This window comes from Nocardioides convexus (assembly GCF_011090295.1).
The window spans coordinates 269,869-324,660 of record NZ_JAAMYA010000001.1 but is presented as its reverse complement, the minus strand read 5'-3'; the positions used below and the strand labels follow the sequence as shown (position 1 = coordinate 324,660).

The following is a 54,792-nucleotide window of genomic DNA, read 5'->3' as shown; positions in this document are numbered from 1 at the left end:
TGCCTTCTCGACCTACCTGGGCTGGCTGATCGAGTGGGGCACCGCCGTGACGCTGCTCGGCGAGACCGCCGAGGACGTAGCCACCGCCCAGCGCGAGCCTGGTCCGGATCGGCATCGACCGGCCCGCAGCCCAGGCCACCGGCGGACCGCAGGACTGGAGCGACGGCGAGCTCGGCACCTTCCCCACCGCCACGTTCGCCGACCTGGCGCAGGTGCGCCACCACCGCGACGTCGTGGTGCTCGACGTGCGCCGCGCCGACGAGTACGAGGGTGCAGCGATTGCCGGGGCGGTCAACATCCCGATCCACGAGTCTGCCCCGTCGCGTCGGCGAGGTGCCGGCCGGTGAGGTGTGGGTGCACTGCGCCAGCGGTTACCGCGCCTCGGTCGCTGCCTCGTTCGTCGCTGCCGCCGGCCGCACCCCGGTTGCGGTCGACGACTCCTTCGAGAACGCCGAGAAGGTCGGTCTGCACCTGGTGAGCCCCGAAGACGACAGCACCGACACGACCGACGGCGCCGAGGGGTCCGACGCCTGAGATGACACTGCTTCTCGCCGTCGTCGCTGGCGCGCTCATCGGCCTGTCCCTGGGGGCACTCGGTGGCGGCGGCTCGATCCTGGCCGTTCCGGTGCTGGTGTACCTGCTCGGCCAGTCAGCCTCCCAGGCGACCACCGGGTCGCTGGTGGTCGTCGGCGTCACCTCCCTGATCGGGGCGATCGCCGCACACCGCGCAGGCAATGTGCTGCTCGGTCGCGGCCCGGCCTTCGGCCTGGTCGCGATCGGCGGGGCGATGGCGGGAGCAAAGGCGTCAATTCTGGTCTCCGAGGACGTCCTGTTGGTCGCCTTCGCCGCCTTGATGATGCTGGTCGGCGGGATGCTGGCCTGGCGCCAGCCTACGCCACGGTCGCGGGGACGGCCCTCGGCACGCCGCGCGGCCAGCCATGGACGACCCGATCATCACGTTCAGCCCGACGTTCGCCTGCCAGTGCCCCCGGGCGCTCAAGGTGCTGGTGACCGCCACCGTCGTCGGGACCTTGACCGGCTTCCTGGGAGTGGGCGGCGGTTTTCTCGTCGTGCCCGCCCTCCTGCTCGCCCTCGCGCTGCCGATGGAGTACGCCGCCGGCACCTCGCTCGTGGTCATCACCATCACCAGCGCCGCAGCGCTCGTCATCCGCGCTGGTTCCGGCGCCGCGCCGGACTGGACGTCCGTCGCCATCCTCACCGCGATGTCGGCGGCAGCAGCGGTCGCAGGTGCACGCCTCGCCGACCGTGTCGGCACCAACCGCCTCCAGGTCGCCTTCGCCGTCCTGGTGCTCGGCGTCGCCGTCTACACGGCCGCCCGGGCGGTCCCCGCCCTTCTCTAAACACCGCCCATCGCTCACCTCTCACGAACGGAACGTCCATGAGCACCACCACCGCCCCGTCGAAGGGCGCCTCCCCCGACTTCACCCGCGGCTTCCGCCCCGGGCCCCTCGGCCGCCTCGGCCTCTGGGTCACCAACCACGCCAAAGCTCGTCACCGGCGTCTGGCTGCTGCTCATCATCGGACTGGGCGCCTTCGCCCCCCAGGTCGAGCAAAACCTCTCCGGCGCCGGCTGGCAGGCCGACGACTCCGAGTCGGTCGCCGCGCGCGAGCTCGCTCAAAAGAGGCTTCGGCGGCAACGCCTCCTCAGCCATCCAGGTGGTCGTGCACTCCACCGACGGACCCGTCACCGAGGGCCCCGGCGTCGAGGTCCTCGCCCAAGTGACCCGGATGCTCGAGGCCGAACCGCGCATCGCTGAGGTGATCCAGCCGATGCCCGGCGCGACCATCAGCCAAGACGGCAGCACCGCGATCATCCTCGCGGGCGCAGGTGCCGACACCAACGAGATGGTCCGGGTCGCCACCGACCTCAAGGGCGACCTCCAGGACCTTTCCGTCGAGGGCGTCCAGGTCAACCCGACCGGGTCCTCGCTGCTCTGGTCGGACTTCAACGAAGCCAACCTCGAGGCGATGCTGAAGTCCGAGATGGTCTCCTGGCCCGTCACCATGGCGATCCTGGTTCTCGCCTTCGGCGCCCTCGTCGCTGCAGGCCTTCCCCTGATCCTGACCCTCGCCGGCCTCGTCGCCTCCGCCGGCTCGCTGGTCCTCATCAACGAGACTCGTCCCGGTCTCCATCTGGGCGATGAACTTCGCGATGATGTTCGCCCTCGCGCTCGGCATCGACTACGCGCTGTTCCTCGTCGTCCGCTACCGCGCATCCCGCATGGGCTCGGGCAACTCCGCTCGCCAGGCCGTCGCCGAGACCATGGACACCGCCGGAAAGGCCGTGCTGCTCTCCGGCGCCACCGTGCTGATCTCGCTATCGGCCGTGATGCTCGTGCCCTCGCCGTCCTTCCGCTCTATGGCCGGCGGGATCATGCTCTCGGTCGTCTTCGTCCTGGCCGCAACCCTGACCCTGCTGCCGCTGGTGCTGTTCAAGGCTCGACCACAAGATCAACAAAGCTTGTCCTTGCCGTGGGTCAAGGCCGGGGAGCACCGCTCCCCGAAGTTCGCCGCCTGGGGCGAGCGACTCTGGAAACGACCGCTCGTCTGGGGACTGAGCGCGCTCATCGTGCTCCTCGCGCTCGCCGCACCGATCATCGGACTCAAGACCGCTATGCCGTCCATCAAGGTCCTGCCCGAGGACGCCAGCGCCCGGATCGGCTACGACCTGGTCCAGGAGTCCTTCGGTGAAGGTGCACCCGGCACGCTCCAGATCGTGATGAAGGCCTCCGACGCCGAGACCGCGAGCACGGTACTTGCCTCCGACCCCGGCATCGCCGGAGCGATGCCCTCCATGCCGGCAGCCGACGACAGCGGGCTGGTCCTCATCCAGGCCGTCCCGACCGTCGACCCCTCCGACCCCGCCCTCAGCGACACCGTCAACCGGCTGCGCGCCGACCTGCCCGACAGCGCGCTCGTCGGCGGCGCGGCGGTGGAGAACCTCGACCTCAAGGCCCAGGCTCGACAACTCGACGCCGCTGGTGATCGCGGTCGTCCTCGTGCTCGGCTTCCTGCTGTTGCTGGTCGCGCTCCAGGCGCCGCTGATCTCGCTGCTCGGCACTCTGGCGAGCCTGCTGTCGACGGCCGCCGCGTTCGGGGTGGCCCGTCTGGTTTTCCAGGAAGGCATCGGCGCCGACTTCTTCGGCTTCGAGAGTCAGGGCTTCCTCGACGCGTGGGCGCCGGTGTTCTTCTTCGCGATGATCTTCGCGATCGCGATGGACTACACGGTGTTCCTGCTGGTCTCGGCCAAGGAGCACTACGAGCACTCCGGCGACCCGAAGGACGCCATGGTGGGCTCGCTGGCGCACTCCGGCAGGGTTATCTTCGCCGCCGGTGCGGTCATGGTTGCGGTGTTCTTCACCTTCGCGCTCTCCGGCCCGCTGCCCCCCAAGGAGATGGGCATCGTGCTCGGCGTCGCCGTCCTGCTCGACGCCTTCCTCGTACGCCTCGTGCTACTGCCGGTCATGCTGCGCCTCACCAGCAAAGCCGCCTGGTGGTCACCTGCCTGGCTGCGCAAGGTGCTGCCGACCATCACGTTCTCGCACGGCTGAGCACCCCTCGACCGCCGCGGCGTGCCCCCTGCGCCGCGGCACGTGGTCCGGGCGCCCGCCCCCCCGGGCGTTCGGACCACACCCCATCACCCTCGCACCGCTTTCACCTCTCCTGCATCATCGCCTCGAACCGAAGGAGCCCCACCATGTGCCGAGCAGTCACCTGTAAGAAGTGCGGCAAGACCACCTGGGCCGGCTGCGGCCAGCACGTCGACCAGGTCCTCGCCCGCGTCCCGCGCGCCGACCGGTGCGCCGGCCACCCCCACGAGCCCGGCTCCGGGTTCTTCAGCCGCCTCTTCGGAGGCAAGGCATGAACCTCGACCGCGCCGTTCTCCTCCTCGCCGGCACCATGACCCTGCTCAGCGCCCTGCTGGTGGCCCTCGTGTCACCGTGGTGGCTGCTGCTGACCGCCTTCGTCGGGCTCAACCTGCTCCAGTCCTCCATTACCGGCTTCTGCCCCGCGGCCGTCATCTTCCGCCGGCTCGGCGTCAGCAACGGGTGCGCCTTCCGATGAGCGACGACAGCGCTGACCACTGGGATGCTGTCTTCGCGCCGCGCGACCTCGACACGGTCTCGTGGTTCGAAGAGACGCCCACCCACTCTGTGGAGTCTGCTGCGCCAACAGCCCGGCTCGGTGATCGACATCGGAGCCGGCGCGTCCAGGCTCCCCGACGCGCTCCTGACCGAGGGCCGCGACGACATCACCGTGCTCGACATCTCTCACGAAGCGCTCGCAGTGACGCGCGACCGTCTCGGCTCCGCCGCGGGGCGGGTCGCCTACGTCGTCAGCGACGTCCTTGCCTGGGAGCCCGCGCGCACCTACGACGCCTGGCACGACCGCGCCGTGCTGCACTTCCTCACAGACTCGCACCGACCAAGCGACGTACGTCGACCTGGCCGACCGCACCATTTCCTCCGACGGCCTGCTGGTCCTGGCCACATTCGGCCCCGACGGACCCACGTCCTGCTCGGGCCTGCCGACGGCCCGGCACTCAGCCGACGACCTCGCCGCCCTTCTCGCACCTGCCTTCACCCTCACCCATGCCGAGACGCGGATCCACCGCACCCCCGCCGGCGCCGGGCAACAGTTCACCTGGATCACCGCGCGGCGCACGAACGACTCTCATTGATCTGCGCGAGTACCCGGCTCGCGACGTTCAGCCAAGATAGAAAGCGGCTGACATCGCAATCAATCTAGGCGCTCCGTCTCATCCGGGGACCTCCAGAGCAACGCGGTAGCCTGTTACACATCCGGTACAAACAGCCGGCCAACCTCGACGTTTGCGCAGGTCAGCATGGGTCAGTCAGTCAGTACTACGACCTGTAGTTACTTCTGAGGAAAAGATCGAACTCGCGCCGACACCTAGGCGGCGGGCATGCTGGCTGGCTTGCTGCGCGCCGAACCGACGGTCGAAGCGGGCGGTCACCGCAAGGGGATCGTCGTGCGGCACCGGCTGGCCGCAAGCCGGCTGGGCATCAGTTCCTGGCCACGAGGATGGCGATTACCAGTGCGGTGCGCGCCAGTCCGAGCCGCGGTCCGAACGGCAGCGCGAAGCCGATCCAGAACGCGAGCTCGACCGGCAGCAGGTCCAGCGCCAGCCACGGAGCGATCATTGCCTCGCGCCAGAGCAGCACACCTACCACGACCTCGGCGACGCACACGGCCACGAAGCCGAGTAGTAGCGCGACGTTGGTCGTGAGGCCCAGCGCTCGAAGGGCCAGTCGCAGTAGGTGGAGAAGCCGACGAACGTCCACACCTTGCCGTGTCGCGCGTAGTACGACGCGCGGTACGCTCCCGGGAGGCTGAAGCCCAGGCCGAGCACGAGGGAACAGGCGACGGCCGCCTGGTGACGCCCTCCCTCGGCTCACGCGGGCTGCCGCCGTGGACCGGCGTGATGTACCTGCGGTACTTGCGTTTGCCGACCAGGTGCCAGAGCACCTTCACCGGTGACGGCAGGCTGGCCGAGCATCGTCTCCACCTTTTCGGGAGTCGCGACCTCGACCATCCCGGTCATGGTCATTCGCCGCGGTATTCGGCGGGAATCAGTTCTTCCACCTCCGGCACCAGGGAAGGGTCGCAGGTCTTGAGCTCATTCCAGACCACGGTCAGCAGCGCCAGCGTGGTGCCAGGTTCGTCGTCGATGCGGAAGCCCCCCGATGGGAAGTCCGTAGCGAAAGCTTCCATCAGGTCGAGCGGTCGACGTACCGCCTCCGGATCGCGACGTGCCACTGGGGTCTTGCAGGCGCGACCGAGCGCGTGCAGTGCTTTGTGGGCGGCGTCGACCCGATTCTTGGGAGGGTGCTGCGTGGGCGTGGGAAGCGTGTAGGGCGCGTCCTGAGCGTCCGATCTGACTCCGGGCGCATCGCTAGACGAGCCGGACAAGAGCCACACAAGCGAGGCGCTGAAGGCGGCGATGACGCCCAGGAGCACGAACACCGCAGCCGTTGGGTGCCGCGCCAGCCAGACCACGGGGCGGCCACCGATCACAGTGGCACCTGCCAGGTCCCGATGACTGTCCCAAGTCTGGGCCTGCCACGCGCGCGAGCGCGACGGGATTCTCAGTGCCTGCACCGCCACTGCGCAGCCTGGCCGCTACCAGCGCTCGGATGCATCGCGTAGGCTCAGTCGCCCGGCATGCATCACTGCTGGACGACGGAAGGTCCTCAGGAGGTCGTCGCAGTCCACGTGACGCCATCGTCTATGGACCGGTATGTGACGGCCTGTTCGTCCTGCAAGACCGCGGCGACGAGGGCTTTGCCGTTGTCCGTGTAGGCGATTGCGCTCGTGCCGTTCGGTACGTCGAGGTCCCGCCAGGTGGCGCCGCCGTCGGTGCTGCGCGCGGCGCCGTCCATCCCGACGGCCACGATCTGTTCGGTGTCGGTCGGGTTCCAGTCCGCGGCCATGGCACCCTTCGGCCCGCCCAGCGACTGCCAGCCTGCTGCCACCGTCGGTACTGACCGCCAATGCCCCGGACATGTCCGGGGCGAGCAGGCGCTGGGGGTCTCGTGGATCGACGAGGATGGTGCCCATGAAGGAGCGTCCAGCCTCGGCGTTGCGGACCTCCCAACTCTCCCCGCCGTCGGTAGAGGCCAGCAGCCCGGCCTGGGGCGAGGCGAGGTAGACGGTCGTTCCCGTGCCGCCGAGGGCGTGCACGTCGGTGAACGACACATCGCTCACCTGGGAGAAGGTGGCACCCTCATCCGTGGACCGGAATAGGCCCGGGTGCCCGCCGACCAGCACCGCATCGGGGGTAACCGCCCAGCCCATCGCGTCCGCACCATCCAGGGAATCGACCTGCTGCCAGGTCTGTCCGTCGTTGTGGGAGACCGCGACCGCGGCATGGCCGCCGACGAAGAGGGCGTTTCCGATGGAGGTGACGGTGTGCAGATCCCCACCCACGGTCGGCGCCGACGCGGGAGCCTCCCCGCCTGCTTTGTCGCCTCGGGTGGCGAGGAAGACGACGATCGCCACGACCACCAACGCTGCCAGCGCAATCACGCCACCCCGGATCAGCCTGGCGGCGCCGTTCCGCCCGGCGCCGGGCGGCTTCCTGCTCGGCGGCCCTCGACCGCCGCCGCTCGGCCTTGGACAACGAGGTGGTGCTCGTCATGTGCCTTCTCCTTGGTTAGCGGACCACGTGCCGGCGAGTCTGGAGACACGCGGACACTGGCGTGGTGCCGGCGACGCAAGGTCATCGGCGTCTCATCCTTGCGGAGTCCATGGAGTTACGTCCTTGGCCCATCCTTGGCACCGATCGTACTATTCGTGATAGTAGCCGCGTGTGTGAGCCGATGGAGGAACGATGCCTGAATCGCTGTATCCCCTGGCCCTGCTGGCCTGTCCGCTCGGGATGGGCGCGATGATGTGGATGATGATGCGTGGTCAACGCTCGGATCCGAGCGGGAATGCAGCCAAGGAGGCCGAGTCTCGCCGCGCTGCAGGCACAAATTGACCAGCCTGCACGCCGCCCAGCGCGACCGTGAACAAAGTGCCCCGGGGGGCCGGTACGGTGACGTCGTGGCTGGTGCCCGCCGGAATCGTGGCCGGGTCTTTGATCCTGACCTATCTGTGCTGTCTACGCCCGATCCGTGATCGCCACCTCTCGTTGAACGGCGCCAAGCGCTCCTCGGACAGATGCTGCACCGGATCAAGTGCGGACACTGACCTGGACGATGCGCTGAACCGGGCACGATCCGAACTGGCGCACCTGACATCAGAACTTGGCGCGGTATCCGCGACGCACTCCGGGTCTGATACATCGTAGGCGCCGCGACCCCTGGTCACTGCGACCGCGAGACCTAAGAAGGGCAGGCCGAGGAAGCAGGCATTTAGGAACCCAGCAGCACCGCAGCCTGGACCATCGTGGTGGTGCTGGCGGCCGTCACCAATACTCCCGCCAGGACGGGCCCGACACACGACGTCCACCCGAACGCGAAGGCCGAGCCGAGTGGGAAGGCAGTGCGCGGACTGGTGCCTAGGTGTGCTATGTCGAGACGCGCGAGTCTGCTGAAGCAGGGGAATCCGCAGCAGGCCCGCACTGACCTGTCCCACCACGACGATGAACGCACCACCGACCAACCTCACAGGGAATCGGCGTTCTGCGCCAGCAGCAGGCCGAGCCCAGAGGCGGTGACGCCCAGTGGCACAACACCACGGTGAACCGGCCACGAATAGGCCACCCCCCATAAGCACCCGCCGCCGCGTCGTGGGAGTGGAAGGCGAGCCGCTCGGGGCCATGCCGAAGACGAAGGACACGTAGCCGGGCAGAAGAGGAAGCGTGCAAGGGCGCCGTAAAGGAGGCCAGGCCGGCGACCAGCGCGAGGGAGCCCAATGGCAAACATCGTCAAGGTTTGGACTCACCGCCATCCTTGGCATTGACTCTATTGCCCCGAGCCGTGCCGGTCCGCCCGACCCCACAGAGGCCGCCACCCGCGAAACCGGGTCGTTCGGGTTAGTTCTCGGCCGTGTTCCCACCAGCGGGGTACTTGTCGCTGGCCGCAGCCGCATCGGATGCATGTTTCTGTTCGGGCCGGGTCTGGCTAAGAACGAGGACGGCGCCGCCGATGACGAGGACTGTGTCGGCGAGGTTGAAGGTGGGCCACCATCCCGTGTGGAGGTAGTCGGTGACGACGCCGTCGCGGGCCCGGTCGATCACGTTGGCGGATGCGCCGCCGATGATGGCGGCCCCGGCCAGCACTTGGATCCGGCTGGCGGTGGGGGCGTGTCGCCAGCCGTAGAGGGCGATGACGGCGGTGATGGCGGCGGTGAGGGCCGCGACCACCGAGGTCGGCAGGGCGTCACCGAGGCTGAAGGCGACGCCGCTGTTGTGGGCCAGCCGAAGCCTGCAGCAGCCCCAGGTTGACGGGGGGTGTCGCTGAGGCGGGCCTCGGCCAGTGCCTTGGCGACCAGATCGATGGCCGCGACGACCACGGCCGCAAGCAGCAGGAGGCGCCTGCTGCCAGCGCCCGGGGGCCTTGCGACAGCGGCATTGTCGCTCACGGGATGCCAGCCTGCTGGGTTGCCGCAGCGTCGGCCGGTCGATGGACCGGGCTCGGTGCCTGCGCGCGGACTCGGCCGGCTCGGACACCGTTGCCGATCACCACGATCTCGGCGAGCTCGTGGACCAGCACCACGGCGGCCAGTCCCAACACCCCGAATGCGGCCAGCGGGATCAGGACGGCGATCAGTCCTAGGGACAGACCGACGTTTTGCAGCATGATCGCCCGGGACCGGCGCGCGTGGGCCAGGGTCTGGGGCAGGTGGTGCAGGTCCTCACCCATCAGGGCCACGTCGGCGGTCTCGATCGCAACGTCGCTGCCCATCGCGCCCATCGCGATCCCCACGTCGGCTGTGGCCAGGGCCGGAGCGTCGTTGACACCGTCACCGACCATCGCGGTCGGTGCTGTCTCTCGCATCCGGGCAATGATCGTCGACTTGTTCTCGGGACGCAGGTCGGCGTGAACCTCGGTGATGCCGGCCTGGGCTGCGAGGGCGGTAGCGGTGCGGTGGTTGTCGCCGGTGAGCATCGCGACCCGGTAGCCGTCGGCGCGAAGCCGGGCCAGGACGTCGGCTGCTTCGGGGCGCAGGTCGTCGCGAACCGCGACCGCGCCGATGACGGTGCCGTCGTGCTCGACCAGGACCGCGGTCGCGCCCGCCTGCTGCATCTCGGTGACGCGGTCGTTGAGGTCACCGGCGTCGAGCCAGCCGGGGCGACCGAGCCGGGCCGGGCGGCCATCGACGGTGCCCATCAGGCCGGCGCCGGTGACCGCTTCGACCTCGGCTGCCGGGCTGTGCACGGGGACGGCAGCGAGGATGGCGCGGGCCAGCGGGTGCTCGCTGGCCGCCTCGAGCGCTGCCGCGACGTTCAGCACCTCATCGCGGGTGTGGGCTCCGGTGGTGGCGACGTCGACCACGCTGGGTTGGTTGCGGGTCAAGGTGCCGGTCTTGTCCAGCGCGATCGCACGGATCCGGCCGAGGGCCTCCAGGGCGGCGCCGCCCTTGACGAGGGCGCCGATGCGGCTGGCCGCGCCGATCGCCGCGACCACGGTGACCGGCACCGAGATCGCCAACGCACACGGAGAGGCGGCCACCAGCACGACCAGGGCGCGTTCGATCCACGTGCGCGGGTCGTCCAGCAGGCTCCCGGCGATCGCGATCACCGCGGCGAGGAGCATGATGCCAGGCACCAGGGGTTGGGCGATCCGGTCGGCTAGGCGCTGGGCGTTGCCCTTGCGGGACTGTTCGGCCTCGACGATCTTCACGATCCGGGCCAGGGAGTTGTCCTGGGCAGTGGTGGTCACTTCGACCTCCAGCACTCCGGTGCCGTTGATCGATCCCGCATACACGTCGTCGCCCGGGCCGGCCTCGACCGGCAGCGACTCCCCCGTCAGCGCGGACACGTCCAGCGCGGACCGGCCAGTGCGGATCACGCCGTCGGTCGCGACCCGCTCCCCCGGGCGCACCAGTAGGAGGTCACCCACGGCCAGTTGGTGGGGTGCGACGGTGACCTGCGTGGCGCCGCGCAGGACGGTCGCCTCGGACGGCACCAACGAGAGCAGCGCCCGCAGTCCGCGGCGGGTGCGCGCCACGGCGTACTCCTCTAGACCCTCGCTGATGGAATACAAGAACGCCAGTGCCGCAGCCTCGGCGACCTCGCCCAGGATCACCGCACCGACCGCGGCGATCGTCATCAGGGTCCCGACCCCGATCTTGCCCTTGACCAGCCGCTTCAAGGTGCCGGGCACGAACGTCCAGCCACCCACCAACAGCGCGGCCGCGTACCCGCCGGTGACCACCGATGCGGGTGCGTCCCGCAGGTCCGCGATGAAGCCCGCCACGAGAAGGACTCCTGCGACCGCGGCGAAGCGAAGCTCGCTGACCTCCCACAGTCGCTCCGGCTCGCGTTCTTCCAACTCCTCGTCTCGGGGCTCGTCGTGGCCGCAACAGGCGTCGGTCACGGCGCAATCTCCCTGATCCGCGCGATGCCGGGCTCAGGATCGGTCCGGGTGTCGGTCCGAATCTCGATCTCGGTGCTGGTCTGGGTGTCGGTCGGGGTGTCGGTCGGGGTGCCGTAGTTCGGGCACAGGCTCCACCGCGTCACCGGTGCGGGCGAGTAGGCTGCTCGGCCGCCGTGAGCAGATCCATCGACTCGGCGTGGGCCAAGGAGTAGAACACCTGTCGGCCCTCCGGCCGACCAACGACCAGGCCGCAGCCCCGCAGGCACGCCAGATGCCCCGAGACCGTGCCCTGGGCGAGCCCCAAGGCACTCGTCAGGTCGACCACGCGCCGTTCACCAGTGGCCAACTGGGCCACGATCGCCAACCGGTTCCGATCCGCCAACCCGTGGAAGAGGGCCGCCCCGCGCTGGCGGGCTGAGACCGCAGGAGAACTCGAGATTATCATCGGCATATGCCGATGATAGCGCGCCATTTATTGCGTCGAATGCGCTGACGGCACCATGTCGACGTCTTGTGATCAGCCACCGGCAACCCAACCCTGGCGCCCAGATTCACCAGCCGTGACCAGCCCTGACCAGCCCTGACCAGCCAGTGATCTTGTTTTACGGAGCGTCAGGATCCGAACGGCGAGTGCGTCCAGGGCTCGGACTGAGTGAGCGAGTACAGGTAGGCCATCGAGGGGAGGACGATGACTGTGGCTAGGCCGGCGACGACGAGCAGTGCGGCGAGTGTGGCTGGAGACCCGGCGGCGTCGGCGATGCTGACCTGGTCGACGAGCAGCCAGGGGTACTGCGCAACCCCCCACCCGAGCACCACCGACGCCACGGCGAGAACCGCGGTGAGGCGCGCCGCCAGGTAGCGACGCACGACCAGCAGCACCAGCGTGGCGGCGCCGACCATGGCCGAGATGCCGATCAGGGGTGCTGCGCGCCCGGTGAGCCCGTCATAGAGAGTCGTGGCGTCGTGCTTGATCGGCACCAAGGCGGCGAAGACGATCAGCCCGGTCAGGACGCCCACCGCGAGGGACCGGGTGCGCAGCCGCTCCGCGAGCACCTGTGCACCAGAGCGCGAGGCGTCGGCCACGAGGAACACTCCGGCCAGGAAAGTGCACGTCCCTACCGCGATGAGGCCACCGAAAATTGATGTGGGATTGACCCAGGAGTCGATCAGGGAGCCACGTCCGGTCGCGGGCACCCGGCCCGATGCGATCGCGCCTGCCACACAGCCGAAGAAGAATGGGGTGATCAGCGACGAGGCCGCGAAGATCGCTCCGAACAGCCGCGCCTGGGCGAGGCTGGCGGCGTACTTGCGGAAGGCGAACGACGCTCCTCGTAAGACGATCCCCAGCAGTGCCAGGAGCAGCGGGATGATGAGGGTGCTCATCATGGCCGCGAAGGATTCCGGGAAGGCCGTCCACCAGGTCACCAGGCAGAAGATCAGCCAGACATGGTTCGCCTCCCACACCGGTCCGATGCTGTGGTCGATGAGCGTGCGCAGGCTCGGCTCCCGAGGCAGAGCCGCCCGCGGTCAGGTCGAAGAACCCGGAGCCGAAATCGGCGCCACCGAACAGCGAGTAGGCCAGCACACCCACGAAGAGTGCGGCCGCAACGGCCAGTGGGAGGGTCAACGGTCGACTCGCTGGGTTTCGGAGAATCGGGCTTGCGGCCCGTACGGGCTGGGCAGGTTCACCTCACCCGAGCGCCATCGTCGCGCCATCGACCGGAACACGACAAAGGCGCCCACCGTCATGCCGGCATAGACGACGAGCGTGACACCGAGCAGCCACCACAGCCCTGAGTTGCTCCCCGCCGCCTGGGTGGTGCGAAGCACCCCGAACACCGTCCACGGTTGGCGACCCACCTCGGTCGCGATCCAACCCGCTTCCAGCGCGACGATGGCAAGTGGCCCCGCAACCGCGGAGAACCGTAGGAACCAGCGGTTCCCGAGCAGGTCACGGCGGCGCCACCGGGCGCACCAGAACACCACCACAGCGAGCGCCAGCAGGGTGCCGATGCCGACCATCGACTGGAAGGCGAGATGGGTGATGTTGACCGGCGGCCGGTCGGCGACCGGGATCGTGTCCAGGCCCTGAACCGGGGTGGTGAAGGAGTTGCGGGAGATGATCGAACCGAGCAGCGGGATGTCGATCGACCCCCGGACCTGACCATCGACCAGGACCCCGCCCAAGCGTAGAGGGGATGGGCTCTCGGTCGTGGTCGCAAGCTCGAACGCCGCCAGCCTTCGAAGGTTGACTCTGACCGAGCCGCAACCCCAGCAGGTGGCCGATGAACGGCTGCACCAGCGCCGCCGCACTCGCGAAGACAAACGGGACGGTGAACCCCAACCGGTGGTGAGCATCGACCCGGCCGCGGAGCATGCCCACTGCGTACACCCCCGAGACCAGGAAACCGACGACCATGAACGCGCCGACCCACATATGCGCGAACTGACCCCAGACCCCGTCGTTGAAAAGCGCCCGCCAGGGTTGGACGTCGGTGACTTCGCCCTCGACCATCCGAAACCCGGTGGGGTTGTTCATCCAGGCGTTGACCGCGATCACGCTGAAGGTGCCGACGACACCGGAGATGGCCATCGGGATCAGCATCAACACGTGCCGCTTCGGGGGGATGCGGCCCCAGCCGTAGAGGTAGATGCCCAGAAAGATCGCCTCGACGAAGAACGCGAGACCCTCCACGGCGAACGGCAACCCCAGCACGTCGCCGAAACGTCCCATCAGTCCGGGCCACAGCAGACCCATCTCGAAGGCTCAGCACGGTGCCAGAGACCGCACCGATGGCGAACAAGACCGCCGCCACCTTCGACCAGCGCTGCGCCAGACCCAGCGCCACCTGGTCCCCGCGGCGGATCCCCCGCCAATGCATGACCAGGATCATCGCGGGAAAGGCCACACCGAAACAGGCCAGAATGATGTGCCACCCCAACGTCATCGCCATCTGCTCACGCGCCGGCAGCAACCCGGCAGGCTCCTCGACACTGAGGACCTGAAACAGCATGCCTCGGGCGACCATGACCTCGACGGTACGTGCGCACAGTCGCGGATCCGTCACCCAAGGTGCTGATTGTGAATAGTTTCACAAGTTCTGACCTTCGGGTGCCTTCAAGGCTTCAGACGTCGTCGCCGCCGGGGTTGGCCCGCTGCCGCCGGGTCGTGGTGAGGCATCAAAGACAGAGCGTCCGACCATCCGCGCGCCGCTGGCTCAGACGCGTCGCCGGTCATCCTCTTCCGGGGCGCGAGTGTCTGTGAAATCCGTCGCCCTCGCTGGCGTCGAGAGCCGGCCAGTTCGTTGCGCCCAGACCTCGAACGTCAACGTGGCGAACGGCGGCACCGAACAGGCAAGCCCCAGCAACGTAATACGACGACTCCAGGCGAACACGCGTGAGACCAGGAACGTCAGCAGTAGGTAGGCGACGAAGATTCCGCCGTGGATGGGCCCGAAGATCCGCACCCCGAGATCCCCCGCGTCTGTCAGATACTTGACGTACATGCCGGTCAGCAGACCCACCCAGGAGACGGCCTCGGCCGTGGCAACGACTCGGAACAACTGCGCGCGGGTTCGAGGAGACAGTCGCTGAGTATAGGGAGTGCCGCGTCGTGACGCGGGTCGAGCCTTCCGACGTGGGGTTCTCAGTCGGCACGGGCATTATGGGCTCTTCTCTGCTTCGTCGCGGTCGTCGGGGCATCCGGCGCATCTGGTCGATCTCGGCCCGGCCGGGCCGGGCGGTGCGGATGGCGTTGGCCAGTTGGCCACCTGGGGATCGCCGACTCCTGGACGATCACCAAGAAGTTGCCGCACGACATCGAGCCTGGGGCAGGTCAACTCGGTTGGCATTGCTTGAGACTCCCGGTGGGCCGGTCAGGTCCAAGGTGGACTACCGTACATGTGAAAACTCGCTCAAATGTTCAGGAGTTCCCGTGGACCGATCCCAGGATGCCCAGGTGGTGGGCCTCGACGCCTGCACCGCGACCCAGGTCGATGAAGGCCGGGTGCACGCCACCCGGCCGCTGCTGGTCACCCCGGAGGAGTCGAGCCGGATCGCGGACGCGTTCGATCTGCTGTCCGACCCGGGCAGGGTGCGGGTGCTGTTCGCGCTGCTGGAGGCAGGCGAGACCTGCGTGTGCGACCTGGCCGAGATGGTCGACATGACCCCCTCGGCGCTGTCCCACGGGCTACGACTGCTCCGCACCGCCGGTGTCGTGACGAACCGTCGCGACGGTCGGATGGTCCGCTACCGCCTCGCGGACAGTCACGTGCGGCTTCTCCTGGACGTCACCCGGGAGCACCTCGGACACGCCGCCGACGGCACCCCGGGGGTCTGACAGGATGGGACACGACCACGGGCACAGCCACGCCAGTGCTGCTACCGCCGGCGCACGGCACCGCAGGCCCCTTCTGATCGCTTTCGGCCTGACCGCTGCCTACATGCTGGTCGAACTCACCGTCGGCCTGACCACCGGCTCCCTGGCTCTGCTCTCGGATGCCGCCCACATGGGCACCGACGTCCTCGGCCTCGGGATGGCGTTGGCCGCGATCACCCTGGCCCAGGCCTCCGGGAACCCGCAACGCACCTTCGGCACCTACCGACTGGAGGTCCTGGCCGCCCTGGCCAACGGGGTGTTGCTGTTCGCAGTAGCCGGGTACGTGCTGTACGAGGCCTGGCAGCGATTCTCCTCCCCACCGGACGTGCCCGGGTTGCCGATGTTGGCCGTGGCCGTCGTTGGCCTGATCGTCAACCTGATCGGCTTCCGACTGCTGATCGCCGGCGCCAAGGAGTCCCTCAACGTCAAGGGCGCCTACCTCGAGGTGTTCGCCGACATGCTCGGCTCGGTCGGTGTCATCGTGGCCGCCATCATCATCTTCACCACCGGCTGGCCCTACGCCGACCCCATCATCGGCGCCGCGATCGGCCTGTTCATCCTGCCCAGAACCTGGAAGGCTCATCGCGCAGGCGCTGCGGATCCTCATGGAGGTCGCCCCACCCGGGGTTGACGTGAACGAGGTCGAAGCCCAGATCCGGGCACTGCCCGGCGTCGCAGACGTGCACGACCTGCACATCTGGACCGTCACGTCTGGACTGGACACCGCCAGCGGACACGTGGTGCTAGCCGACGACGCCGAACTCCACGCCGTCCTCGACCGAGTCACCGCGCTGCTGGCCGAGGAGTACCACGTCACCCACGCCACCATCCAGTGCGAACCAGCCAGCCACGAGGAACATGCCAACCCCATCTGACCTCCACACCCGTGACGGCCGACACCACACTCCCTGCGGAGGTCCCCGGTGAGCGCAGTGGGACAGGCAGCGCTCCTGGTCAGGCTTCCCCGTCGCCGCCGGAGCCATCGGCTCCACCATGGCCGCGGTGCGCAGACCAGGCCCCCGTGTGGTCAGCGGCATCCAGCACTTCGCCGCCGGAGTGGTCATCGCCGCACTCGCCGGCGAGCCTGCTGCCCGACCTGCGGCACGAAGGCAACCTCGGCTGGGCCGCCGCCGGCTTCACCGCGGGTGTCGCCCTGGTCCTCTCCCTCGCCGCCTACGGGCGTCGGCTCGACAACCAGCAGGATTCCACGGCTAAAGAGTCCACAAAGAAAGCAGTCGTCGCCGGTATCCCGATCGGCTTCCTGGCGACCGTGGCGATCGACCTACTCATCGACGGCGTGCTCGTCGGGCTCGGTACGCGACTCGGATCCACCCAAGCCCTGATCCTCACCATCGCCCTCACCCTGGAAATTCTCTTCCTGTCCCTCTCCATGGCCGCCGAGTCGACCGACCGCGGACTGTCACCTCGCCAAGCCTCTCTGATCTGCAGCGGCCTCGGTGTGAGCACAGCAGTCGGCGCGATCACCGCCGCAGCCCTCCTCGGCGGCGTCGGACCCGCCGCACTCGCATTCGTCCTGGCATTCGGCGCCGCCGCCCTGCTCTACCTGGCCGTGGAAGAACTCCTCGTCGAAGCCCACGAGCAAACCGAGACTGCTCTCCTCAGCGCAATGTTCTTCGCCGGCTTCCTCGCCATCTACGTCCTCGCCGAACTCGGGGGCTGACCAGCGCGGGGCTGACCCGCTGGTGGGCTGCAGCCGATGTGGCTGAAGCCGGTGCGTCGCTCCAACTCGATCTAGATGTCGTCGCCCATCTACTGCTCGTACTGGTCCTGGTCGTGGGGGTCGACCGGGACTCGCCGGGGCAGCCCGTGACCAAGCCGTCCTCCCAGAACGTCGCCATCCCCCGGCCTGAGGAGACCGCGCCTGCTGACGCGGTCAAACCGGTCCATCAGGCCCTCCACAGCCTGGGCCGGGTCTGCAGACGTGGCGGCGACACCGACCGGGCGTCCCAAGCACGACGGCCAGTAAACGTGATCCTGGACTTCGCACGTCGATTCCCCTATGTCAGCCTTCCCCGTGCACGACGAGACCGGCACCACCCTCTCGCTACTGTTCGTGGCCCGCGACGAGGTCCAGGACTGCGCGCCAGCCTGACAGCGCAAGTCGAGCGACTGATCCCCGCTGAGTACCTCGCACCGACGGCGCCCCAGTAGAGGTGCCCACCCTCAGGAGGTAGAGGGAGGGTCCAGCCCGGTCCTCTGGCCCCGCTCAGGTGCCTGTCGGCGCCAGCGCGTCGGACGGCAGCGACCCGAAGATCGGCGCCGGCCGAGGCAGCGACCTAGCGGCTTACGCGCTGGTGAAGCCCCGCTGGTGTCCCGGGCGTGCGCCGGTTTCCACTCCGGTCTTCCACAGGCTGCAGTCGGACTCGGCGTGGAGGGTTCGGTTCAGCCGATGGCGGCTAGCAGCTTGTTTGCACGCGTCCTCGCAGCGACGACACGACTCGGCGCAGACGCGGCAGTGCTCGTGCATGTCGGCGTGCTGGTCACACTCGTCCCCGCAGGACTTGCATGCCTGGGCGCACGCCTGGAGGACGGCGCGGGTGATGTTCGCGTCGTACCCGGTGTGGCGCGACAGCACCCTGCCGGTCGCCTCGCAGATGTCGGCGCAGTCGAGATTGCGGCGGATGCACTTGGTCAGGTCGGCGACCATCTCCTCGCTCAGGCAAGCGTCCGCGCACGCCGTGCATGCCTGGGCGCACTCCACGCAGGCCTTGATTCACTCGGCCAGCAGTTGCCGGTCGTTGTTGATCTCGGCGGGGTAGGTCTTCATGAGGGCGGCGGCACACCAGCATGCCGGTTGAGGGTGCTGCACGGGAGACCTCAGGTCTGGATGATCAGAGACAATGTGGGTGGGAACAAGGGCGGCGTCTCCGGACCCAGTACCAGCGGCCAGGCATGTCCCACCGCGTCGCTGCGTCCATCAGCGGGATGCCTATGGTGTGGACATGAGCCCGCGAACAGGAGACCACCCAGCACGGTGGCAGCGCTATTGGGACAAGAAGTCGGGTGGTGGGTACGACCGCGAGATGCGGATGTGGGACCGCATCCTGTTCGGCGACTCGCGCGAATGGGCCTGCTCGCAGGCATCGGGCGACACGCTCGAGGTTGCCGTCGGCACCGGCCTTAACCTCCCCCTATACCCGGCCGACGTGACGCTGACCGGCATCGACCTGAGCGAGGGCATGCTCGACGTCGCCCGAAGCCGGTCAAAGCAGGTGGACAGGACGGTTGAGTTTGCGCCGAGGAGATGCCCACTCGTTGCCGTTCGAGTCGACAACCTTCGACACGGTGGTTTGCACGTTCGGCCTGTGCGCCATTCCCGACCTCGACGCGGCGGTCGATGAGATGGTCAGGGTTCTGCGACCTGGCGGTGCCTTGATCCTGGTCGACCACGTTCGCAGCACTTCGCGTGTCGCACGCGGACTGCAACGGCTGCTCGAATTGGTCACCGTGCCAATGGGAGGCGAGCACTTCTTGCGCCGCCCGCTCGAGCAGGTTGAGGCGCGCGGTCTGACTGTCGACCGGGCACAGCGTTTCAAATTGGGGCTGGTCGAGCGAGTTGTGGCGCGCAAAGTATGCGACGCGCCTGTCGACTGAGTCCCTGACCCATTGGCGCCAGCTTGCTCGTCCGGTTGTGCCGACGACTGCTTTGGAAGGTGCCGTCCATCGCCATCACGATCAGCGCAAGGTAGGTTGTCAAATCTTGGTACATCTGGCCCGGGATCGTCGCTGATCGCGGTCAGCACCTGCGCCTTCCTGCCCGGCACCTTCCTGGTCGCCGACGCCCAGCGAGCCAGCCAGACCGCCCTGGCCGACCGGCTCCGCCGACGCACCCTCGTCGTCAGCGTCGTCACCGGGCCGTGGTGCTCGGCACCTTGGTGCCGCTCCGCCAAGACGCCCCCACCCTCTTCGAACGGACTGACCGGCCAGGCCCTGCCTCTGATCGTGGTCTCCGCGACCGCCGGCGCCGCCACCCTCTGGCTGCTCTGGCGGCGGGACTTCTCACCGGCTCGGCTCACCGCGGTGGCCGCGGTGGCCGCCGTCGTCTGGGGACGGGGCGCAGCCCAGTACCCGTGGCTGCTCATCGACGAGGTCCGCTCCCAGGACGCGGCCGGGCGCCGGCCACGCTCACCGGGCTGCAGGTCGCGGTGGCCTGGCAGGCGTGATCATCGTGCCGGCGCTCGCCTACCTGTTCTGGCTCACCCAGACCGACCGTTGGACCCGGCACTGATCACAACCAGGCCCACCCAGGTCAAGTCGTCACCGACGGCGACGCAGGCCTTGGAACCGAGCCTGGTCCATGTAGAGCAGGTCGACGCACCCGCGGCGATACGATGGTGCAAGCGAGCAGGACGCCGCGGCTACGGCCCCGGCCTCTCGCGATTCAAAGCGAGACGGCTTGGATCCGGCGCTTGATCAGGCCCGGAGACGTCCTCTGCGAGCGACGGCGATGGGTAGGCCTCATGAAGTGCGGCGGTGGCGCCGCTCCAGATCTGATGCGCGACCAAAGCGAACACGATCAAAGTCAGCGCTCCGAGCCTGAACGCCAGTGGCTAGTTGCCAGCCCAGGTAGAGAACTAAGGTGACCGCGAGGGCCCGGCCGGACCAGGCCGCAATGCGCAGCGCCAGGATCGGGCGTCGGGTGAGTTTCCACAGGCCGGCCCGCAGCACCCAGCCGCCATCTAGTGGTAGGCCGGGAAGGACGTTGAAGAGAGTGATCAGGATGTTGAAGATCGTGAACTGGAAGACCAGCGTTCTGGTGAACCCTTCGGCCGACCCCCAGGCGAGGACCGCGTACCCGAAGCGGCCAACAGCGCCGAGACCACGGGCCCGCTCGCTGCGATAACGGCTTCCCGGCCCGGGGTGTCAGCATCCCGGTCGAAGTGTGTGACCCCGCCGAGGATGTCCAGGCTGATCCGTGTCGGTCGTACGCCACATGCGCGGCCGGCCAGCAGGTGACCGAGCTCGTGAGCGAGCACCGAGACCATGAGAATGCCGGGCACCAGCAACGCGAGCACGTACGCGAAGATGCCAATTCCGGGAAACCACCACCGCACCATCGGAGCGAACACGATGCCGGTGAACACCGCCATGACCACCGCGGACCACTGCACATCGAGCGGCACCCCGAACAACCGACCCAGCCGAAGACCTGAGGCGCCACCTCCGCTGTCCGAGGGGCCGGGGACGGCAACGACGCCCGACTCGTCGTGGGGCGGTGCGGCGTTGTGCATGCTCGTCAGCGTACGAGGCATACCTAACAGTCGCGCCGCCCCGGCACCCGGTTCTGGGTGGCCGCCAGCCCAGAGCACCTGGAGACCATGGGCAGCGACATCCCCCACGCCCTGATCGGCCTGACCCTGCTCATCGGCATCCTGGTGCTCAACATCTACAAGCCGCGCGGGCTGACCCGGTACGGCTGGCGTCGTGAGCGGGCGGCACGGACCCCGACGCCCACGAGTCCCAGCCCGACGACGTAGATGAGCCCGCCGGAAACGACCTGTATCCAGGACGTACCGCCTCCCGCCCCAGGCGGCCGGTACAGCATTCGCGTCTCGCGGACGGTGTCCACCGAACCGGCGTCCACGGGCAGCCACGCTTCCGCCGGGTCGGCGGCATGGGTGAACTCGCCATAGACGAACCACCGACCCTGTGTGAGCACGGTCAGGCTCCCCGACGAACCGGCACGCGTCGACCTTTCGTAGCGTGGCGGTGACCGTCTCACCCGCTCGCCTGGCGACGACCGACTCAGGTGTGAGGTCGTCGCAGTGCTCTCCCGCGGCGGCCATAAGCGTGAGGTGACCGTCACCGTCGCTGGTGACGGTGAGTCTCAAGGCGGGTGATGGGGTCGCCCTGGCCGGGGTCGTGGGCCTGGGCAGGATCGGGTTCCACCGTCACCAGGGCTGCCAGGCCGAGTAGCAGCGTTGGGGCCACCCAGAGTCCGCGGCGCGCGCCGGCAAGCAGGAACACCAAGCCGATCACGATGACCGGCGCGGCGGTCACCGCGACCTCGGAGGCCATCGCGCTGGCCAGCGATCCGGCCGAGGCGAGCCAGGCGAGCGTCGAGGTCGCCACCGCCGCGGCGGCGAAACGCGACGACGTACGCCGCAGGGGCAGGTCGAACGCGGCCAGCCCCAACGCGGCGATGGGGAGATCGGGGGTGCTGCGGCCCAGCACCAGAAGTCCGCCGGCAATGCCCACGCGGAGCACGGCGTACCCGAGCACCACGGTCGTCGCAGGCAAGCGAACCGGCACGAACTGATTGACCGTCCAGACCGCGGCCAGGCCGACCACCAGAAGGACGGGCACGTAGAAGACCTCGCTGAACTGCGGGACGCCAGCCTCGTACTCGAAGACCACTGCGGCGGCGTTGGCCAGCATGAGCACGCCCGCGACCGCCCGGAGCGCGCGTGCCTGCGCCGGGAGTCCGGACAGTACACCGAGGACCAGGGCGGTCGAGGCAAGCACAACCAGCATGTGCGGTGGACTCCACAACACCGCGTCGCGGCCGTAGGCCTCGTGCCACCACGCGTCGATCGGCGCTGCCGCCAGGGCGCCCAAAGCGCCGAGACCGGCCGCCAGCAAGGGCGGTTGAGCCAGGCAGCCGCGGAACGACCGGGTCCCGACGAGGACCCTCAGCCCCCAGCCCGCCACGCCTAGCCCGACGACGGCGATCGAGCCGTAGAGCAGGAGATGCGGCGCCGCCCAGGCCGAGTCACGCCCGACGTCGGTGTGAAACGCCTCGTCCCAATAGGTCGCGAAGACCGCGAGCAGTCCGCCGACGGCCACGGGCCAGCCGACGACAGGCGACAGCGTGAGACGATCATAGTTCATAGATGCGACGGTCATGTCTCAACTATGATGAAGGCATGTCACGTACGCAAGCAGGTGTGATCGACCGGACACTGATCGACGCCACCGCGGTCGCGATCACCCGTTGGGGCCTCAATGAGGTCACCCTCGACCGGATCGCCGCCGAGGCCGGGATGTCGCGCGCCACCATCTACCGGCGCGGAGTCACGCGCGAGGAGCCTGGTCGCCGCCCTCACCTTGGAGGCCGCCGACACCTACCGGCGCGCCATCTTGCCCGCCCTCGCCCACGCTGGTACTGCCCACGAGCGGCTCCGCGCTGCACTGGAAGCCTTGTGCGACACCGCTGATGATCATCTCCAGCTTGCTCGCCGGGATGTTCCTCGCCCACGGCGAGGTCTTCCACCAGACGGGACCCGACGCACTCGTCGTGGACGCGTTCGCCGAACCCTTCGAGCGTCTGCTGCGCGACGGCGCGAACGACGGCACCCTGCGAGACCTGTCCCCCACCATCACCGCGACCGTGCTGTTCAACGTGGTCGGCTGGGGCTACATCCACCTGCGTGCGTCCCACCACTGGAAACCCGGGCCGACCCGGGACGCGATCATCGACCTGGTCATGGCCGGCCTGCAGCAGGCGCCCGTTCCCGAGGAGGCTTGAGGGCCGGCAAGTCCCGGATCTCGAACTGAACGGCTCCGAGCCTGGGGCAGATCGAAGCCTGGCTTCATCGCGATCACGACGGCATTGCTAACGCGATCCCTCCGGCCGGTGTGGTGTCTGGTGGCTGGGTCGGCCTGCCGGTCAGGTGACGAGCCGCCACACCAGTCCTGCGGTGAGGCCCATCAGGATGCTGAGAACAGCGGTGACGACTGCCGCAGAGCGCGAAAAGGACCGCGGCCCCTCTGCCCCCTCGGCGCTGGGCTGGTTGGGGTCGCGGCGACCGTAGACGGGGGCGATCCAGCGGAGGTAGTAGAAGAGGCTGGTCAACGTGTTGATGAAGACGGCGACGGCGATCCAGGGGTACCCGCCGTCCCAGGCAGCCGCAGTCGTGGTGAGACTTCCCGACGAACACCACGGTTGGCGGAGTCCCGACGAGACCCAGCAGCGCGACGACCAGCGAGGCGCCGAGCCAGGGGTGGGCGGGGCCCAGTCCTCGGTAGGAGTCCAAGTCCCGGCGGTCGGGGAACGCTGTGGTCACGGCGAAGGCCGACAAGTTCGTCACGGTGTAGCCGGCCAGGTACACCAGCAGGGATGGGAGAGCGAGGTCACTGTGGCCGGCGACCGCCACGGGCACCAGGAGGTAGCCGACCTGGCTGACGGTGGACCAGCCGAGCAGGCGGCGGGGGTCGGTCTGCCAGTAGGCGGCCAGGTTGCCGAGGGTCATGCTGGCCACCGCCAGCGTCCCGATCAGGAGAGGCCACGCCAAGGTGTCGGGCAGCATCACAACGAGTCGGTACGCCGCGATGATGGCACCAAGCCTTGGGGATCGTGGTGAGGAACGCCGCGACCGCTCCGCCAGCACCCTGGGCGGCATCGGGGATCCAGAAGTGTCCCGGCACGCCGCCGGCCTTGAACATCAAGGCAGCCAGGATCGCCACCACCCCGGCGGCCACTGCGCCTGCCGGTGCGTCCACGAGACGGTAGCCCAGCACGGCGTACGACGTCGTCGCGGTGACGCCGTACAGGACTGTCACGCCGAGCAGCATCAGGATGCCGAACAACGCCCCCAACAGGTAGGTCTTCATCGCCGCTTCCGCACCGGCCGGGGTGCGGGCGATGCCGATCAGCCCGTACAGCGGGATGCTGGCCAGCAGGAACCCGACGACCACGACGAGGAGGTCGTCGGCACCGGCGAGGACGAGGGTGCCGGTCGTGGAGAACAGCATCAGCGCATAGGTCTCGCTCTCCCGGGCCGTGCCCGCGATTTCATCCGTTGCAAGGGCTAGGACGACGAGGACACCGAGGGTGGCCACGATCCGTGCGACCCCTGTGGTGACGTCGATGGTGAAGGTGCCCTCCATCGCCACTTCCGCAGTGCCGGCCAGGTCTTTCGCGGCGGCGACCGTCGCGGCCAGGAGCGCCGCGGCCGCCATGACGCGGGTGACCCACTGGCGGCCTTGGGCGAGGAACGACCCGCTGAAGAGCACCACGAGCCCGCCGAGGAACAGCAGGATCTCCGGCAGGAGCAGCAGCGGTCGCATGCTCATCGAACCCACCGCCTGCTACCGGCCCACTAGGTCGATGAGGACGTCGGAGGCCGGTTCGATGACGTCGAGCAGTGGGCGGGGGAACAACCCGATCAGCACCGACAGCGCCAGCAGTATCCCCACCGACCACAGACTCGGTCGGGTGCAGGTCGCCGAAGCCGACGGACCGTCCGCGGGTGGTACCGGTGAAGATCCGTTGCAGGGCCCGCAGGAACAGCGCCGCGGTGATCAGGATGCCGAGCACGGCGACGGCGGTCACCGGGGCTGCGGCGATACTGCCGGTGAAGATCTGGAACTCCGCGATGAACCCGGAAAAGCCAGGCAGACCCAGTGAGGCGAACGCACCGATGGCGAACAACGCCGCGAACCGGGGCGCCGGCGCCGCCAGCCCTCCATAGGAACCCATGTCGTAGGCTGCCGGCGCGGTCCTGCAGGACGCCGGCGAGCAGGAACAGCGCACCGGTGATCAGGCCGTGGCTGACCATCTGCGTCACCGCACCGGTGACCGCGATCGACCGCGCTTCCGCGGTGTCCCCGGCGACGAGGCCGGCGGCACCGACGGCGAGCGCGATGTAGCCCATGTGGTTGACCGAGGTGTAGGCAATCATCCGTTTGAGGTCGGTCTGGGCCAGGGCGACCAGTGCGCCGTAGACGACCGAGACGACACCAACGGCGAGAACCACCCAGGCCCACGCCCGCCACGCGTCCGGAAGCATCGGCATCGCGATCCGCACGAAGCCGTAGGTGCCCATCTTCAGCAGCACTCCCGCGAGCACCGCCGACCCGATCGCGGGTGCGTCGGTGTGCGCGGGTGGCAGCCAGGTGTGGAACGGCACGGTCGGGGTCTTCACCGCCAAACCAAGCAGGATCGCGCCGAGCACCAGTCCACCGGCCAGCGGCGAGCCCGCCAAGGGTGTCTGCGCCGACAAACCGACCATGTCGAAGGTGTGCGGGGCGGCGGCAATATAGAGGCCGATGAACCCGACCAGCAGGGCCAGGGAGCCGAGGAAGGTGTAGAGGAAGAACTTCAACGCCGAACGGGCGGCCTCGCCGTGGCCCCAGCCGGCGATCACGAAGTACATCGCCACAATCGACAGGTCGAAGAAGACGAAGAACACGATCAGGTCGGCAGAGACAAACAATCCCATGCTCACCGACTGCAGGAACAGGAAGAGGGCCGCCTGCAGACGCGGGCGATCGGTCTCCCCGAGTGCATAGATCGCGCATGCCAGGAAGATCACCGCGGTCATCGCGATCAACGGCAAGGACAGGCCGTCGACCCCGACGTGGTAAGCTGCTGTCGACTCCGGGGATCCACTCGACCTGCTGCTCGAACGCCAGCCGCCCGGGAGCCGGGGTCTCGTAGCGCGCCCAGACGACGATGACCAGAGCGAGGTCGACGGCGGCCGCCGCCACCCACGACCACCGTGCCGCGGTGTCGCTGAGCCGCGGCAACGCCAGCAACACCATGGCCGCGACCATGGGCAGGAAGACGATCAGACTGAGCACGTTCACCTCACCGTGAGGAGGAGAAGGACACCGATCGCGAGCACCGCGACGGCCTGGAGGTAGTACTGGTGCAGGCTGCCCGGTCTGCGGCCGCCTGGCCAGCCGGCCCAGGCCGCGGACCCAGCCGCCAACGCGCTCGACTCCCCGGTCGACCCACTGGTTGTCACCGTCGGCGCTGCGTGCGGCCGCGCGCAAGGAAAACCTCGCCATGGCCTCCACGGCCCCGTCAACCACGGCATCGTCGAACCATGCGAGCCGGCCGGCGATCCACAGCGTCGGACCTACGACGACTGCGTGCGCACCGCGTTCCAGACCCAGCCAACCCAGCGCCCAGCGGGGCTCCGGGACACGGGGACACCACCACACCAGCGCCAGCACCGCCACGGCGACCGCAGCCGAACCGATGAGCCCCAACGGCGCTGGCTGCAGCGGGTCTTCTCCCAGGGCGCGGGCGAGTGTGTCGCCGAGCGGAGGGAGGGCGAGCACCCCGAGGGTCACGGCGCCGACTGCAAGTGCGACGAGCGGCGCCTGCTCGAGCAGACCGACGTGGCGGTTGCCGTGTTGCTCCTCGTCCCGGTGAGCCGCGGCCTCGGCCTGCTCCGCGTCCGACACCGGGCGCCAGAGCACCACGACGATCTTGGCCGCATACCCGGCCGAAAGCGCGCCCGCAGCGAGACCTACGGCGTAGAGCCAAGGCGACTCCTGCAGCGCTGCGGCCAGCACGGCGTCCTTGGTGGCCCACAGGGCCAGCGGCGCGACCCCGGCCAACGACAGCGCACCGACCGTCGCGGACACTCCGAGCAGCCGCCAACGTCCCGCGACGCCACGCAACCCGGTCAGACGCTTGGTGCCAAGAGCGGTGAGCCACGCCCCGGCGGCGAGGAACAGCAGGGCCTTCGTCGCGGCATGAGCCAATAGTTGCGCTGCTCCCCCGCTCACTGACCCCACGCCAGCGGCCATCACCACGAACCCGAGTCTGGGCCGAGGTAGACGCGGCCAGCAAGCTGCTTGAGGTCGCGCTGTGCCAACGCAACAATTCCGAGGACAAGTGCGGTCAGCGCGCCGACCCACGCCGCTGCCGAGGACGCCCATCCGGTCGCGGCCAGCAGCGGCTCGACGCGGAGCAGGAGGTACCCGCCCATCGCGACCATTGCCGCGGAGTGCAGCAGCGCCGAGACCGGGCTCGGGCCCTCCATGGCCCGCGACAGCCAGAACGAGAACGGCAGCCTGCGCGGCCTTGCCCAGGGCCGCGACGAGCAGCCCCGCCGCGATCACGTGTCGCCATCCGACGCTGCTCGCCGGCAGGTCGACCAGCCCGAGACCGGCGCCCCCCGCGAGAGCCGCACCCGCGGCGACGTACATGCCCAGGTCGGCTGTTCGGGTGGTCACGAACGCGGTCACACCGGCCGAGATGCGCTGGTCGGCTCGCCACCAGAAGCCGATCAGTGCGAACGATGTCGCGCCCATCACCTCCCAGGCGAAGAGGAGCGTGGGAAGAGCCTGTGCGGTGGCCGTTGTCAGGGCGGCCGCAGCGAACAGCAGCATCAGCCCGTGGAACCGCCCCTGCGTCTCGCGGATCTCGCCGGCGGAGAAGATCAACACGAGCAGCGTGACCACGGCGACCATGGGCACCATCAATGCCGACAGGGTGTCCACCCCGAGCGCGAAGTCGCTGCCCGCCATGAACCGCACCGACACCTCCGGCCGAGACAGGGCGACCACGAACGCCAGCCCCGCCGTGAGGCTCGCGGTGACCAGCGAGATGGCCGCGGCGGCTCGCTCGAGACGCGACAATGCGAGCGCGCTGCCCACCACGGCCGGCAGCAGGACGAGTGTCCATAGCGCTGCATCGTTCAGGGCAGTCTCGGTCAGGAACGTCTGGGTCAGGATCTGGGTCATGAGCGGGTCATCCCGACAGATCCGTGGCCATGTCGGTCATGTCTGAGCCACGTTCGCGGTGCAGCAGCGTGGCGACCGCGAAGCCCATCGCCATCTCCAGGGTCATGGCCGCGATGATCACCAGCAGCAGCACCTGACCGGTGGGGTGCGGTGCGGTGAAACACCAGAATCCCCCGGCCGCGAGGATGACGGCGTTGATCATCGACTCCAGGCCCATCATCACCATGACCACGACCTGCTGGGAGATCGCGCCGTAGAGTCCGACGGCAAAGATGGCTGCGGCGATGAGCAGCGTCGCCTCGAGCGTCATCGGCCCACACCTCCCGGCTGAGGATCATCGGCCCGGTTCCGCTTCAGGCCATCGCCGAACCGGTCGTAGCGGGTGCGGTGGGCGGCCAGCACCACGCCGGCCACGATCGTGGCGACCATGACCGGGCTGATCACGGCCATCACCAGCATCTTCGGGCCCATCAGGCTCCTCACCCAGGGCCGACGTGACGTCGCCCGGTGGGCTGCCGCGCCGCGCCGGCCAGTCGATGAAGAGAATGCCGGTCGCCAACAAGGCGAAGGTGCTCGCCGCGACTGCGAGTGCGGCCTTGTTGCTGTGGACCATGCTCATCGGCATCAGCGCGGGGTTCATGCCCATGAACATGACCATGTAGACGGCCATGATGGCCATCTCCATGACCATCATCAGGATGGTCACGACGCCGACGTAGTTCTGTTGCAGGAACAGCACCAGCACGCCGACCGCGATGAAGGACACGGCGAGCGCGTACGTCGCGCGTGCCATCGAATCGACGTAGAAGACGGCCGCCCCGGCGAGAACCGCGACGAGGCCCAACCCCCAGAACGCGATGTCGACCACCATGCTCATCCCCTCCCTGCTGCGATGACCGCGACGACCAGGTCCTGCATGAGCACCGCCGGGAGCAGCACCATCCAGCCGACCTCCATGAACACGTCGGGTCGTAGAGCCTGGGAGGCGTCGGCGTGCCCACACCACCACGGCGAGCACCGTGGTCGTCTTGACCAGCGCCCAGACCCAGCCCGGGAGCATCGGACCCGCAGCGCCACCGAGGAACATCGGAACCGCGAACGCGGCACCCGCGGCCAGGAGGGCGTATCGCCCCGCCTCCCACACGAGTCGGTCAGGCCCGGACAGACTCGTTGCGGACACCGCCGGCGATGTCCGCACCGACCGCGGGTGCGAACGGCCCGGTCACCGAGAACGCGACGACACCGAACAGGTAGACCAGGAAGGCCACCGGCATCCATACCGCGAACCACAATCCGTCCTGCGCGGCTGCCACGTGACCGACGTTGAGGCTTCCCGCGGCGATCGCAGGGGCGACGAGCGCGAACATCAACGGCGACTCATAGCCCAACCCGTGGGCCAGGAACCGGTAGCCGCCGACCAGGGAGTGCGCCGAGTTGGCGCCCCATCCGGTCAACCACACGGCGGCCCAGACCAGCACGTCCATCGCGTTGAACCACATCACCCCGACGTCGAGGTCGAAGATCACCCACTCCCCCAACGGCACCACCGTCACCATCAGCGCCGCCGTCACCAGCAGCCCCGCCGCACCGACCCGCCACAGCAGACTGTCTGCCTGCACCGTCGTGCGGCGCCGCTGACGTAGCAAACGCGCGGCTTCTCCGAATGGTCGGGACAGGCCTCCCGCCGTTCCGTTTGCGCGCGCCGACAAGGCACCGTCGAGAGCGGCGGCGAACAACGCCAACCCACACAGGATGAGCAGCGCCACGAACGCCCAACCCGCAGGGACGGCGAACGGCTCGGTGCTTGCGACACCGGCCATCGACAGCACCTCACCCATGCGAGGCCTCGCGCTGGATGCGGTCGGACCGCAGTTCGTGGAGGTCCAGGCTGGCGACGACGAGCCGCGCGGTGGCCAGATCGAGGCCGGCGATCAGTTCGGGGAGGTGGTGGACCGCGACGGAGGTGCCGTCGACGGCGGTCTCCACGCTGTCCAGCATCCACAACAGCCGGTCGTAGGTGTCGCCGACAAGGCTGGCAGGAAGACCCCGTCGGCGCAGGTCAGCCTCCGTCAACGGCCGGATGCCGCGCAGCGACCAACGCAGCACACGGGATCGGCGCACGCGACGGACCAGGCGAGCCACAGCAACAGACACTGCCGCTTCTTCCCCGTCCTCGAGTAGTTGGTCGCGGATCAGGCGCGCCTGGGCCGCCGCGTCGTCCCAACCGGACAGGGCAAGCAGGTCGACCAGGTTGTCCGCCCGACGCGCCGTCACTACCGAGGGTGCGCCCCCGTGCGGCACCTCAACATGGAGCGCATTGTCGAGCAACACCGCTTCTGCCTCGGTGATGACGTCACCCTGCAAAGCGCAGCGCAGCACCAACCCGCCCGGCCAATGCGCAAGGACCGGACCGAGGCGCACATTCAGCACATCCATCTCTAGGCCGTCCCGGTCCTCACCACCCTCGGCGAGCGGAATCCCCCCAGGCGACATGTCCATGTCGCCGTGGTCCATGTCGCCGTGGTCCATGTCGCCGTGGTCGCCGTTGCGGGCTGACAGGCCGCGTGGGGTCGCTGGCCGACGACGGGCGTCGGCGCGGTGACGGGCTGTGTCCAGCAGTTCGGCGGGGGCGTTTGCGAGGCGCACCGCAACATCCCCGAGCTCGGTGCACGTCAACTCGCACCCGTGGGCCGGGCATCTGCTCCCACACCCGTTCGACGACCTCAGCGAGTTGTGGCCCCGGTTTCCCGCAAACGGCTAGCACGTCCGCGTCCGCGGGTGAGAGGGCCAGGTGCCACCCCCGCGCGAGAGCAAGCCGCTCGGCCGCTGCCCGGATCCGCCAGTGTCCCGGCGCCTCGACCATGAGGACGTGCACGTGCCCGGTGGCGGACCGCTCGATCCGACTGGTCAGACCCATCGCAGGGCACCTTCACGCCACGCCCAGAAGACAGCAACGAACAACGCGCCTAGGAAGAGGAACATCTCGACGATCGCTGAGGCCCCTAGTTCTGCGACGACGACCGCCCAGGGGTACATGAAGAGCATCTCCACGTCGAACGCGAGGAACAGCAGGGTTGCCAGGTACCAACGGACGTGGAACCTGGACAGCGCATGTTCATCAGGCTGCCAGCCCGACTGGTAGGGCAGCGCAGTCAACGGATCGGTTGAGACCGCGAGAAGTCGGTGGGCGAGGTAGAACATGAACACGAGCAAGAGCACGCCGACCGACATGACAACCAGACCTGTGTACACAGCCATCCTTCCCATCTGCTTCTAGACGTTCGTCACGTGATCTTGAGAATCCGCTCGCGCAGACTCTTCTGGCACTACTTCAATCCTCACGACGGGCATGTGGTTGCCTTTCACGAGCATTCGATCCGCTGGGCCGATGGAGGGCCAACGATGTCGCCGAGCTTCATAGCAGCCAAGGGATCAGGCGGCCGTCCGGCAGGCCGACGGACTCTTCGGGGGGCATGGCGGCGACCACGGCGAGGAACGCCTCCAGACCCTGGGTGAGGAGCCGCTGGTCACTATGGTCCATCCGAGCGATGACGCCGTCGATCAGCCTGGCGGCGGGCAGCCATGATGCCGTCCAGAAGGCTGGCTACCTTCACTCGTCAGGCTGGAGCACGGCGCTGCGCCGGTCGTCCGGGTTGGAACCCCGTGAGATCTGGCCGGCGGCGACGAGCCTGGTCGCAGGTGCGGCTAGCGTTCGAGGCATTGACGTCGAGGTGCTGGGCGATGGTGGTCAGGTTCATTGGTCCGCGTGAGTTCAACAAGACCAGGACCCGCAGGCTGGGGCACGGTGAGACTCGTCGGCGACCTCACTGAGTGTCCTCGCCACGATGGCGGTCATGGTGCGCGACACCGCCATCATCGCCTCGGTCGCCGCTGCCTGTCGGGTCTGCATCTCTCCCCTCTCTCAGAGTCTGCTGCCGGACGCCTGGTTCGGTGGCCACCCGGTCGACCTGGTCGGCCAGATGTCCGTCAAGGGCCTCGCGACTCGCGCCGACACGGCCGAGCGGGAGAACCGTGCGGGACTCGCTGCCTTCCAGACCAAGAGCCAGCGCGGCATAGCCGCTGATCACCGCCAGCGCGATGCCGACCCATCCGGCGGCCTGCATCCAGGTCTGGCCGCCGTCGATCTCGGCGATCCCAGTGAGCGCGAATCGTGCCGCGCTGGTCGTGATGACCAGGGCGGGCACGAGTTTGGTCCGGGCGGCCACCGCAGGGACCAGCAGGCAGGCCGCCGATGCGAGCAGGATGACCCCGAGGCCGTCGCTGGCGGCGCCTGGCGGGGAGGTCAATGTGGCCAGACAGGCCGCACCCCAGGCGCCGGCCAGGATGCCCATGCCGGTGGCAGCTACCGGGTCGCGAGCCAGGAAGCCCATGACCGCCGCGAGCAGACTGGAGAGGCACGGTCAGCACTAACACTCCAAGGGCCACCGTGGCGCCCTCGCTCTGCGGGACCCAGGAGAGCCTGGACCGAGGCGAAGGCGACGGTGGCAACAGCGAGGGCGAGGAAACCCAGGGGAAGTGGGGTTGCGAGCGGCCTCAGCACCACCCGGGTCGCGAAGGGCGCGGCGGGCAAGCGAGGCTCCGAGGATTGTTCGGTCATCAGGCTCAGTGTCCTTTCAGCCGGTGACCATGGTTTGGGCGGCGGTTTCCTTGACCTTGGCGTTGGCCCACCGCATTTGGCGCAGCGTCTGTGGGTGGCAGTCTTGGGTCAGGGAGAGCAGACTCGCTGTCCTGCATTGCTTGCGCGGTCTGGGCGAGGACCTCCCAGTCCAGGGAGACCCCGGCCGCCGTTCGGTGGATGTGTCGCAGGTCAGCCAGCAGCAGCAGGGCCGGCTCGTGGAAGCGGCCGGTGAGACCCGAGCCCTTCTGCTTGATCTTGGCCAGCAGCGTCGCTTCGTCCTCCGGGTCGGGGTCGAGCTCAAGCCCGTAGTCGGCCCCGACCTCCGCGAGCCGGCGGACATGCTCTTGCGACCAGCCAGCGATGTCGCGGGCGACGTAGAAGATCTCGTGGTCGACCTTCTGCTGGTCCGAGACGTTCAGAAGCGCTCCGGCGAGGTCGTTCTCGGAACGGTGCAGGCTCCTCGATCGCGGCACCGACCTTGTTGCCGTGCAGGCTGCGCAGTGTCCGGACGGAGTTCATTGGGTGCCTCCCGCGGTGTGGATCCGCTCAGTGGCCAGCGCCGTCTGGTCCCCACGGGTTGGTGGCACCGAGGTCGAGACCGGTCGCGACCCGGTGGTCGTGGGCGCCGGCGCCGGCGTGCCGTCCGCAGCGGCGATCCGGGTGGCGGCTGCCGCCGCGGTCTTGAAGATCGGCTGCTTGGAGGCCGGGTCCCAGTCGGTCAGGGTCAGGCTCGTTGGCGGCGCGCCCCTGCCCGTCGGGCTCGTGCCCAGCGGCGGTGTCCCAGTACCCGTAGTGGAAGGGCAGGAACAGCACGCCGGGTCGGATGCCGCTGACCCGCAGCCGCGCGGTGACCGCGCCCCGTGGGGTGGTGATGTGCAGCAGGTCGCCTTCCTCCCAGCCCTGCTCCGTGGAGTCGGTGGCCGATGCTTCCACCCACACCTCGGGTGCGGCGGCCTGGAGTCGCGGGGCACGCCCGGTCTTCGTGCGGGTATGGAAGTGGTAGAGCGTACGGCCGGTGATCAACTGGAACGGATGCTCCTCGGAGGGAAGTTCGCGGGGTGGCAGGTACTCGGCGGCCTTGATCACGGCCTTGCCGTGCGGGTTGAGCGCCTTGTACTCCGTCGGCTCCACCGGAGCGCCGGTGACCAGGTCGCGGCCGTAGGCTCTCGCAGTAGTCCGGATCGGACCAGAACGCCCCGTCGACGTAGATGCGCTCGGTGCCGTCGGGGTGCTCGTCGTTGCAGGGCCACTGGATGCCGCTGCCACCGCGGGAGCCTTGTCGTAGGTGATTCCGGTGTAGTCACACGGCCGGCCCCGGGTGCACTCCTTCCATGCCTCGAACGCCTCCTCCGGCGTGCTCCACTTCACGAGCGGCGCCCCGTCCTTGTCCCTCAGGTCGAGGCGGCGGGCGTAGTCGAGGAGAATGTCGAGGTCCGGACGAGCCTCCCCCGGTGGGTCGACCGCCTTCTCCGAGAGGTGCACGGTGCGGTCGACGTTGGTGAAGGTCCCGGTCTTCTCCCCCCATGTCGCCGCGGGGAGCACCACGTCGGCCAGCCTGCGCGGTCTCGGTGAGGAACAGGTCCTGGACCACGAGGAAAAGCCGGTCCTGCGTCAGCAGGCTGCGGATGCGTTGCAGGCTCGGGCAGCGACACGGCCGGGTTGGTGCCGGAGACGTGGAGGAACCGGATCGAGCCGTCCTCGACGTACCGCATCATCTGCATCAGGTGGGTGGGAGCGGTGTAGTGCGGGATCTGCATCGGGTCGATGTTCCACACCTTGGCCAGATCCTTGATGTGGGCGTCGTTGGACCAGTTGCGGAACGCCGGAAGGTCGCCATCGGCGCCGCATTCGCGGGTGTTCTGCGCGGTGGGCTGGCCGTTCATCTGCAACAGCCCGCAGCCCGGCTTGCCGAGCATCCCGCGGACGATGTGGATGTTGTTGACCTGCACGGCCGCGGCGGTGGCCTGGTGGGACTGGTAGAAGCCCTGCAGCACGGTCGACACGAGGCGCTCGGAGGTGCCGATGAGCCGGGCGGCTTCTCGGAGGTCCGCGGCAGGGACGTCGCAGACCTCGGCGGCACGCTCGACGGTGTAGCCCTTCAGCATCTTCTCCAGGCTCCGCGAAGCCGACGGCGTGCGCTTCGAGGTAGTCGTGGTCGAGCCAGTCGTGCTCGAGCAGACTCGCGCAGCAGGGCGTTCATCACCATCACGTTGGTGCCAGGCCGGGGCGCTAGGTGCACGGTCGCGTGGTCGGCCACGGGCGTCCGGCGGGGGTCGACGCACACGATCGCGGGCGGGGTCGGTCCGGCGAGCCGGTCCAGGATCCGGGTCCACAGCACCGTCTGGGTCTCGGCCATGTTGTGGCCGTAGAGACAGATGACGTCGGCGTGGTCGATGTCAGTGTAGGAGCCTGGCTGGCCGTCGCTGGCAAAGGACTCCTTCAAGGCGGCGGCGGCGGTGGCGGTGCAGAGCCGGGTGTTGCCGTCGACGTGGTTGGTGCCGATCCCGCCGTGCGCGATGAGCCCAAGGGTGTAGTACTCCTCCAGGAACAACTGCCCGGTGGTGTAGAACCCGATCGAGGAGGGTCCCCGCTCCGCGAGGAGCCTCCTTGGTCCGCCCCGCGACCGCATCCATGGCGGTGTCCCAGTCGGTCTCGACCAGTACGCCGTCGCGGCGGATCAACGGACGCGTCAGCCGATCCGCGGACCCGTTGGCCTGCCATCCGAAAAGATCCTTCGGCCCGAGCCGCCCGTGGTTGACGCGGTCGACCTCGCGGCCCCGAACCCCGACGATGCGGCCTTCCTTGACGGCGATGTCCATGCCGTCGCCGTTGGAGTGCAGGATCGAAGCCGACTGGACCCAACGGTCGACGTCGTCCGGGCCGAGGCCGCCTTCCAGGTAGGTGTCGACTCGAACGGGCCAGCCTCTCCCCCGGCCCGTACGGCGTCCGAGTGCCCCAGGGCTCGGCGATCCGATCGGTCTGCTGTGCCATGGCCTCCTCCTTCAATACTCGTGGCGAACGACTGGACGGCTGGGTCCCGCCGGTCAGGTTGTCGCATCCGCCAAGCCTGCGGATCAGGGCGCCGCTCGGGTCTGGTCCGGCGCGAGCCCGACCAGGCTCGAGCACAGCGGCAAATGGGGTGGAGGTCGGAGTCCCTGCCGCCTGGCCCTCGAAGTCAGGGACGGGCCGTTGCCGGGCTTCCTCCTCGGTGGTGGCCGGGCCGTTGCGTTCGATGTCCTCGATCAGCCAGTCCATCTCCTTGATCTCCTTGCGCTGCGCCTTGATGATGCCGTCGGCCAGGCTCGCGGACGCGGACGTCATCGATCTGAGCGCGCTCGCTAGTCAGGATCGCGATCGAGTGGTGAGGGATCATCCCTCGCATGTACGCCTGATCGTCCACCAGCGTCTGGGACCGGGACAGGTACAACGCCGTGCCGCCGAGCGCCAGCGCCAGCGCCACGATGACCAGGTTGATGGTCCGGTTCCTGTACATCATGCTGCGCATGAACGCGAGCATCACCAGCGCCATCGCTGCACCCATCAGCAGCGCCATGTAGAGGCGTTCCTCGCTCCACCTGACGTGATCGATGGAGAAGGCGTTGGTGTAGGTAAGGACGAACATGACCACCGTCGAGGTGGCGATCATCAGACCGAACCTGACGTACATGCCTCGCTCGTGCGTCCCGCCGTCCGAGCCCGGCTTGTCGTCGGGTTGTTCTACTTGGCGACGGTCTTGCTTCGATTCATCTGTTGACATGCTCGGTGTCCTCTCCTCGGAGTGAGTCGGCCGCGGCCCCACCCTTCAGAGGCTGGCGATCAGCGCGCGGCAAGCCTCTTCGCACCGGCGGCACGCTTCCGCGCAGATCCGGCAGTGCTCGTGCATCTGCGCGTGCTGGGCGCATTCGTCACCGCAGGCGTTGCACGCGGTCGCGCAGGCCTCGAGGAAGGCGCTAGTGAGGCTCGCGTCGTAGCCAGTGTGTCGTGACAGCGCGTTGCCGGTGGCGATGCAGATGTCCGCGCAGTCGAGGTCGGTGCGGATGCACTTGGTCAGATCGGCGACCATGTCCTCACTCAGGCAAGCGTCGGCACACGCCGTGCAGACCTGCGCGCACTCAAAACAGGCGGCGATGCAATCGGCCGACCTTGTCCTTATCAATCCCGCCCAGGTCCTTCGGATAGGCCTCGAGCATCTGTGTATGTGCCACAGTTCAGTCCTCCGTTCGGAGACGCGGGGGCACCCGTGAAGCGCCTCGGTACCGCGCCGCCTGATATGTGGGTGCCCAGCAATCAGGGAAACATGCGTTCGCGCATAGAATTGGCGTTGGGCGGCCGGATCGCCCCGGGACCATGAGCAAGCAACGGTGCGGAGTGCGACGTGCCTTCGGGGCGGAGGGGCGACACCGAAGGGTAGGACACCAAGGTCGCAGATTGCCTCGACGGTCGTGGTCCGATCCGGATTCGCGGCACGCACCACGAACCTCAGCCGGTCGGACCGCCGGCGTTCGCACGTTCCAGGGGACCCGATTTCGGCGGAGCAATGCGTAGCGTTCAATGAACCGCAGGGTCGTGGCCAAGCGGCCGAGGCCTTCTCAACCATCGTCAACGCGTGCGATAGATCGGCTCGACAGCCGGTCGGTCGACGTGGACTGCTGCACAGATGCTGGTTCCCTGACTTGATGTGTGATGCGTGCGAGGCTCCTTGCTGAGACTGGCGCAAGTAGCATGTTTTGCCACGGCTACTAATTTCGTTAGTAGACGGGGCAGTCGATGCCGGTCGTCATTGGCAGACAGGGAAGGCTTGAGAAGGTGAGTACGTCTACCCCAGGTGGGCCCGCGGAGGACGATTCGAGCCGCCCCGATCCAAAACGGCCTCGGCTCTCGCGACGTCAGGTGTTGGTGCTCGCAGGCGCAGGCGCCGGCGTGGTGGGCCTTGGCGCCGGTGCGGCGGCCGTGCTCGGCAACGGATCGTCCCCCGCGACGACACCCGAGCGCATCGCACCGACTGACCCGGAGGTGGGAGCCGCTGAGCGTGCGCGGCAAGCGACGGGACGGACCACCAGGGTTGCGCTGATGGCTGCCCCCGCCACGCTGGATCTCGCGGGACGCACGCCGCAGACCTGGCTCTACAACGGCCGCCCGGGTCAGGAGATCCGACTCACCGCGGGTGATGAGCTCCGCGCCCGGGTGACGAACGGGCTGGCGTCGCCGACGACCGTGCATTGGCACGGCCTAGCGCTGCGCAACGACATGGACGGTGTCCCCGACGTCACTGCTCCGCCTATCGCGCCGGGCACCTCGTTCGAGTACCGGTTCATCGTCCCGGACCCTGGCACCTACTGGTTCCACCCACACGTCGGTGCCCAGCCTGGACACCGGCTTGATCGGCGCCCTAATCGTGGAGGACCCCAACGAGCCGCTTCGCTACGACGACGACGTCACCTTGGTGTTCGACGACTGGTTGGACGGTGTCACCTCGACCCCTCAGAAGACTCTGGAGGACCTGCGCGCGAACGGGATGTCCATGGGCTCGATGGGAAGTATGGACATGGGGTCCATGGAGCCGAATGCGGAAGGCATGGGCGTCAGTCGTGTGCAGCCGCTCGGTGAAGACACCGGGGACGTGACTTACCCGTTGCACTTGGTCAACGGCCGCCCTCCAGCGGATCCCTTCGTCGCCGTCGCTCGCCCGGGGCAACGCCTGCGCCTGCGACTGATCAACGCAGGCGCCGATACGGCCTACGAGTTCAGCGTCGGTGGCCACACGCTTCAGGTCGTCGCCAGCGACGGGTTCCCGGTCGAGCCAGTCACCGTGGACTCGCTGGTGCTTGGCATGGGGGAACGGTTTGACGTTCTGGTGGAGGTTGGGGACGGAGCGTTCCCTGTTGTGGCGGTCCCCGTTGGCAAGTCCGGGGAGCCGGCCCTCGCGGTGCTTCGCACGAGCAGTGGGGAGACCCCCACGCCGGCGCGTCCCTCGCGGGGCGGCCGGCTTCTGCAGTATCGCGATCTGGTTCCAGAGGCGTCCGCGCGCATGTCTGCGCGTCAGCCGGACCGGACCCTGACCATCGACCTCACCATGAAGGACGGGGGACGGGCGTGGCTCATCAACGGTGAGCGCTTCCCGGACAACGAACTGCTCGACCTGAGCCAAGGAGAGCGGGTGAGGCTCGAGTTCGTCAACAGAACCATGATGTTCCATCCGATGCACGTGCACGGTCACACGTTTGCCCTGGTCGGCTACGGTGCCGCGCCAGGGGTCCCAGGAGTGCGGAAGGACACCGTGAACGTCCTGCCAATGCAACGGCTGACGGTTGACCTCGACGCCAACAATCCAGGTCAGTGGCTGACCCACTGTCACAACGTCTATCACGGAGAGTTGGGCATGATGATCGTCTTGTCGTACGTCCGCTGATGAGCACCGACGGCGAACCAGATCATGAGGCGGGTTTCCGGCAGTCACCACCCCGGCGCGCACCGCAGATCCTGACGCGCCGTGCGACCCTGGGGGGTGTGTTGACGGTCATAGTGCTGGCCGGATGCACCAACCAGGACACGTCCAGACTCGTCGATCTTGCCGAAGGTGGACTACGAGAAGGTCGAACCCGCGGACTTCGCGCTGTTGGCGAAAAAGACTTCGGCTTTCGTGCTCAACGTGCACACACCCGACGAAGGCAGCATCCCCGGCACCGATGCCGCGATTCCCTACAACGAGCCTTCAGCGACGAGCCTGGAGAGCCTGCCAGATCGTTCCACCGTGATCGCCGTCTACTGCCGCACCGGGCGAATGAGCACCGAAGCCGTACCCACGCTCCGCGAACTCGGATTCACACGCATCATCGAGCCTGTCAGGCGGCATGCAAGCATGGCAAGCCGACGGCCGAAAACTCTCAACCGCGAGACTGACCAATCACCTCGGCCGCGGGCGCACTGCCTAACTCAGGGATTCACTCGACAACCCACATGGCCCGGTACACGGGCCACAACCAAAGAGTTCAGAGCGAGTCGGAGCGCCGCCGTCTCCCGCGGTGACAACGTCGCACACCACGACCGTGAACTCGATCCAAGTCTGCGGTCACCGGGATCTGGCGAGGTCGGACGCTCCCTGTTCCCCTTCGGCATGCGTCTTGGTCTTGATGAGGGTGGTTTCGTCGTGTGTGCTCTCGGTAGCCGTCGGGGAGACGGCCTGGAACCGGCGAAGTCGCAGGCTGTTGGACACCACGAACACCGAGGAGAATGCCATCGCGGCGCCGGCGATGAGCGGGTTGAGCAACCCGAGGGCGGCGAGGGGCAGCGCAGCCACGTTGTAGGCGAAGGCCCAGAACAGGTTGCCCTTGACGGTGCGCAGGGTGCGACGCGAGAGCCGGATGGCGTCGACGGCGGCCCGGAGGTCTCCGCGGACCAGGGTCAGGTCGGAGGCCTCGATGGCCACATCGGTGCCGGTACCCATGGCGATGCCCAGGTCGGAGGTGGCCAGTGCGGCGGCGTCGTTGACACCGTCCCCGACCATCGCGACGGTGCGGCCCTCGCGTTGGAGGCCCTCGACGACGTCTACCTTGTCGGCCGGGAGGACTTCGGCGATGACCTTCTCGATGCCCACCTCGGCCGCGACGGCGCGAGCCGCGCGTTCGTTGTCGCCGGTGAGCAGTATGGGCTCCAGTCCAAGTTCCTTGAGCTCGGCCACGGCCTGGGCGCTGCTGGGTTTGATCGTGTCGGAGACCACGACGACTCCGCGGGCCGCACCATCCCAGCCGGCGGCGATCACCGTGCGGCCTTGCTGCTCAGCGGCATCGACGACCTGCGCCAGGTGCGCGTCGAGGGGCTGGCTCCACCCTTGAGCGAGCCAGCCGGGCCGTCCTGCTACGACCGCGTGGCCCTCGACCACACCGGCGACCCCCAGTCCCTGGGTTGAGTCTGAATCCCTCGACGTCGGGCAGCCGCATCGTGAGTCGTTGGCTGGCGCCGGTCGCGATGGCCTGACCGATCGGGTGCTCCGAGGCGTTCTCGAGGGCACCGACCAGCCGGAGCAGGTCACCGGCGTCGACTCCGTCTGCGGGGACGACATCGACCAGGCTCCATCCGTCCGGTGGTCACGGTGCCGGTCTTGTCCAAGACGATGGTGTCGACCACACGAGTGGACTCGAGCACCTCGGGGCCCTTGATGAGCACGCCCAGGCTGGGCGCCTCGGCCCGTGCCGACGAGCAGGGCGGTCGGTGTGGCCAGGCCGAGGGCGCAGGGGCAGGCGATGATCAGGACGGCTACCGCGGCGGTGAAGGCCGCAGTGACGCTGTGGTCGGTCAGCAGCCACCCGGCGAGCGTGGCCAGGGAGAGCCCGATGACGATGGGTACGAAGACCGCCGAGACGCGGTCGGCGAGGCGTTGGACCTGGGCCTTGCCGTTCTGGGCGTTCTCGACCAGACGCGCCATCTGCGCCAGCCTGGGTGTCGGCTCCGACGCGAGTGGCTCGGACCACCAGGCGGCCGCCGGCGTTCACGGTCGCGCCTACTACGGGTTCGCCGGGCCCGACCTCGACCGGAACGGGTTCACCGGTGAGCATGGAGGCGTCGATGGCCGACGTACCGTCCTCGACGACACCGTCGGTGGCGACCTTCTCGCCGGGACGTACGAGGAACCGCTCACCCACCGCGAGACCTGGTTGACCGGTAGGCGCACCTCTACGCCGTCGCGAAGGACGGCAACGTCCTTGGCACCCATGTCGAGCAGGGCACGTAGCGCCGCACCGGACTGGCGCTTGGCGCGGGCCTCGAAGTAGCGCCCGGCGATGATGAAGGTGGTGACCGCGGCCGCGACCTCCAGGTAGATGTGGACGCCGGCTTCGCCGTCGGGGAAGAGGTCGAACGGCATCCGCATCCCGGTCATCCCGGCGTGGGTGAACAGCAGTGCCCACAACGACCACAGCCAGGCGGCGGAGACCCCGACGGAGATCAGGGTGTCCATGGTGGCGGCGCCGTGCCGGGCGTTCATCACCGCGGCGCGGTGGAACGGCCAGGCACCCCAGACCACCACGGGTGAGGCCAGCGTCAGGGAGATCCACTGCCAGTTGTCGAACTGCAGCGCCGGGATCATCGACAAGGCGAGGACCGGTGCGGTCAGTACGGCTGAGACGACCAGTCGCTGCCGCCAGCCTGCGGCCTCGATGTCGCGGTCGTCCGGCTCGGTGTCAGCCGAGGCTTCCCCGCCATTTGGCGCGCGGGTCGGCAGTGTTGCGGTGTAACCGGTGGCCTCCACCACGGCGACGAGGTCGCCGGGGCTGAGGGTCGTCGGGTAGCTGACCTTGGCCTTCTCTGTCGCGTAGTTGACCGTGGCGGTAACTCCGTCGAGCCTTGTTCAGCCTTCTTCTCGATCCGCGCGGCGCAGGAGGCACAGGTCATCCCACTGATAGCGAGACTCGACGTCGCTCACGGACGTGGTGGTCTGCTGGGTCATGCCTGTGCCTCCTGCGGGGTGGATCGCGGTTTCGACGTGTGAGCCTGCCCTCAGGCGAGCCTGGTAGTCGCCGGCCTCGTCGAGAGCCTGCGGCCACCTGGGCCTGCTCCAAAGGCTGAGTGCTAGTGACGGTGACCGACGAGGTGCCGCCGGCGACGAGGTCCACGGAGACATCGGTGACGCCGTCGAGGATCCTGAGTCTCACCGCTCACGGCGTGCTCGCAGTGGCCGCAAGTCATTCCAGTGACCGCGTACGTCTGGGTGATCATGTCGGTTCCTTTCGAGGGATTGGTTTGCTCGGATGTGGCGGTGGAGTCGGCTGCCGTGCCGCAGCCGCAACCACAGCCGCAGCCGTCACCGGCGCTGGTGTCGAGTAACGGGAGGGAAGTGCTGGTCGGTTCCATGGGATTCCTTTGGTTGGTGGTCAGGAGCGGACGAGGCGAGCGATGGCCGCGGTGGCTTCGGTGAGCTTTCGGTCGGCCTCGCGACCGTCCACGCGGGCGGCGTCCATCACGCAGTGGCGTACGTGCTCGTCGAGAAGCGAGAGCGCGACGTTCTCCAGCGCCTTCGTGGCAGCCGAAACCTGGGTGAGGATGTCGATGCAGTACGTGTCTTCCTCCACCATGCGCTGCAAGCCACGGACCTGCCCCTCGACCCTGCGCAGACGGTTGAGAAGCGCCTGCTTCTCGGTGATATAGCCAGGCTCGGTCCGCGTCATCACATTCTCCCTTTGCGTGGGTGAGCCAACATGCCAAGGATACCCGGGGTAGGTATCTATTCAAGGGCCGAAGGTGCTGTTCCTCCTCAGGAGCGATCCTCGATCTAGATGAGGAAGTTCGCTTGGGAGGGGGCGCACGAAGGCAGATGCCGACCCGGCTCTGGTGTCCTGCTCGTCGACGCGCAACGAGGCTTGCCTGGAGCGCGCCGCGCACGCGCCGCCACTGGCTAACTCGGCGGTCAGGCCGCCGTCCAGTCCCCTTGGCCCAGTCAGCCGACGGCAGCCAGCGAAGGCTTCGACACGTCAAGCGTGACTCACGCGGCCGTAGCGTTCCCAACCATGACTCAACGCGCGGCGGTCCTCTATGCACGCATCTCGGTCTCCACCGAGGAGTCGGTGTCGGTACAACGCCAGATTGCATCTGCCCGGAAGTACGCCTCGGCGCGCGGTTGGCGGGTGGTGGGCGAGTTCATTGATGACGGCGTCTCAGCGACCCGCAACAAGCCAGAGCATCGCCCGGGGTGGCGGAGTTTGCTGGGCTCCCCGGTGCCCTTTGACGCCGTGGTTGTCTGGAAGGTCGATCGGCTCGCGCGGCGGGTGATCGACTTCCTGCACGCAGACGAGACGTTGCAGGCGCGTGGTGCCGCGATCGTGTGCGTGGAGCAGAGCATTGACATGACCACCGCAGAGGGCCGCGCGTTCGCACAGATGCTCGCGGTATTTGGCGAGATGGAGGCTGCCGCCATCTCGTCGAGAATCACCGCGGCACGTGCGCACCTGATCTCGCAGGGGCGGATCCCCGGCGGGCTGCAGCCGTACGGGTGGTGTTCGGTTCCCAACCCCCAGGGGCCGGGCTACGTGCGCGGCCAGGACCCCGAGCGGATCGAGTGGGTGCGCGGGATGGTGGATCGGGTGCTGCGGGGAGACACGGTCTACTCGATCCAAAAATGGCTCAACACAGCCGGGGCACCAGCGCCCCGGACTCGCCAACCAGGGCGCCCCTGGGGCTACTCCAGCGTGGACGTCCTGATGAGGAATCCGGTGCTCGCGGGGATGTTTCCCATCAACTCCCGCAACGCCTACGGGCCGGACGGCCCAGAGGTCCGGCGGGGCGAGGACGGACAACCCATCGTCGCAGCCGACGGGATCATCACCGTCAAGCAGTACCGGGCCGTCCTGTATGCCATCACCCACAAGGCGCACCACTCCGCGGGGAACAAGGACAGCCGGCGGGCGACGTCGCCGCTGCTCGCCCTGCTTGTCACCTGTCGTACCTGCGAGCGGCTGATGTACCGGTGCCGCAACGTTGGGAAGCCGTCCCTGACTTGTGCGCACTGCGGGCTGATGGTGACCATGGCGCCCCTCGCTGACTACCTCGAGCGGCGCCTTGTTAACGAGCGTGGCTCGCAACGCATGTACCGCCGAACCCTCGATGTGCCCGAAGACCCCAGAGCCTCACGGAAGGCTCGCCGGCATTGACCACGCCCTCAGGGCGGCAGCCCTGGCCCTGACCGAGGACCGAACCGAGGCTGACACCCGCAGCCTGAGCGAGGAAGTCGCCCGGCTCAAACGGGCTCGGCTCGCGGCCAGAAAGAAGGCCGGCGCCGGAGCGGTCGAGCGGATGGTTTACGTGGGCACGGTCCAGCAGGTCTGGAGCCTGTGCGTCGACGACGACCAGCGACACGAGGTCCTTGCCGGGCAGATCGAGACTCTGATCGTCTCCAAGGTCATTTCCGATGGTCAGTTCCACGCGAGCCGCGTCGAGCCTGACCTGGAGCGATAATCGCAAACCGATCGTCCCCGAGGCGATCTCGGTCGGCCCGATTCACCGCCGCATGCGCGAACTCCACCCCTGGATCTCGCTCAGGGAAGCCTCCCGACTCGCGGGCAGCAGCGAGTCACTCATCAAAGGCGGCATCAAACGCGGACAGATCACGCAGCGCAAGGTCCATCGAGCGCACCCATCCCTCGAACGCACGTCGGTCATCGCGTTCTTGCACGATCGCAGGCCCAGCGGCTGAGCGACGGTTCCTGCACGCGGCGCCACCGATCTCAGGGCTGCTTGCTCTCATGAGATCACAAGGGCCCCTCATCGGCTGCTTGGCCCATCGGACTGTCGGCCTGTCGGCGACGGCTGAAAACTGATCCCGGAACTGGAACTCGCGCGGCGAAAGGGGAGTCAATTTTCGACCGGCGTTGACACGGCCCTCGCTCACGTCGCCAGACAACGCGCGACGACCGATGGTCACTATCGCCGCGAGTGATGCATCAATCAGCCGCTGCAGAACGACTAGAGAGTGGCCAATTTCTAGACCAATCTAGGCGACTACCTAGGCTCCTGGACCCCCTGCACGAAGAGCCTAACCTGTTACAAGCCCGGTACAAACGGCCGGGGAATCTCGACGTTTGCGCAGGTCAGCATGGGTCAGTCAGTCAGTACTACGACATCTGAGCCACCTGCTCTCGTCCTACGACGGCCCGTCCTGCTGCGGCAGGGCGGGCCGTCCGCCGTTCCAGGAGCTCATCGTCTCCTCCGCCGCGGATCGCGACACCGGTGCCCGGCAGGTCCAGGATGGCAGGGGTCGCGCACGTCGCCGCCCTGCTCCTCGCAGCCTGCCGGGCCGGGGCGCGAGGAGGTCCGGCGCAGCAGGCTTGCCGACGACCAAGAGTGACCGAGGCAGACGCGCCGTTCGGCAGAGATTGCCGGATCCGAGACAGACTTCGTCGTTCGGCCGCCGTACCGGACACTGCCCGTTACTGTCCACGCCATGAACACCATCAGTCGTCTCGTGGCGACCCTCGGACTCAGCACCGCCCTTCTCTTCTCCTCCGCCGGTCTGGCCTCGGCCCAGCGCTGGGTCCACGCGGACCCCAGCGGGGACGCCGTCACGCTCATCGACGAGGAGGGCACCCCGACGGTGGCTCCCGAGCAGGAGCAGGGCGACGTCGTGCAGACCACGATCAGCCACACCCGCACCAAGGTCGTGATCCGGGTCCGGATGCGTGCGGTCCCCCGCGACGACTGGATGGCGTTCGGCGTCGTCCGGACCCCGCGCGCGACGTTCGACCTCATGCAGATGAAGGCTCGGCGGCAGCCGGCACTTCGCGATCTCGAAGGGCGACGGCGACCACGATGTCCGCTGCGCCGCCAAGTCCTCGCGCATCGACCGCACCGCCCTGGTGTTCACGGTGCCGCGCAGGCTGCCTCGGCAACCCGCGGTGGATCCGCGCCGGTGTCGGCGTCGTCACCTTCGACGGCGAGCCTTCCTGGACGAGAGCGAGGAGGAGGCTCGCGACCTACGCCGACGACGCCCTGCGCCGCTCGATCGGTGACGACATCCGCCTCTCCCCCCGCCTGCGCCGCGGCTGACCGTCACCCGGCCTCACGCAGCCCCGTCCACCTGTGGTGGGCGGGGCTGCTGTCCTCTCCGTGCGATCGCCCCGGCGGCCGGGCCTGCCCGGAGACAGCGATCCCGACGAGGGGACTGATCGCGTGCTGGGCCAGACCCCAGCGCGGCGTCAGCCGGTGCGACCGGCGGACCGGGGTGGGGACTCGCCGTCGTCGGCCGCCGCGGTCACCGTTCGGCAGAGGTTGCCGGATTCGAGACCTTCTGACACGTTCGGTCACCACGTGACGCGATCGCGGTTAGTGTCCGCGCCATGATGAACATCCGTCGCCTCGTCGCGACTCTCGGGCTCAGGCTCCGCACTGGTCCTCTCCTCCGCCGGCCTGGCCTCCGCCCAGAGCCTGGGTCCACACCGACCCAGCCGGGGACGCCGTCACGCTCATCGACGAGGGCACCCCGACGGTGGCCCCCGACCGGAAGCAGGGCGACGTCGTCCAGACCACGATCAGCCACACGCGCACCAAGGTCGTGGTCCGGATCCGGATGCGCGCCCTTCCCCGCGACGACTGGGAGGCCTTCAGCGTCATCCGGACCCCGCGCGCCACCTTCCAGGCTCATCCAGGCTCAAGTACGGCGACTCCCGGCACTTCGGGATCTTCAAGGGCGAGGGCTTTCGTCGGGCCCGGTGCGCCGCGAAGTCCTCGCGGATCGACCGCACCGCACTGGTGTTCACGGTGGCGCGCAGACTGCCTCGGCAATCCGCGGTGGATCCGCGCCGGAGCCGGCATCGCGTCCTACGACGGGAGCGCCCTGTCCGATGACGACGAGGGCGTGACGGGGTACGGGGACGACGCGCTGCGCCGTTCGATCGGTGAGGACGTCCGCCTCTCCCCCCGCCTGCGACGCGGCTGATCTCCGCGACGCACCCACCCGCCGCCCCGTCCGCTTCCTGGCGGGCGGGGCGGTGCTGGTCTCCGGCCGATGAATTCCGGCGCCAGCCCGTGTCGTACCCACCGTCGACGTACCGGAGGAGAACTGATGAGCGAGATCAACGTGCTGGTGTCGGGCGCGAGCATCGCGGGGCCGGCGCTGGCCCACTGGCTGAGCCGGCGGGGTGCGCGGGTGACCGTGGTGGAGCAGGCGCCCGGGCTGCGGCCGGGCGGGCAGGCCGTGGACGCACGCGGGGTGGCCAAGGAGGTGATCCGGCGGATGGGACTCGACACGGAGGTGCGTGCGGCCTGCACGGACACCCGGGGGGCGTACTCCGTTGACGCGGACGGCAACGTGCTGGAGACCCACCGCGCCGACGAGAACGACGGCGACGGCTACGTCTCCGAGATCGAGATCCTGCGCGGCGACCTCTCCCAGGCTCCTGTACGACGCCACGCACGCCGACGTCGAGTACGTCTTCGGCGACCGGATCACCGAGGTGGCCCAGGACGCGGACGGTGTCGACGTGGTCCTCGCGAGCGGTGGGCGCCGGCGCTTCGACCTCGTCGTCGGCGCCGAGGGACTGCACTCGGCACTGCGGGCGACGGTCTTCGGCCCGCGCGAGCAGTTCGTGCGTCACCTCGGGCTGGGGCTGGCGTTCTTCACCGTGCCCAACGAGTTCGGCATCGACGGATGGCTGATCGACCACCAGAACGCAGGCCGGTGGGCGGGGCTGCGCCCGAGCGGCGATCCGTCCACGGCGATCGCGATGATGTCCTTCCCGGCCTCCGAGGTCGCCATCGACCACCGCGACCTCACCGCGCAGAAGCAGCAGAAGCAGGCTCCTGCGCGAGCAGATGGCGGGGTTCGGCTGGGAGACCGAGCGGATCCTCACCCACCTCGACACCAGCCCGGACTTCTACCTCGACCAGGTCGCCCAGGTGGTGATGGACCGATGGTGGAACGGCCGGATCGGCCTCCTCGGGGACGCCGCCTTCTGCGCCTCCCCCATGTCGGGCGCCGGGACCGGGATGGCGCTGATCGGCGCCTACCTCCTCGCCGGGGAGCCTGGCCGCGGCCGGCTGGGACCCCGAGACCGGGTTCGCGCGCTACCAGGAGCGGATGCAGGCCTGCGTCGAGGCGAACCAGGAGCTCGGCCGGATGCACGTGGAGATGCTCACCGCCCCCGCGCCCACGCCGGACGCGGGCCCGCCGCCCGAGCCCGACATGGAGGCCATCGGGGCGCTCATCGAGACGGCCATCAACGGACCCGAGTCTGCCCGACTACGCCGGCGTACCGCTCAGTTGATGATCTCGCCGCGCTCCTCGTGCAGGATCGCGGCGAGCCGGTCCCGCCAGCCCTGCAGCGCCTCCGGGCTCAGCCGCTCCCAGTCGGTGACCTCGCCGACCACCCGGATCGGTGCGGTGCTGCGGTAGGAGCGGGTCGGGTTGCCGGGGAACTTCTTGTCGGTGACGTTGGGGTCGTTCTCGAACTCACCGGTCGGCTCGACCTCGTAGACCCGCGGCTCCCCGTCGCCCGCGGCCAGCCTCGGCCGCCAGGCCGGCGCCGTTGACGAGCGCGGTGAAGTAGATGTGGTTCATCACCACCTCCGGCCGGTAGTTCGAGCGGAAGCCCGCGGTCAGCAGGTCGCCGACCACCAGGTCGGCCTTGGTGCCGTGGAAGAACGGTCCGTCGTCGAGTACGTCGCTCACGGCGCCAGGCTACTGGGACCCGGTCTCCCGCAGCCGGGCCGCGATCGGCTCCAGGAGGGTGATCAGGCTCGGCGAGGTCGTCCGCCCCCAGCCCGTCGTACGGCGCCCGGGCCAGGCTCGTCCGTCCGCGCCTCGATCCGGTCCTTGGTCGCCCGGCCGGCCGGGGTGAAGTGGCCCTCGGTGTCGACGAGGCCGCGCTCGCGCAGCCCGGCCATCAGGTCCGCGAGGACCTGCTTCGGCAGGTGGTGGATCCGGCCGAAGGACTCGGCGGGGAAGATGCCGGCGTCGAGCGCGGACAGCACGTGCGCCTCCAGACCGCCGATCCGCTCGGTGACGAGGGCTGCGATGTGGCCGTCGCCGCGGTGCTCGCGGAGCAGGTTCGCCGCATGCCACAGGCGGGTGAGCGGGTCGGTGGGGACGGGGAGGGCGCGCAGGGCGGCGTACATGACCCGGCCCTCCGTGGGCGCGCCCGCCGAGGCGGCAGCCAGGAGGTCGGCCGCGCGGGCGACGTCGGGACCGGAGCCGAGCGGGCCGAGGATCCGGCGCAGTGCGGCGACGCATCCGCGCTCACGGGCCGCATGGGCTGCCTCGGGGGTGGTGCTCGCCCACACCTTGGGCAGGTGCCGGGCGACCTCGCCGGGGCCGAAGTTGTAGAAGGCCGCGTGCACGACCTCGGCGGGCACGCGGCCGAGCGGTGCGGAGCGCCCGGCGAAGTAGCCGTCCCAGTAGGCTCGTGAAGCCGAGCGCGGCCATCTCCTCGTTCGGCTCCTCGGAGAAGAAGTTGACCAGGCAGATCGGCTCGGTGAGGTCGAACATCCGGCGGGCGACGGGCTGCTGCATCGGTGGCTCCTGAGGTCGTGGCGGCGCCTCGGTCGGGGCACCGCTCACGATCACCACGAACGGCTCACCCGCCACACGACAGCATCACGGCCGGAAGACCACCTTGACCATCCCCTCCTCCTTCTTCTGGAAGTGCTCGTAGGCGTTCGGCGCCTCGTCGAGCGGGAGGTGGTGGGTAGCGAAGGCATCCACGCCGAACGGGTCGTCCTCGACCAGCATCGCGAGCAGACTCGTCGGTCCAGCGGCGCACGTTGGCCTGGCCCATCCGGATCTGCACCTGCTTGTCGAAGAGCCTGCATCATCGGCAGCGGGTCGGCGGCGCCGCCGTAGACGCCGACGATGGAGAGGGTCCCGCCGCGTCGTACGGCGTCGATGGCGGTGTAGAGCGCGGCGAGCCGGTCGATCCCGGCCTTCTTCATCAGCGGCTCGGCCACGGCGTCGGGCAGGAGGCCGGTCGCCTTCTGCACCAGGCTCGCTCCCGGAGAGCCGTGGGCCTCCATGCCCACGGCGTCGATGACGGAGTCGGCGCCGCGGCCGCCCGTGGCCTCGCGGACCACGCCGCCGATGCCGCCGACCTTCTCGGCCTCGTCCAGGTCGACCGGCTCCGCGCCGAAGGCGCGCACGCGCGCGAGCCGCTCGGGGACCCGATCGACGGACATCACCCGGTAGCCCCGGCGCACGCCCATCCGGGCCGCCATGTCGCCGATCGGGCCGGCGCCGAGGACGAGCAACGTCCCGCCGTCCGGTACGTCGGCGTACTGCACCGCCTGCCAGGCGGTCGGCAGCACGTCGGAGAGGAACAGGAACCGGTCGTCGTCGTGCTCGTGCGGCACCTTGACCGGCAGGAAGTTGGCGAAGGGGACCCGCAGGTACTCCGCCTGTCCGCCGGGGACCTGGCCGTAGAGCCTTGCTGTAGCCGAAGAAGCTCGCTCCGGTGCCGTGCTCGTGGTTCTGCGTGGTCTCGCACTGGCTGTAGAGCCTGGCGCTCGCACATCCAGCAGGAGCCGCAGCAGACGTTGAACGGGACGACGACCCGGTCCCCCGGCTTCAGCGCCGTGACCGCCGGGCCGACCTCCTGCACGATCCCCATCGGCTCGTGGCCGACGACGTCACCGGCCTCCATGAACGGGGCGAGCGTCTCGTACAGGTGCAGGTCTGACCCGCACAGCCCGGTCGAGGTGATCTTGATGATCGCGTCGGTGGGCTCCTGGATGGTGGGGTCGGGCACATCGGTGACCCTCATGTCGTGGACTCCCTGCCACGTCACTGCCTTCATGTCGGGATACCTCCTCGGGGGCGGGTTCGGGCCCTCGCGGTACCCGTGCCCGGATGCGGTGATCCGCGCGGGTAGGGCCCGGCCGACCGGGTACCGACCGGTGCGGCATCCACCGTCAACGAAGGGAACCGCATGAACCCGATCGGCAAGATCAAGGACGTCGCCGTCGAGACGCTGAAGGTCCCGGCCGCCGTGGCCGGCACCGCGGTGGGATCCGCAGTCGGCCTGGCCAAGTCCGCCGCGAGCTCCCTGGTCGGCGGCAGCCAGTCCGCCGAGGCGCCGCCCGTGCCGACCGACGTCGAGCCCGAGCCGGCAGCGCCCGAGCCGGAGGCGGACGAGCAGCCGCACGTCGACATCGACCCCGACGAGCCGGTCAACGTGACCGAGGAGCCTGGGTCTCGACCCGGCACCCGTGGCGAAGCCGAAGCCGCGCAAGAAGGCCGCGCCGAAGCCGGTCACGAAGATCGACGCGGAGGCCGACCCGAGCGATGTCGACGTCACCCCCGCCGACATCGCCGAGCGGGCCGGCGAGGGCTGAGCGCTACGACGCCAACCGGCCGGCGACCTCGACCACGCGCTTCGCGAGGTGGTCGAGGGCGCTGGTCGCGGTGTCGCTCAGCACCTCGCCCCCGCCGGTGACCACGCCGACGCCGTACGGGTTGCCGTCGTCGAACTTGACCTGGTCGGTGTAGCCGGGCGGCACGATGATGCCGCCGAAGTGGCAGAAGGTCGTGTGCAGCGCCAGGATCGTCGACTCCTGGCCGCCGTGCAGGGTCGAGCCTGGAGGTGAAGGCGGAGTAGACCTTGTCGGCGAGCGCACCCTGCTGCCACAGCGGTCCGAGGGTGTCGATGAAGGCCTGCAGGCTGGCTGGTGACGTGGCCGTAGCGGGTGCCGGAGCCCATGATCACCGCGTCAGCCCAGGCCAGGTCGTCGGGCTCGGCGACGGGCTGGTCGGCGACCGAGGCCGCGTGGGCGGCCCAGGCGTCGACGCTCTGCACCACCTCGTCGGGCGCGGTCTCCCGCACCCGACGCAGTCGTACGTCGGCACCCGCGCGCTCCGCGGTCTCGGCCAGGCGTGAGGCCATGGCGTGGGCGGTGCCGTAGGCTGGAGTAGTAGACGATCGCGAGATTGACCATGCCCTGGACGCTGCTCGATCGCGGCCGTTTCATACCCGCCGGACGAGCACCCCGTTCCCCGCCGGTACGACGACCCGCGCCCCCACCGCGGTCACCTGCTCGCTGGTGGCGAACAGCAGGCTCGCCCGCCTCGACCTCCCACGGCTCGTCGCCGAGGTTGACGTGCACGCTGAGCGGGCCGCGATCGAGGGTGAGCCGGCGGGCCTCCTCGTCGACGGTGGCCCGGCCGAACGACGGGTCGGTCAGGCTCGGGGTGCGCACGCCGCAGGCTCCGCGAGCCGCCGGTAGCCCGCGAGCACCCGCGCGTGCCGGCCGGAGGACAGACTCGGACCAGTCCAGCCGGCTGCGCTCGAAGGTCGCCGGGTCCTGCGGGTCGAGGACGTCGTCGGGGTCCCAGCCCATCTTCTCGAACTCCGCGAGCCGGCCCTCGGCGGTCGCCCTCGCCAGGCTCCGGCTCGGGGTGGGAGGTGAAGAAGGCGAACGGCGTGCTGGCCGCCCACTCCTCGCCCTGGAAGAGCATCGGTGTGAACGGGCTCGCGAGCGTCAGCAGAGCACCGCACAGCAGCCGCTCGTCGCTCAGGTGCTCGGCGGTGCGGTCGCCGCGCGCGCGGTTGCCGACCTGGTCGTGGTTCTGGACGCACACGACCAGCCGCCAGGCGGGCATGTGCTCGGTGTCGACGGGCCGGCCGTGGTCGCGCTCGCGGAAGCTCGACCAGGTCCCGTCGTGGAAGAACCCGCGGTCGAGGACCTTCGCCAGCGCACCCAGCGGCGCGAAGTCCGCGTAGTAGCCCGTCGTCTCGCCGGTCAGCGCGACGTGCACGGCGTGGTGGAAGTCGTCGCTCCACTGCGCGTCCAGGCCGCGGCCGCCGCCCTCGCGCGGGGTCACCATCCGGGTGTCGTTGAGGTCGGACTCGGCGATCAGGGTCAGCGGCCGGTTCTGGTGCGCCGAGAGCGCGGCCACCTCGACCGCCATCTCCTCCAGCAGGTGCACCTCGGAGTCGTCGGCCAGCGCGTGCACCGCGTCGAGCCGCAGCCCGTCGACGTGGAAGTCGCGCAGCCACATCAGTGCGTTGTCGAGGATGAGCCGGCGGACCTCGTCCGAGCCCGGGCCGTCGAGGTTGACCAGGTCGCCCCAGGTGTTGCGGCCGTCCTTCAGGTACGGGCCGAAGCGGGGCAGGTAGTTCCCCGACGGGCCGAGGTGGTTGTAGACGACGTCCTGGATCACGCCGATGCCTGCCCGGTGGCAGGCGTCGACCAGGCGCTGGTACGCCGCGGGGCCGCCATAGGGCTCGTGGACCGCGGACCACAGCACGCCGTCGTAGCCCCAGTTGTGCACGCCGTTGAAGGCGTTGACCGGCATCGACTCGACGAAGCCGACGCCGAGGCTCGCGAGGTGCTCGAGCCGGGAGGCGACCGCGTCCAGGGTCCCCTCCGGGGTGAAGGTGCCGACGTGCGACTCGTAGATCGTCGCGCCGGCGAGCTGACGGCCGGTCCACGCGGCATCGTCCCAGGCGTGCGCGGACGGGTCGAAGGTGGCCGACAGACTCGTGCACGCCGTCGGGCTGACGCCCCGAGCGAGGGTCGGGCAGCGGGGTCTCGTCGTCGTCCAGCAGGTAGCCGTAGCGGGTGCCGTCGGGCACCTCGCCGGTCTCGGCGCTCCACCAGCCACGGTTCGTCGCGTGCATCGGCTGCACGTCGCCGTCGAGCACCAGCCGGACCCGGTGGGCACGCGGCGCCCAGACCTCGAAGGCTCATGCGTCCTCCCGGACGAGCAGGGCCACCGGCAGGTCGGCGAGCAGGGAGCCCACCTCGCCGGTCGCCGGGCGGTCGGTCAGGACGTCGCGCCACTCCCCCGGCGGCAGGTCCAGCCGGGTGTCGCGCCAGCCGCCCGCCCGTTCCAGGCCGAGCGGCAGCCGGGTCACCACCGCGATCGCACCACCGCGGTCGAAGGCCAGCAGGTGGCCGGCGGCGGCTCCGGTGGCGCTCAGCGGCTGGTAGCGGGCGAACAGGTCCGGCCGCTCGCGCCGCAGGCGCAGGGCGGTGCGCACCACGTGCAGGCTTTGGCGCGGCCGTCGTCTGCCGGGCCGTCCGGGCGCACCGGCCCCGCCTCGGCGAGCAGCCGGCGCCGCAGCGCGAAGTCCACGGGTCGCCGGTTGTCGGGATCGACCAGGCTCTGCTCCCACAGGCTCGCTGCCCTGGTAGACGTCCGGGACGCCGGGCACGGTGAGGCTCAGCAGGCTTGGCCGACAGCGCGTTGCTCCAGCCCGGGCCGGCCAGCCGCGCGGCGGCGTCCTCGACCAACCCGGCCACCGCCGGGTCGTCGTAGGCCGCGTCGACGAGGGCGTGCACGCCGCTCTCGTACGACGCGTCCGGCTCGGTCCACGTGGTGCGGTCCCCCGCCTCGCGCATCGCCTTCTCGGCGTAGCCGTGCAGGCGCTCGCGGCTGATCGGCCAGGCACCCACGGCCGCCTGCCACAGCAGGTTCGCGAAGCCGGGGTCGGGCGCGGGCGCCGCCTCCAGCAGGGCGTCGATCGTCTCGGCCCACCCCGCGGGGTCCTCGGCCAGCACGCTGATCCGGGCGCGGACGTCCTCGCCCCGCTTGGTGTCGTGCGTGCTCAGCGTGGTCATCGCGTCGGGGGCGTTGGCCTGGCGGCGGGCCATCGCGTCGTGGAACGCGTCGGCGGTCAGCGAGAACTCCGCGGGATCAGCGCCGACCTCGTTGAGCGACGTGAGCCGGGACCAGCGGTAGAAGGCGCGGTCCTCGACGCCCTTGGCCATGATCATCCCGCTGGTCTGCTGGAAGCGCAGCGAGGGCAGTCGCACCCGGTCCTCCAGCAGCGGCAGCACCAGGTCGAGGGCGCCGGCGAGATCGGGACGATCGGCCCGCACCAGGTCCG

General features: G+C 69.0%; 63 protein-coding genes and 7 pseudogenes. 27 read left to right on the top strand and 43 right to left on the bottom strand.

The genetic code is table 11. The annotated features are described in order from the left end of the window. Window positions 1–212 precede the first annotated feature (212 nt). The 8 genes and pseudogenes from G5V59_RS02350 (at window position 213) to G5V59_RS02320 (ending at window position 4,086) form a co-directional block, all read left to right on the top strand. The gene (locus G5V59_RS02350) at window positions 213–347 is read left to right on the top strand and encodes a rhodanese-like domain-containing protein (protein WP_341350819.1); all 135 of its coding nucleotides are present in this window, start codon (window positions 213–215) and stop codon (window positions 345–347) included. Beyond that, a complete protein-coding gene (locus G5V59_RS02345; protein WP_278255459.1) occupies window positions 334–534 on the top strand; it encodes a hypothetical protein in 201 nt (66 codons plus the stop codon). Before G5V59_RS02350 ends, G5V59_RS02345 begins: the two co-directional genes overlap by 14 nt. A gap of 404 nt (window positions 535–938) precedes the next feature. After that, window positions 939–1,361: a TSUP family transporter gene (locus G5V59_RS02340; RefSeq protein ID WP_278255458.1), complete on the top strand. Its 423-nt coding sequence runs from the start codon at window positions 939–941 to the stop codon at window positions 1,359–1,361. Between the two features lie 38 nt (window positions 1,362–1,399). After that, window positions 1,400–1,744, top strand: coding sequence for a hypothetical protein (locus tag G5V59_RS02335; protein WP_278255457.1), 345 nt, complete (start codon window positions 1,400–1,402; stop codon window positions 1,742–1,744). After that, window positions 1,678–2,076: pseudogene (locus G5V59_RS35500) on the top strand (MMPL family transporter); the annotation flags it as partial. The gene G5V59_RS02335 and the pseudogene G5V59_RS35500, both read left to right, overlap by 67 nt. Window positions 2,077–2,161: 85 nt before the next feature. Continuing rightward, window positions 2,162–2,395: pseudogene (locus G5V59_RS35495) on the top strand (MMPL family transporter); the annotation flags it as partial. A gap of 607 nt (window positions 2,396–3,002) precedes the next feature. Then, a complete protein-coding gene (locus tag G5V59_RS02325) occupies window positions 3,003–3,572 on the top strand; it encodes an MMPL family transporter (RefSeq protein WP_278259586.1) in 570 nt (189 codons plus the stop codon). A 310-nt stretch (window positions 3,573–3,882) separates the two neighbouring features. Further along, window positions 3,883–4,086: a DUF2892 domain-containing protein gene (locus G5V59_RS02320; RefSeq protein ID WP_030485876.1), complete on the top strand. Its 204-nt coding sequence runs from the start codon at window positions 3,883–3,885 to the stop codon at window positions 4,084–4,086. 962 nt (window positions 4,087–5,048) lie between these two features. On the opposite strand, the gene G5V59_RS02315 is transcribed toward G5V59_RS02320, so the two are convergent. The 13 genes and pseudogenes from G5V59_RS02315 to G5V59_RS02260 form a co-directional block, all read right to left on the bottom strand. After that, window positions 5,049–5,207: a hypothetical protein gene (locus G5V59_RS02315; RefSeq protein ID WP_278255456.1), complete on the bottom strand. Its 159-nt coding sequence runs from the start codon at window positions 5,205–5,207 to the stop codon at window positions 5,049–5,051. 2 nt (window positions 5,208–5,209) lie between these two features. After that, on the bottom strand, window positions 5,210–5,395 hold the full coding sequence (locus G5V59_RS02310; RefSeq protein WP_278255455.1) for a hypothetical protein: 186 nt from the start codon (window positions 5,393–5,395) through the stop codon (window positions 5,210–5,212). A gap of 194 nt (window positions 5,396–5,589) precedes the next feature. Then, the gene (locus G5V59_RS02305; protein WP_278255454.1) at window positions 5,590–6,042 is read right to left on the bottom strand and encodes a hypothetical protein; all 453 of its coding nucleotides are present in this window, start codon (window positions 6,040–6,042) and stop codon (window positions 5,590–5,592) included. Between the two features lie 194 nt (window positions 6,043–6,236). After that, on the bottom strand, window positions 6,237–6,476 hold the full coding sequence (locus tag G5V59_RS02300; protein WP_278255453.1) for a hypothetical protein: 240 nt from the start codon (window positions 6,474–6,476) through the stop codon (window positions 6,237–6,239). A gap of 2,048 nt (window positions 6,477–8,524) precedes the next feature. After that, the gene (locus G5V59_RS02295; protein WP_278255452.1) at window positions 8,525–9,160 is read right to left on the bottom strand and encodes a signal peptidase II; all 636 of its coding nucleotides are present in this window, start codon (window positions 9,158–9,160) and stop codon (window positions 8,525–8,527) included. Next, a complete protein-coding gene (locus G5V59_RS02290) occupies window positions 9,069–11,030 on the bottom strand; it encodes a cation-translocating P-type ATPase (RefSeq protein ID WP_278255451.1) in 1,962 nt (653 codons plus the stop codon). The genes G5V59_RS02295 and G5V59_RS02290 overlap by 92 nt, the downstream gene beginning before the upstream one ends. Next, complete coding sequence (locus tag G5V59_RS35490; protein ID WP_341350818.1) at window positions 11,027–11,173, bottom strand: hypothetical protein; 147 nt, start codon at window positions 11,171–11,173, stop codon at window positions 11,027–11,029. The genes G5V59_RS02290 and G5V59_RS35490 overlap by 4 nt, the downstream gene beginning before the upstream one ends. Further along, entirely contained in the window at window positions 11,170–11,475 is a 306-nt protein-coding gene (locus G5V59_RS02285) for a metalloregulator ArsR/SmtB family transcription factor (protein WP_341351117.1), read from the bottom strand. The genes G5V59_RS35490 and G5V59_RS02285 overlap by 4 nt, the downstream gene beginning before the upstream one ends. A gap of 167 nt (window positions 11,476–11,642) precedes the next feature. Next, a complete protein-coding gene (locus tag G5V59_RS02280; RefSeq protein ID WP_278255450.1) occupies window positions 11,643–12,494 on the bottom strand; it encodes a cytochrome d ubiquinol oxidase subunit II in 852 nt (283 codons plus the stop codon). Window positions 12,495–12,653: 159 nt separating this feature from the next. Next, complete coding sequence (locus G5V59_RS02275) at window positions 12,654–13,217, bottom strand: cytochrome ubiquinol oxidase subunit I (protein WP_278255449.1); 564 nt, start codon at window positions 13,215–13,217, stop codon at window positions 12,654–12,656. A 118-nt stretch (window positions 13,218–13,335) separates the two neighbouring features. Beyond that, window positions 13,336–13,764, bottom strand: a pseudogene (locus G5V59_RS02270) (cytochrome ubiquinol oxidase subunit I); the annotation flags it as partial. A 91-nt stretch (window positions 13,765–13,855) separates the two neighbouring features. Continuing rightward, window positions 13,856–13,978 (bottom strand): annotated as a pseudogene (locus G5V59_RS02265) (cytochrome ubiquinol oxidase subunit I); the annotation flags it as partial. A gap of 270 nt (window positions 13,979–14,248) precedes the next feature. Then, a complete protein-coding gene (locus G5V59_RS02260) occupies window positions 14,249–14,593 on the bottom strand; it encodes a DUF3817 domain-containing protein (RefSeq protein WP_278255448.1) in 345 nt (114 codons plus the stop codon). Window positions 14,594–14,916: 323 nt separating this feature from the next. Here G5V59_RS02260 and G5V59_RS02255 point away from each other — a divergent pair, with 323 nt between their 5' ends. From G5V59_RS02255 to G5V59_RS02240, 4 genes are all read left to right on the top strand, one after another. Beyond that, on the top strand, window positions 14,917–15,369 hold the full coding sequence (locus tag G5V59_RS02255; RefSeq protein WP_278255447.1) for a metalloregulator ArsR/SmtB family transcription factor: 453 nt from the start codon (window positions 14,917–14,919) through the stop codon (window positions 15,367–15,369). Window positions 15,370–15,373: 4 nt separating this feature from the next. After that, window positions 15,374–16,039: a cation diffusion facilitator family transporter gene (locus G5V59_RS02250; protein WP_278255446.1), complete on the top strand. Its 666-nt coding sequence runs from the start codon at window positions 15,374–15,376 to the stop codon at window positions 16,037–16,039. Next, window positions 16,014–16,283 (top strand): hypothetical protein, encoded by a 270-nt coding sequence (locus G5V59_RS02245; protein WP_278255445.1) that lies wholly within the window; start codon window positions 16,014–16,016, stop codon window positions 16,281–16,283. Before G5V59_RS02250 ends, G5V59_RS02245 begins: the two co-directional genes overlap by 26 nt. A gap of 146 nt (window positions 16,284–16,429) precedes the next feature. Then, window positions 16,430–17,089, top strand: a complete 660-nt coding sequence (locus G5V59_RS02240; RefSeq protein ID WP_278255444.1) for a hypothetical protein — start codon at window positions 16,430–16,432, stop codon at window positions 17,087–17,089. A 624-nt stretch (window positions 17,090–17,713) separates the two neighbouring features. Here G5V59_RS02240 and G5V59_RS02235 read toward each other — a convergent pair. After that, the gene (locus G5V59_RS02235) at window positions 17,714–18,076 is read right to left on the bottom strand and encodes a four-helix bundle copper-binding protein (protein WP_278255443.1); all 363 of its coding nucleotides are present in this window, start codon (window positions 18,074–18,076) and stop codon (window positions 17,714–17,716) included. A gap of 608 nt (window positions 18,077–18,684) precedes the next feature. On the opposite strand from G5V59_RS02235, the gene G5V59_RS02230 reads away from it, so the two are divergent. Then, entirely contained in the window at window positions 18,685–19,023 is a 339-nt protein-coding gene (locus G5V59_RS02230; RefSeq protein ID WP_278255442.1) for a methyltransferase domain-containing protein, read from the top strand. 266 nt (window positions 19,024–19,289) lie between these two features. Further along, complete coding sequence (locus G5V59_RS02225; protein ID WP_278255441.1) at window positions 19,290–19,592, top strand: hypothetical protein; 303 nt, start codon at window positions 19,290–19,292, stop codon at window positions 19,590–19,592. Between the two features lie 552 nt (window positions 19,593–20,144). Here the strand turns inward: G5V59_RS02225 and G5V59_RS02220 are convergent. Further along, window positions 20,145–20,660 carry a site-2 protease family protein gene (locus tag G5V59_RS02220; protein ID WP_278255440.1) on the bottom strand — a complete coding sequence of 172 codons (516 nt, stop codon included), beginning with the start codon at window positions 20,658–20,660 and terminating at the stop codon, window positions 20,145–20,147. A 57-nt stretch (window positions 20,661–20,717) separates the two neighbouring features. Between G5V59_RS02220 and G5V59_RS02215 the strand changes: the two genes are divergently transcribed. After that, a complete protein-coding gene (locus G5V59_RS02215; protein ID WP_278255439.1) occupies window positions 20,718–20,906 on the top strand; it encodes a hypothetical protein in 189 nt (62 codons plus the stop codon). Between the two features lie 325 nt (window positions 20,907–21,231). Here G5V59_RS02215 and G5V59_RS02210 read toward each other — a convergent pair whose 3' ends face one another. Further along, complete coding sequence (locus tag G5V59_RS02210) at window positions 21,232–22,260, bottom strand: hypothetical protein (RefSeq protein ID WP_278255438.1); 1,029 nt, start codon at window positions 22,258–22,260, stop codon at window positions 21,232–21,234. A gap of 35 nt (window positions 22,261–22,295) precedes the next feature. On the opposite strand from G5V59_RS02210, the gene G5V59_RS02205 reads away from it, so the two are divergent. Both G5V59_RS02205 and G5V59_RS02200 read left to right on the top strand, forming a co-directional pair. Further along, on the top strand, window positions 22,296–22,586 hold the full coding sequence (locus G5V59_RS02205; RefSeq protein WP_278255437.1) for a helix-turn-helix domain-containing protein: 291 nt from the start codon (window positions 22,296–22,298) through the stop codon (window positions 22,584–22,586). After that, a complete protein-coding gene (locus tag G5V59_RS02200; protein WP_278255436.1) occupies window positions 22,586–22,897 on the top strand; it encodes a hypothetical protein in 312 nt (103 codons plus the stop codon). Before G5V59_RS02205 ends, G5V59_RS02200 begins: the two co-directional genes overlap by 1 nt. 141 nt (window positions 22,898–23,038) lie before the next feature. Here the strand turns inward: G5V59_RS02200 and G5V59_RS02195 are convergent, their stop codons facing one another. The 3 genes and pseudogenes from G5V59_RS02195 to G5V59_RS02185 all read right to left on the bottom strand — a co-directional run. Next, window positions 23,039–23,224, bottom strand: coding sequence for a hypothetical protein (locus G5V59_RS02195; protein WP_278255435.1), 186 nt, complete (start codon window positions 23,222–23,224; stop codon window positions 23,039–23,041). A 278-nt stretch (window positions 23,225–23,502) separates the two neighbouring features. After that, a complete protein-coding gene (locus tag G5V59_RS02190) occupies window positions 23,503–24,444 on the bottom strand; it encodes a proton-conducting transporter membrane subunit (RefSeq protein WP_278255434.1) in 942 nt (313 codons plus the stop codon). A gap of 92 nt (window positions 24,445–24,536) precedes the next feature. Next, window positions 24,537–25,730 (bottom strand): annotated as a pseudogene (locus G5V59_RS02185) (NADH-quinone oxidoreductase subunit M); the annotation flags it as partial. Window positions 25,731–25,825: 95 nt separating this feature from the next. On the opposite strand from G5V59_RS02185, the gene G5V59_RS02180 reads away from it, so the two are divergent. Further along, window positions 25,826–25,969 (top strand): hypothetical protein, encoded by a 144-nt coding sequence (locus G5V59_RS02180; RefSeq protein ID WP_278255433.1) that lies wholly within the window; start codon window positions 25,826–25,828, stop codon window positions 25,967–25,969. A 943-nt stretch (window positions 25,970–26,912) separates the two neighbouring features. Here G5V59_RS02180 and G5V59_RS02175 read toward each other — a convergent pair. Then, complete coding sequence (locus tag G5V59_RS02175) at window positions 26,913–27,179, bottom strand: proton-conducting transporter membrane subunit (RefSeq protein WP_278259585.1); 267 nt, start codon at window positions 27,177–27,179, stop codon at window positions 26,913–26,915. A gap of 155 nt (window positions 27,180–27,334) precedes the next feature. Here G5V59_RS02175 and G5V59_RS02170 point away from each other — a divergent pair, with 155 nt between their 5' ends. After that, complete coding sequence (locus G5V59_RS02170; protein WP_278255432.1) at window positions 27,335–27,898, top strand: hypothetical protein; 564 nt, start codon at window positions 27,335–27,337, stop codon at window positions 27,896–27,898. Here G5V59_RS02170 and G5V59_RS02165 read toward each other — a convergent pair. The 11 genes from G5V59_RS02165 to G5V59_RS02110 form a co-directional block, all read right to left on the bottom strand. Continuing rightward, window positions 27,860–28,162 carry an NADH-quinone oxidoreductase subunit K gene (locus tag G5V59_RS02165; protein ID WP_278255431.1) on the bottom strand — a complete coding sequence of 101 codons (303 nt, stop codon included), beginning with the start codon at window positions 28,160–28,162 and terminating at the stop codon, window positions 27,860–27,862. The genes G5V59_RS02170 and G5V59_RS02165 overlap by 39 nt on opposite strands. A 24-nt stretch (window positions 28,163–28,186) precedes the next feature. Further along, window positions 28,187–28,939 (bottom strand): hypothetical protein, encoded by a 753-nt coding sequence (locus G5V59_RS02160; protein WP_278255430.1) that lies wholly within the window; start codon window positions 28,937–28,939, stop codon window positions 28,187–28,189. Window positions 28,940–29,003: 64 nt separating this feature from the next. Beyond that, window positions 29,004–29,690 (bottom strand): NADH-quinone oxidoreductase subunit H, encoded by a 687-nt coding sequence (locus tag G5V59_RS02155; RefSeq protein ID WP_278255429.1) that lies wholly within the window; start codon window positions 29,688–29,690, stop codon window positions 29,004–29,006. After that, window positions 29,683–30,381 carry a hypothetical protein gene (locus G5V59_RS02150; RefSeq protein WP_278255428.1) on the bottom strand — a complete coding sequence of 233 codons (699 nt, stop codon included), beginning with the start codon at window positions 30,379–30,381 and terminating at the stop codon, window positions 29,683–29,685. Before G5V59_RS02150 ends, G5V59_RS02155 begins: the two co-directional genes overlap by 8 nt. 378 nt (window positions 30,382–30,759) lie before the next feature. Beyond that, window positions 30,760–31,110, bottom strand: a complete 351-nt coding sequence (locus G5V59_RS02145; protein WP_278255427.1) for an NADH-quinone oxidoreductase subunit A — start codon at window positions 31,108–31,110, stop codon at window positions 30,760–30,762. Between the two features lie 566 nt (window positions 31,111–31,676). Continuing rightward, the gene (locus G5V59_RS02140) at window positions 31,677–32,243 is read right to left on the bottom strand and encodes a GPR1/FUN34/YaaH family transporter (protein WP_278255426.1); all 567 of its coding nucleotides are present in this window, start codon (window positions 32,241–32,243) and stop codon (window positions 31,677–31,679) included. Window positions 32,244–32,475: 232 nt separating this feature from the next. Next, a complete protein-coding gene (locus tag G5V59_RS02135) occupies window positions 32,476–32,964 on the bottom strand; it encodes a hypothetical protein (RefSeq protein WP_278255425.1) in 489 nt (162 codons plus the stop codon). A 73-nt stretch (window positions 32,965–33,037) separates the two neighbouring features. Next, entirely contained in the window at window positions 33,038–34,036 is a 999-nt protein-coding gene (locus tag G5V59_RS02130) for a molybdopterin dinucleotide binding domain-containing protein (protein WP_278255424.1), read from the bottom strand. A 553-nt stretch (window positions 34,037–34,589) separates the two neighbouring features. Next, window positions 34,590–35,120: a molybdopterin-dependent oxidoreductase gene (locus tag G5V59_RS02120; protein ID WP_278255423.1), complete on the bottom strand. Its 531-nt coding sequence runs from the start codon at window positions 35,118–35,120 to the stop codon at window positions 34,590–34,592. Between the two features lie 546 nt (window positions 35,121–35,666). Then, a complete protein-coding gene (locus G5V59_RS02115; protein WP_278255422.1) occupies window positions 35,667–36,158 on the bottom strand; it encodes a DUF305 domain-containing protein in 492 nt (163 codons plus the stop codon). Window positions 36,159–36,293: 135 nt separating this feature from the next. Beyond that, entirely contained in the window at window positions 36,294–36,554 is a 261-nt protein-coding gene (locus tag G5V59_RS02110; RefSeq protein ID WP_278255421.1) for a four-helix bundle copper-binding protein, read from the bottom strand. Window positions 36,555–37,258: 704 nt separating this feature from the next. Between G5V59_RS02110 and G5V59_RS35485 the strand changes: the two are divergent. Both G5V59_RS35485 and G5V59_RS02100 read left to right on the top strand, forming a co-directional pair. Further along, a pseudogene (locus tag G5V59_RS35485) lies at window positions 37,259–37,795 on the top strand (multicopper oxidase domain-containing protein); the annotation flags it as partial. A 52-nt stretch (window positions 37,796–37,847) separates the two neighbouring features. Then, the gene (locus tag G5V59_RS02100; RefSeq protein WP_278255420.1) at window positions 37,848–38,900 is read left to right on the top strand and encodes a multicopper oxidase domain-containing protein; all 1,053 of its coding nucleotides are present in this window, start codon (window positions 37,848–37,850) and stop codon (window positions 38,898–38,900) included. Window positions 38,901–39,560: 660 nt separating this feature from the next. Here G5V59_RS02100 and G5V59_RS02095 read toward each other — a convergent pair. Continuing rightward, window positions 39,561–41,878, bottom strand: a pseudogene (locus G5V59_RS02095) (heavy metal translocating P-type ATPase). A gap of 479 nt (window positions 41,879–42,357) precedes the next feature. Further along, complete coding sequence (locus G5V59_RS02090; RefSeq protein ID WP_278255419.1) at window positions 42,358–42,651, bottom strand: metal-sensitive transcriptional regulator; 294 nt, start codon at window positions 42,649–42,651, stop codon at window positions 42,358–42,360. Window positions 42,652–42,960: 309 nt separating this feature from the next. Between G5V59_RS02090 and G5V59_RS02085 the strand changes: the two genes are divergently transcribed. From G5V59_RS02085 to G5V59_RS02065, 5 genes are all read left to right on the top strand, one after another. After that, window positions 42,961–44,130 (top strand): recombinase family protein, encoded by a 1,170-nt coding sequence (locus G5V59_RS02085; protein WP_278255418.1) that lies wholly within the window; start codon window positions 42,961–42,963, stop codon window positions 44,128–44,130. Between the two features lie 257 nt (window positions 44,131–44,387). Next, window positions 44,388–44,672: a hypothetical protein gene (locus tag G5V59_RS02080; protein WP_278255417.1), complete on the top strand. Its 285-nt coding sequence runs from the start codon at window positions 44,388–44,390 to the stop codon at window positions 44,670–44,672. A gap of 747 nt (window positions 44,673–45,419) precedes the next feature. Beyond that, window positions 45,420–46,286 (top strand): hypothetical protein, encoded by an 867-nt coding sequence (locus G5V59_RS02075; protein ID WP_278255416.1) that lies wholly within the window; start codon window positions 45,420–45,422, stop codon window positions 46,284–46,286. 174 nt (window positions 46,287–46,460) lie between these two features. After that, on the top strand, window positions 46,461–46,910 hold the full coding sequence (locus G5V59_RS02070) for a hypothetical protein (protein WP_278255415.1): 450 nt from the start codon (window positions 46,461–46,463) through the stop codon (window positions 46,908–46,910). Window positions 46,911–47,036: 126 nt separating this feature from the next. Next, window positions 47,037–47,876 carry an FAD-dependent monooxygenase gene (locus G5V59_RS02065; RefSeq protein ID WP_278255414.1) on the top strand — a complete coding sequence of 280 codons (840 nt, stop codon included), beginning with the start codon at window positions 47,037–47,039 and terminating at the stop codon, window positions 47,874–47,876. Between the two features lie 353 nt (window positions 47,877–48,229). Here the strand turns inward: G5V59_RS02065 and G5V59_RS02060 are convergent, their stop codons facing one another. The 6 genes from G5V59_RS02060 to G5V59_RS35480 form a co-directional block, all read right to left on the bottom strand. After that, window positions 48,230–48,475, bottom strand: a complete 246-nt coding sequence (locus G5V59_RS02060) for an NAD(+)--rifampin ADP-ribosyltransferase (protein WP_278259584.1) — start codon at window positions 48,473–48,475, stop codon at window positions 48,230–48,232. Continuing rightward, complete coding sequence (locus tag G5V59_RS02055) at window positions 48,423–48,641, bottom strand: NAD(+)--rifampin ADP-ribosyltransferase (protein WP_278255413.1); 219 nt, start codon at window positions 48,639–48,641, stop codon at window positions 48,423–48,425. Before G5V59_RS02055 ends, G5V59_RS02060 begins: the two co-directional genes overlap by 53 nt. Before the next feature lie 62 nt (window positions 48,642–48,703). After that, a complete protein-coding gene (locus tag G5V59_RS02050; RefSeq protein WP_278255412.1) occupies window positions 48,704–49,309 on the bottom strand; it encodes a hypothetical protein in 606 nt (201 codons plus the stop codon). Next, on the bottom strand, window positions 49,209–49,481 hold the full coding sequence (locus G5V59_RS02045) for a hypothetical protein (protein WP_278255411.1): 273 nt from the start codon (window positions 49,479–49,481) through the stop codon (window positions 49,209–49,211). Before G5V59_RS02045 ends, G5V59_RS02050 begins: the two co-directional genes overlap by 101 nt. A 50-nt stretch (window positions 49,482–49,531) precedes the next feature. Further along, complete coding sequence (locus G5V59_RS02040; protein ID WP_341351116.1) at window positions 49,532–50,140, bottom strand: hypothetical protein; 609 nt, start codon at window positions 50,138–50,140, stop codon at window positions 49,532–49,534. Beyond that, window positions 50,140–50,724: an alcohol dehydrogenase catalytic domain-containing protein gene (locus G5V59_RS35480; RefSeq protein ID WP_341350817.1), complete on the bottom strand. Its 585-nt coding sequence runs from the start codon at window positions 50,722–50,724 to the stop codon at window positions 50,140–50,142. The genes G5V59_RS02040 and G5V59_RS35480 overlap by 1 nt, the downstream gene beginning before the upstream one ends. Window positions 50,725–50,889: 165 nt before the next feature. Between G5V59_RS35480 and G5V59_RS02030 the strand changes: the two genes are divergently transcribed. Beyond that, the gene (locus G5V59_RS02030) at window positions 50,890–51,396 is read left to right on the top strand and encodes a hypothetical protein (protein WP_278255409.1); all 507 of its coding nucleotides are present in this window, start codon (window positions 50,890–50,892) and stop codon (window positions 51,394–51,396) included. Here the strand turns inward: G5V59_RS02030 and G5V59_RS02025 are convergent. From G5V59_RS02025 to G5V59_RS02010, 4 genes are all read right to left on the bottom strand, one after another. Next, window positions 51,373–51,843, bottom strand: a complete 471-nt coding sequence (locus tag G5V59_RS02025; RefSeq protein ID WP_278255408.1) for a hypothetical protein — start codon at window positions 51,841–51,843, stop codon at window positions 51,373–51,375. The two genes, G5V59_RS02030 and G5V59_RS02025, sit on opposite strands and share 24 nt — an antisense overlap. 143 nt (window positions 51,844–51,986) lie before the next feature. Further along, the gene (gene treZ, locus G5V59_RS02020; protein WP_278259583.1) at window positions 51,987–53,564 is read right to left on the bottom strand and encodes a malto-oligosyltrehalose trehalohydrolase; all 1,578 of its coding nucleotides are present in this window, start codon (window positions 53,562–53,564) and stop codon (window positions 51,987–51,989) included. 82 nt (window positions 53,565–53,646) lie between these two features. Further along, window positions 53,647–54,117 carry a hypothetical protein gene (locus tag G5V59_RS02015; protein ID WP_278255407.1) on the bottom strand — a complete coding sequence of 157 codons (471 nt, stop codon included), beginning with the start codon at window positions 54,115–54,117 and terminating at the stop codon, window positions 53,647–53,649. A gap of 8 nt (window positions 54,118–54,125) precedes the next feature. Then, a complete protein-coding gene (locus tag G5V59_RS02010) occupies window positions 54,126–54,440 on the bottom strand; it encodes a hypothetical protein (RefSeq protein WP_278255406.1) in 315 nt (104 codons plus the stop codon). Window positions 54,441–54,792: the final 352 nt, after the last annotated feature.

What these genes read in the sequence shown, in the direction of transcription:
- G5V59_RS02160 (WP_278255430.1), bottom strand. Translation starts at nt 28,939, where the DNA reads ATGTTCCTCGGTGGCGCTGCGGGTCCGATGCTCCCGGGCTGGGTCTGG.
- G5V59_RS02030 (WP_278255409.1), top strand. Translation starts at nt 50,890, where the DNA reads ATGAACCCGATCGGCAAGATCAAGGACGTCGCCGTCGAGACGCTGAAG.
- G5V59_RS02285 (WP_341351117.1), bottom strand. Translation starts at nt 11,475, where the DNA reads ATGATAATCTCGAGTTCTCCTGCGGTCTCAGCCCGCCAGCGCGGGGCG.
- G5V59_RS02045 (WP_278255411.1), bottom strand. Translation starts at nt 49,481, where the DNA reads ATGCAGCAGCCCGTCGCCCGCCGGATGTTCGACCTCACCGAGCCGATC.
- G5V59_RS02235 (WP_278255443.1), bottom strand. Translation starts at nt 18,076, where the DNA reads ATGGTCGCCGACCTGACCAAGTGCATCCGCCGCAATCTCGACTGCGCC.
- G5V59_RS02150 (WP_278255428.1), bottom strand. Translation starts at nt 30,381, where the DNA reads ATGGACCACGGCGACATGGACCACGGCGACATGGACATGTCGCCTGGG.
- G5V59_RS02200 (WP_278255436.1), top strand. Translation starts at nt 22,586, where the DNA reads ATGATCATCTCCAGCTTGCTCGCCGGGATGTTCCTCGCCCACGGCGAG.
- G5V59_RS35480 (WP_341350817.1), bottom strand. Translation starts at nt 50,724, where the DNA reads ATGAGGGTCACCGATGTGCCCGACCCCACCATCCAGGAGCCCACCGAC.
- G5V59_RS02245 (WP_278255445.1), top strand. Translation starts at nt 16,014, where the DNA reads ATGGAGGTCGCCCCACCCGGGGTTGACGTGAACGAGGTCGAAGCCCAG.
- G5V59_RS02155 (WP_278255429.1), bottom strand. Translation starts at nt 29,690, where the DNA reads ATGGGTGAGGTGCTGTCGATGGCCGGTGTCGCAAGCACCGAGCCGTTC.
- G5V59_RS02340 (WP_278255458.1), top strand. Translation starts at nt 939, where the DNA reads ATGGACGACCCGATCATCACGTTCAGCCCGACGTTCGCCTGCCAGTGC.
- G5V59_RS02040 (WP_341351116.1), bottom strand. Translation starts at nt 50,140, where the DNA reads ATGTCCGTCGATCGGGTCCCCGAGCGGCTCGCGCGCGTGCGCGCCTTC.
- G5V59_RS02025 (WP_278255408.1), bottom strand. Translation starts at nt 51,843, where the DNA reads ATGGCCTCACGCCTGGCCGAGACCGCGGAGCGCGCGGGTGCCGACGTA.
- G5V59_RS02140 (WP_278255426.1), bottom strand. Translation starts at nt 32,243, where the DNA reads ATGGGCTTCCTGGCTCGCGACCCGGTAGCTGCCACCGGCATGGGCATC.
- G5V59_RS02210 (WP_278255438.1), bottom strand. Translation starts at nt 22,260, where the DNA reads ATGAACTATGATCGTCTCACGCTGTCGCCTGTCGTCGGCTGGCCCGTG.
- G5V59_RS02090 (WP_278255419.1), bottom strand. Translation starts at nt 42,651, where the DNA reads ATGACGCGGACCGAGCCTGGCTATATCACCGAGAAGCAGGCGCTTCTC.
- G5V59_RS02145 (WP_278255427.1), bottom strand. Translation starts at nt 31,110, where the DNA reads ATGGCTGTGTACACAGGTCTGGTTGTCATGTCGGTCGGCGTGCTCTTG.
- G5V59_RS02065 (WP_278255414.1), top strand. Translation starts at nt 47,037, where the DNA reads ATGAGCGAGATCAACGTGCTGGTGTCGGGCGCGAGCATCGCGGGGCCG.
- G5V59_RS02220 (WP_278255440.1), bottom strand. Translation starts at nt 20,660, where the DNA reads ATGCACAACGCCGCACCGCCCCACGACGAGTCGGGCGTCGTTGCCGTC.
- G5V59_RS02300 (WP_278255453.1), bottom strand. Translation starts at nt 6,476, where the DNA reads ATGGCCGCGGACTGGAACCCGACCGACACCGAACAGATCGTGGCCGTC.
- G5V59_RS02165 (WP_278255431.1), bottom strand. Translation starts at nt 28,162, where the DNA reads ATGACGCTCGAGGCGACGCTGCTCATCGCCGCAGCCATCTTTGCCGTC.
- G5V59_RS02335 (WP_278255457.1), top strand. Translation starts at nt 1,400, where the DNA reads ATGAGCACCACCACCGCCCCGTCGAAGGGCGCCTCCCCCGACTTCACC.
- G5V59_RS02075 (WP_278255416.1), top strand. Translation starts at nt 45,420, where the DNA reads ATGAACACCATCAGTCGTCTCGTGGCGACCCTCGGACTCAGCACCGCC.
- G5V59_RS02250 (WP_278255446.1), top strand. Translation starts at nt 15,374, where the DNA reads ATGGGACACGACCACGGGCACAGCCACGCCAGTGCTGCTACCGCCGGC.
- G5V59_RS02205 (WP_278255437.1), top strand. Translation starts at nt 22,296, where the DNA reads ATGTCACGTACGCAAGCAGGTGTGATCGACCGGACACTGATCGACGCC.
- G5V59_RS02320 (WP_030485876.1), top strand. Translation starts at nt 3,883, where the DNA reads ATGAACCTCGACCGCGCCGTTCTCCTCCTCGCCGGCACCATGACCCTG.
- G5V59_RS02110 (WP_278255421.1), bottom strand. Translation starts at nt 36,554, where the DNA reads ATGGTCGCCGATCTGACCAAGTGCATCCGCACCGACCTCGACTGCGCG.
- G5V59_RS02190 (WP_278255434.1), bottom strand. Translation starts at nt 24,444, where the DNA reads ATGAGCATGCGACCGCTGCTGCTCCTGCCGGAGATCCTGCTGTTCCTC.
- G5V59_RS02120 (WP_278255423.1), bottom strand. Translation starts at nt 35,120, where the DNA reads ATGCGGTCGCGGGGCGGACCAAGGAGGCTCCTCGCGGAGCGGGGACCC.
- G5V59_RS02180 (WP_278255433.1), top strand. Translation starts at nt 25,826, where the DNA reads ATGACCAGAGCGAGGTCGACGGCGGCCGCCGCCACCCACGACCACCGT.
- G5V59_RS02080 (WP_278255417.1), top strand. Translation starts at nt 44,388, where the DNA reads ATGGTCAGTTCCACGCGAGCCGCGTCGAGCCTGACCTGGAGCGATAAT.
- G5V59_RS02115 (WP_278255422.1), bottom strand. Translation starts at nt 36,158, where the DNA reads ATGTACGTCAGGTTCGGTCTGATGATCGCCACCTCGACGGTGGTCATG.